General features: G+C 36.2%; 33 protein-coding genes and 1 pseudogene (1 of these 34 running past the window's edge). 10 read left to right on the top strand and 24 right to left on the bottom strand.

Going from position 1 to position 57,671, the window contains the following annotated elements; all coding sequences use genetic code 11:
- The 4 genes in view from H6X70_RS15470 to H6X70_RS15455 are tightly spaced (at most 3 nt apart) and all read right to left on the bottom strand, a layout consistent with a single transcriptional unit that may run on beyond the window.
- On the bottom strand, positions 1–779 hold the 5' end (the start) of the coding sequence (locus H6X70_RS15470) for a sulfatase (RefSeq protein ID WP_194768602.1). Its footprint begins 940 nt before the window's first position; only the first 779 of its 1,719 coding nucleotides appear in the window; its start codon is at positions 777–779; its stop codon lies off the left edge, out of view.
- 3 nt (positions 780–782) lie between these two features.
- A complete protein-coding gene (locus tag H6X70_RS15465) occupies positions 783–2,324 on the bottom strand; it encodes a hypothetical protein (RefSeq protein WP_194768601.1) in 1,542 nt (513 codons plus the stop codon).
- Complete coding sequence (locus tag H6X70_RS15460) at positions 2,311–2,496, bottom strand: hypothetical protein (protein ID WP_194768600.1); 186 nt, start codon at positions 2,494–2,496, stop codon at positions 2,311–2,313. The genes H6X70_RS15465 and H6X70_RS15460 overlap by 14 nt, the downstream gene beginning before the upstream one ends.
- On the bottom strand, positions 2,493–3,911 hold the full coding sequence (locus H6X70_RS15455; RefSeq protein ID WP_194768599.1) for a purine-cytosine permease family protein: 1,419 nt from the start codon (positions 3,909–3,911) through the stop codon (positions 2,493–2,495). The genes H6X70_RS15460 and H6X70_RS15455 overlap by 4 nt, the downstream gene beginning before the upstream one ends.
- A 222-nt stretch (positions 3,912–4,133) precedes the next feature.
- Here H6X70_RS15455 and H6X70_RS15450 point away from each other — a divergent pair, with 222 nt between their 5' ends.
- Positions 4,134–5,183 carry a hypothetical protein gene (locus H6X70_RS15450; protein WP_194768598.1) on the top strand — a complete coding sequence of 350 codons (1,050 nt, stop codon included), beginning with the start codon at positions 4,134–4,136 and terminating at the stop codon, positions 5,181–5,183.
- 75 nt (positions 5,184–5,258) lie between these two features.
- On the opposite strand, the gene H6X70_RS15445 is transcribed toward H6X70_RS15450, so the two are convergent.
- The 3 genes from H6X70_RS15445 to H6X70_RS15435 all read right to left on the bottom strand — a co-directional run bounded on the left by H6X70_RS15445 (position 5,259) and on the right by H6X70_RS15435 (position 9,615).
- On the bottom strand, positions 5,259–6,215 hold the full coding sequence (locus H6X70_RS15445) for a nucleoside hydrolase (RefSeq protein WP_194768597.1): 957 nt from the start codon (positions 6,213–6,215) through the stop codon (positions 5,259–5,261).
- Position 6,216: 1 nt separating this feature from the next.
- Positions 6,217–7,164: a prolyl oligopeptidase family serine peptidase gene (locus H6X70_RS15440; RefSeq protein ID WP_228530392.1), complete on the bottom strand. Its 948-nt coding sequence runs from the start codon at positions 7,162–7,164 to the stop codon at positions 6,217–6,219.
- Positions 7,165–7,359: 195 nt separating this feature from the next.
- Positions 7,360–9,615 carry a GH92 family glycosyl hydrolase gene (locus H6X70_RS15435; protein WP_194768596.1) on the bottom strand — a complete coding sequence of 752 codons (2,256 nt, stop codon included), beginning with the start codon at positions 9,613–9,615 and terminating at the stop codon, positions 7,360–7,362.
- Between the two features lie 270 nt (positions 9,616–9,885).
- Between H6X70_RS15435 and H6X70_RS15430 the strand changes: the two genes are divergently transcribed.
- Both H6X70_RS15430 and lpcA read left to right on the top strand, forming a co-directional pair.
- On the top strand, positions 9,886–10,797 hold the full coding sequence (locus H6X70_RS15430; protein ID WP_194768595.1) for an ROK family protein: 912 nt from the start codon (positions 9,886–9,888) through the stop codon (positions 10,795–10,797).
- Between the two features lie 9 nt (positions 10,798–10,806).
- The gene (gene lpcA, locus H6X70_RS15425) at positions 10,807–11,391 is read left to right on the top strand and encodes a D-sedoheptulose 7-phosphate isomerase (RefSeq protein WP_228530391.1); all 585 of its coding nucleotides are present in this window, start codon (positions 10,807–10,809) and stop codon (positions 11,389–11,391) included.
- Positions 11,392–11,529: 138 nt separating this feature from the next.
- Here the strand turns inward: lpcA and H6X70_RS15420 are convergent, their stop codons facing one another.
- The 4 genes and pseudogenes from H6X70_RS15420 to H6X70_RS15405 all read right to left on the bottom strand — a co-directional run bounded on the left by H6X70_RS15420 (position 11,530) and on the right by H6X70_RS15405 (position 16,138).
- Positions 11,530–12,903, bottom strand: coding sequence for a sulfatase (locus tag H6X70_RS15420; protein WP_194768594.1), 1,374 nt, complete (start codon positions 12,901–12,903; stop codon positions 11,530–11,532).
- A 117-nt stretch (positions 12,904–13,020) separates the two neighbouring features.
- Positions 13,021–15,069 (bottom strand): glycoside hydrolase family 97 protein, encoded by a 2,049-nt coding sequence (locus H6X70_RS15415; protein ID WP_194768593.1) that lies wholly within the window; start codon positions 15,067–15,069, stop codon positions 13,021–13,023.
- Between the two features lie 395 nt (positions 15,070–15,464).
- Positions 15,465–15,710 (bottom strand): annotated as a pseudogene (locus tag H6X70_RS17070) (T9SS type A sorting domain-containing protein); the annotation flags it as partial.
- A gap of 44 nt (positions 15,711–15,754) precedes the next feature.
- Positions 15,755–16,138, bottom strand: a complete 384-nt coding sequence (locus H6X70_RS15405; protein WP_194768592.1) for a hypothetical protein — start codon at positions 16,136–16,138, stop codon at positions 15,755–15,757.
- A gap of 776 nt (positions 16,139–16,914) precedes the next feature.
- On the opposite strand from H6X70_RS15405, the gene H6X70_RS15400 reads away from it, so the two are divergent.
- The 3 genes from H6X70_RS15400 (at position 16,915) to H6X70_RS15390 (ending at position 22,841) form a co-directional block, all read left to right on the top strand.
- Positions 16,915–17,955, top strand: coding sequence for a hypothetical protein (locus H6X70_RS15400; protein WP_194768591.1), 1,041 nt, complete (start codon positions 16,915–16,917; stop codon positions 17,953–17,955).
- 239 nt (positions 17,956–18,194) lie between these two features.
- Complete coding sequence (locus H6X70_RS15395; RefSeq protein WP_194768590.1) at positions 18,195–21,491, top strand: FG-GAP-like repeat-containing protein; 3,297 nt, start codon at positions 18,195–18,197, stop codon at positions 21,489–21,491.
- A gap of 204 nt (positions 21,492–21,695) precedes the next feature.
- Positions 21,696–22,841: a putative porin gene (locus H6X70_RS15390; RefSeq protein WP_194768589.1), complete on the top strand. Its 1,146-nt coding sequence runs from the start codon at positions 21,696–21,698 to the stop codon at positions 22,839–22,841.
- 232 nt (positions 22,842–23,073) lie between these two features.
- On the opposite strand, the gene H6X70_RS15385 is transcribed toward H6X70_RS15390, so the two are convergent.
- The 6 genes from H6X70_RS15385 to H6X70_RS15360 form a co-directional block, all read right to left on the bottom strand.
- A complete protein-coding gene (locus H6X70_RS15385) occupies positions 23,074–24,690 on the bottom strand; it encodes an arylsulfatase (protein WP_194768588.1) in 1,617 nt (538 codons plus the stop codon).
- A gap of 22 nt (positions 24,691–24,712) precedes the next feature.
- Positions 24,713–28,051 carry an alpha-mannosidase gene (locus H6X70_RS15380; RefSeq protein WP_194768587.1) on the bottom strand — a complete coding sequence of 1,113 codons (3,339 nt, stop codon included), beginning with the start codon at positions 28,049–28,051 and terminating at the stop codon, positions 24,713–24,715.
- A 249-nt stretch (positions 28,052–28,300) separates the two neighbouring features.
- Positions 28,301–32,866 carry a carbohydrate binding domain-containing protein gene (locus H6X70_RS15375; RefSeq protein WP_194768586.1) on the bottom strand — a complete coding sequence of 1,522 codons (4,566 nt, stop codon included), beginning with the start codon at positions 32,864–32,866 and terminating at the stop codon, positions 28,301–28,303.
- 383 nt (positions 32,867–33,249) lie between these two features.
- The gene (locus tag H6X70_RS15370) at positions 33,250–35,463 is read right to left on the bottom strand and encodes a hypothetical protein (protein ID WP_194768585.1); all 2,214 of its coding nucleotides are present in this window, start codon (positions 35,461–35,463) and stop codon (positions 33,250–33,252) included.
- A 168-nt stretch (positions 35,464–35,631) separates the two neighbouring features.
- Positions 35,632–36,315 (bottom strand): hypothetical protein, encoded by a 684-nt coding sequence (locus tag H6X70_RS15365; RefSeq protein WP_194768584.1) that lies wholly within the window; start codon positions 36,313–36,315, stop codon positions 35,632–35,634.
- 4 nt (positions 36,316–36,319) lie between these two features.
- On the bottom strand, positions 36,320–41,959 hold the full coding sequence (locus H6X70_RS15360) for a fibronectin type III domain-containing protein (protein ID WP_194768583.1): 5,640 nt from the start codon (positions 41,957–41,959) through the stop codon (positions 36,320–36,322).
- 838 nt (positions 41,960–42,797) lie between these two features.
- Between H6X70_RS15360 and H6X70_RS15355 the strand changes: the two genes are divergently transcribed.
- Together H6X70_RS15355 and rbsK are read left to right on the top strand one after the other, a co-directional pair.
- Positions 42,798–43,802 carry a GRP family sugar transporter gene (locus H6X70_RS15355; RefSeq protein WP_194768582.1) on the top strand — a complete coding sequence of 335 codons (1,005 nt, stop codon included), beginning with the start codon at positions 42,798–42,800 and terminating at the stop codon, positions 43,800–43,802.
- A gap of 21 nt (positions 43,803–43,823) precedes the next feature.
- Complete coding sequence (rbsK, locus tag H6X70_RS15350; protein ID WP_194768581.1) at positions 43,824–44,747, top strand: ribokinase; 924 nt, start codon at positions 43,824–43,826, stop codon at positions 44,745–44,747.
- A gap of 53 nt (positions 44,748–44,800) precedes the next feature.
- On the opposite strand, the gene H6X70_RS15345 is transcribed toward rbsK, so the two are convergent.
- The 7 genes from H6X70_RS15345 to H6X70_RS15315 all read right to left on the bottom strand — a co-directional run bounded on the left by H6X70_RS15345 (position 44,801) and on the right by H6X70_RS15315 (position 56,537).
- The gene (locus H6X70_RS15345) at positions 44,801–45,868 is read right to left on the bottom strand and encodes a cyanophycinase (protein WP_194768580.1); all 1,068 of its coding nucleotides are present in this window, start codon (positions 45,866–45,868) and stop codon (positions 44,801–44,803) included.
- Positions 45,869–45,990: 122 nt separating this feature from the next.
- Positions 45,991–47,376 carry a YfcC family protein gene (locus H6X70_RS15340; protein ID WP_194768579.1) on the bottom strand — a complete coding sequence of 462 codons (1,386 nt, stop codon included), beginning with the start codon at positions 47,374–47,376 and terminating at the stop codon, positions 45,991–45,993.
- 14 nt (positions 47,377–47,390) lie between these two features.
- Complete coding sequence (locus H6X70_RS15335) at positions 47,391–48,287, bottom strand: cyanophycinase (RefSeq protein ID WP_194768578.1); 897 nt, start codon at positions 48,285–48,287, stop codon at positions 47,391–47,393.
- Positions 48,288–48,319: 32 nt separating this feature from the next.
- Complete coding sequence (locus H6X70_RS15330; RefSeq protein WP_194768577.1) at positions 48,320–49,258, bottom strand: isoaspartyl peptidase/L-asparaginase family protein; 939 nt, start codon at positions 49,256–49,258, stop codon at positions 48,320–48,322.
- Positions 49,259–49,378: 120 nt separating this feature from the next.
- A complete protein-coding gene (locus H6X70_RS15325; protein ID WP_194768576.1) occupies positions 49,379–50,731 on the bottom strand; it encodes a RagB/SusD family nutrient uptake outer membrane protein in 1,353 nt (450 codons plus the stop codon).
- 99 nt (positions 50,732–50,830) lie between these two features.
- Positions 50,831–53,830, bottom strand: a complete 3,000-nt coding sequence (locus H6X70_RS15320) for a SusC/RagA family TonB-linked outer membrane protein (RefSeq protein ID WP_194768575.1) — start codon at positions 53,828–53,830, stop codon at positions 50,831–50,833.
- Between the two features lie 595 nt (positions 53,831–54,425).
- Positions 54,426–56,537: a thioredoxin domain-containing protein gene (locus H6X70_RS15315; RefSeq protein ID WP_317171479.1), complete on the bottom strand. Its 2,112-nt coding sequence runs from the start codon at positions 56,535–56,537 to the stop codon at positions 54,426–54,428.
- A 190-nt stretch (positions 56,538–56,727) separates the two neighbouring features.
- Here H6X70_RS15315 and H6X70_RS15310 point away from each other — a divergent pair, with 190 nt between their 5' ends.
- Positions 56,728–56,880: a hypothetical protein gene (locus H6X70_RS15310; protein WP_194768574.1), complete on the top strand. Its 153-nt coding sequence runs from the start codon at positions 56,728–56,730 to the stop codon at positions 56,878–56,880.
- A 220-nt stretch (positions 56,881–57,100) separates the two neighbouring features.
- Entirely contained in the window at positions 57,101–57,592 is a 492-nt protein-coding gene (locus H6X70_RS15305; RefSeq protein WP_194768573.1) for a cupin domain-containing protein, read from the top strand.
- Positions 57,593–57,671: the final 79 nt, after the last annotated feature.

Below are 57,671 nucleotides of genomic sequence, written 5' to 3'. Positions count from 1 at the left end.
ATTCTCATGGCATTGTAATATAAACGCTGTATATGGTCGCGAGCCAATTCGGTATCAGGAAAATAGGGTGGTAATGTAATATCTGATAATTTAATTTTTCGTCCTAAACTATCCAAACTAGGTCTTACCACCACATCTTTTGCCAACTTAGATAAGTTGATATTTTTATCTTCAAAAAATTTAGTTTTAGTGCTGTCTGGCCAGATATTAATCTCATGGGTAATTTCATAAGTATTATAAATAAAAAACGGCCTTTTTTCATCTGCTTTCGCTCGCATACGCCATGTTGGTGTTTCTGAAATGGTATCCCAAATAGTAAAAGGACTACCAAATTGATAATCTAATTTTCTATAGCTCGCCGTCCAATAGCCACTTGTACGTAAAAGCTCTGGAAAGGCTTTAATATCTGGCGGCGGAACTGCGTTATAACTTGGCACTCCAGGCATTGGAAGCACCCCTTTTGCTTGTCGCATATGCTGCGTTCCTATGGAAGAAGGATAACAGCCAGTAATCATTGATGATCGGCTAGGCGCACAAACCCCAGAGACCGTAAAAGCATTTTGATACACCATTCCTTTTTTTGCAATGGCATCTATGGTAGGGGTTAACGCTAATGTATCTCCAAAACAAGCGAAGCGCGGACTAATATCTTCTGCAACAAACCAAATGATGTTTGGTTTTGGTAACTTTTCATCTCTGTGATTCGCTATTTTTTCTTCTTTACAGGATGAAGCTAATGCTAAAATAAAAAGCGTTATTAAATGAATTTTTTTAAGCATAATTTATTGAATAATAGTAATTGAAAATGGTTTTAACGTGACCTCCCTTTTTATTGATCCTTCTTCCTTTTTAACATCGGAAAAACCATTGGTTATGTAGGTGTCGATTGGTGAAAAGTATTGGGTTGCCTTTTCTAAAAATGGATACGAAGACAAATCAAGAGCAATATCCTTCCTGCTATAATTAATAAGCAACATCTTTTTTGAAGACTCATTTTCAAAAAGCCAACCACCTAAGGTTTCTACTTGATCACCTCTATCATTGGTGATATCAAAGCTTTTCGAAAAAGCTAACTTTTTTGCTAGAGTCATCCCTTTGGAGGCATTAGCAAAAAGATGCGTAGATATCCCTGCGGCTGTTAGCTGCCAAGGTTTTGACTTAACGTGTTTCCATTTAATAAAATCAAGCTGAGTGTCATCTGAGAAAATTTGCCCAAACAAATCCCCAGATATGTTATGAATATTCGTTAGACTGACGGGTGAATTTAAGAACTCCTCATAATATTTTGAAATATATAGTGTGTTTGCCCAAGTACCACGAATAGCACTTCTATCGTCTCGCATGTTAAACTCGGTTGCCCAAATTTCCATACCTACTGGAACGTTTACTTTGGTATAACTATAGGCAGCTTCATGAGCAGTTTGCAACATGTTTGCGTAGGCAGAATCATTTTGCAATAAGCCTATCTCCCATTCCTGTCTAACTTTAAGTTCTTTTGAAGGTGCTTTCCTTGTTGCTGTTAAAGCATCTGAAGTCCCTTCGGTTCCTGCTGTTATTTTTTTTATTTCTTTACTTCCATCTATTCCGGCAGGACTATATTTATGAAAAATAACCGCATCGGCATTATTACAATATTTTAATGCACGACGTGTCCAGTCGGTATGACGCGCTCGGCGTTCTAGATCTGTTCCTAAAACAGCATATTTGGCATTTGGAAAATGTTGCTTTAAAGAATCAATCCATATTTGACAAGTTTTCCCGTAGTCTTCAGGCGTTGGATAAACAGACATTTCAAAAGGTAAATTAAAATACAGTTCATTTCCCAACTCAATATATTTTACAGGTAAGCCTAATTTTTTGGCACGCAACAAGTTTCTTACAGCATGTGCTAAATCCTTGCTTAACATATTCAGCATAAAAACGGGAGTAAAACCAAGTTTTTTTTGTCCTTTGGCAAAATTCTCTAAAGTATAAGTATCGGTACTTTCTTTCAGACCTTTTTCTGCAACCCATTTTATCATTAAACTATCTGGTACGCTTTTATCAATCCAACCCGTATCCCAATCCCAATAATTTCCAAGTGAACCTGCAGGGTATCTAAAATTAGGAACTTGTAAATCACCAACGGCATTTACTAAATTAGCATTATCCCAGGGCTGATTAAATGCTATTAAATTCCCATTTACACCAATCATATCTGGATAAATGGTTCTTTCAAACCCTGAGGTTACTAAGGTTTTATCATTAGCACAAGAAGTTATTAGGCAGCTCGCTAACAACAGACACGGTATTATTAGTAAGTAATATGATTTAAATCGTTTCATCTTCTTTTTTATCAAAAATCCATAATGGCGCTGTAACAAACCAACCAATTGTACCTGCTAACATCCAGGTTTTATAAGTTGCATCATCAATAATGCCTCCCATGGCCAAAAAAGCTGGAACAATAGTCATGGCAAGTGCTATATAGGATAAAAATTTCATTATTGGTTTCATAGTTCTACACTTTTAATTTTTTTAACTAGTATCTTTTGTTGAATATACCCAAGAATCATATAAGTAACACCTCCTATAACCCAACCTGGTAAGGCGACGAAGAAATAGAAATCGAGTTCAAAAAACTGATATAGCCCATAGCCGGCTGCCATAGATATAATCCAAGTTAAGGCAACTGATGCATTAAATTTAAGCTGAATAGCTTCTGCCAAATTTGATACCAATCCCAGTTTAGGAAACACGAATAAATCGACGATAACCACGGCACCAACAGGTGCTGCTACAAGGGCATAAAACCCTAAAAACTGATCTAGCTTACTCACAATAAAAGGGAAACAGGCCAAGATAATAGACATCACACCAATCATTATAGTAATTTTCCATCGTTTCATACTTGGCACTAAGGCTTGTATGGCTAACCCTGCTCTATAAATGGTTGGATTTGCAGTTGTCCATCCTGCAGCAACTACACAAATTAATCCTGCCATTCCTGCTCCTAAATAAGCGATATCGCCTGGAGTTGGATTGTCATTACCCTGACTTAGTGCTAATGCGCATAAAATCCCAGAAGCTACCCAAGCCATAAAATGGCCAATAAACATACCGAATCCTGAAGCAAAACCGTAGGTCGATTTTTTAGCATACCTATATATAGTCATATCCGATAATCCGATATGCATGGCATTATTACAAAGCCATGAGAAAATCATCACATGCCAAAACGTATATTTTGTTTGTCCTTCTAAAGGCACACCTGTCCAAATTTTATCGTTCGCTACTTGCCAGAAATCATCAATTCCTGTAACACCTAATTGTGGCAATACAGCAACTCCTGCTGCTAAAAAAATTAAAGGCATCCAAGGCGCAAAAAGGGTTGAAAATTTAGCTACAATTTCAAATCCAAAAGTGGCAACAATGGTAATTACAGAACCTACAGCTATAATGATTAGAACCCACGAAAAACTATCGGGATACATACTGGTTAAACCAGGTCCTTTTACATGAAGTAAAATCCCAACGGCCGAGGCAGACACCATAATCATGGCTGCCGCAACGGCCGAAAATTGGAGTCCGTTTATAAAGTTATATATAGATACTAAACGAAATCCGCAAATTTTCTCTAACTGATAAAAAATGGTGATTCTAGTTTTAACGGCAACAGGTGCACAAATTAAAGCCCAACTTAAAGTTGCTAAAATGTTTCCTAAAAGTAATCCTAAAAATAAATCGGCTGCGCCTACCCCATGAACTACAAAAAGCGGCCCTATTATAAATTCGGTTCCTGCTATATGTTCTCCAGCTACTAATCCTACAAAATCTTTAAATGATTTTACTTTTGATTTTGGTACAGGCTCCCGCTCGTACTCATTTACATTTTTGGCTTCGCTAAAATTTAGCCATTTTTTAATTTGCATGTTGGTTTCATATTTAATTACAAATCCACAATGTAGATTCGCATGGTTGTCTTGGTAAAGATGTGCTTACGTACTCTTTTTAAACTTATGATTTAGAAATACAGAGTAGAATTCGTTAAAAAAAGGACATTTTTGATTCATAATTCGAAACCTATTATGATAAAAAATAGTTTTATTACAATCCTTACTTTTTCCTTATTACTAAACTGCAATACAAATCCTATGACCTCGGTAATACTAAAAAATGAAACTGCAGAATTTGAAATGACTTTAGAAGGCTCTGCTTTTACAAAATTTAGATTAACAGATAACCCTATTAATCCATTAGATTGGCGATTGCCAAAAAAGCGATTACCCGACACCAATATTGGCAGCTTTTTATTTCAGGGGCATTTTTTATGTTTAGGCACTTGGGGCATGCCTACTGATGGCGAAAAAAAAGCAGGTTTAAAATTTTATGGTGAAGGAAACACCGAAGTCTGGAAAATCACTAAACCTTTGCACAACACAGATACTAGCCAAAGCATTACAACTGTTATGCAGGGTCCTATTGAGCGTTTAGATGTTACGCGAACTTTAAACCTATACAACCATTCTTCAGTGGTTGAAGTTACAGAAGAGGTTACAAATAACCTTCCCATTGGACGCCCTTATAACATTTTACAACACGCTACTATGGGGGGCCGTTTTATTAACCAAAAAACCATATTGAATACCAATGCAGGCAAAGGGTTTTATCAAAATGCCGAATATAAGCGTTCAACTTACACCGATATTGAAGAAACCAGTTATGAATGGCCAAATGCCTTGGTTCCTGATGGCGAAATCGATTTAACCTTATCTAACCAAGTTCAAAAAAGTTTTGTAAGCACCCATATTTTTCCTGAAAATGAAACGCATGGTTGGGCAACCTTAACCAATGTGGAAGCTGGATTGCTTATTGGTTATATTTGGGACAAGAAAGATTATCCGTGGTTGAATGTTTGGCATCAATATGAAGAGGGGAAAGTAAAAGGACGTGCTATTGAATTTGCAACTTGTGGCATGTGGCAACCTTTTGAATATATGATGTCTAACGATTCGCGCTTTTTCGGACAAAATTCTTTTGAGTTTATTGATGCTGGCGAAACTAAGCATAAAACCTATTTTATGTTCTTACTCCCTATCGATTCAAATTTCACCGCTGTTGAAAATATTAAAATGAATACGAATAGTATCGACATTACGATTAACAATGAAGGAAAAACTAAAACACAGGCTTTAACCTTTTAATATTTTAAGCCTTTATTTGTAAAAAAGAGGACATTTGTAAAGTATTAAGCACTTTATAAATGTCCTCCTTTTTTTTTACTGCTCTTTAAAATACCCTTCAAGCGTATTCCAAAATTCAGAATGCATGCCTTTTATATCAATGGCTGTATACACATGTAAAGTATCTCGTTTATTTTCTGGAGGTGCAGGGCGATCTTCTAAAGTGGCTAATTCTGGTTTTTGAATGGCAAGAATTAAAGCTAAATCCCACATAATTCGTTCTTGTCCGGCATTTATGTCTGTCCAAACATCACCTAATAATTTTGGTACGGCATGGTCTATTTTATATAACCGTTCTAGCGTTTTTGTTTTATCAAAAACAAACGGACGCACAGGGGTTATTGGCATCACCGTCATTTCCATATCAGTTTGATTTAATAAAGCATCAAAAGCATTTAAATCTCTACGAATATTAAATTCATTCTTATTCCAGACATTTTTCGTTGCATCAAATTGAGCGCCTAATAAATACGCATGAATATTTTTAGCAATTTTAGGTTCTGCTTCAATAGCCGCAGCCAAATTAGTGGAAGCACCAATACAAATAATTTTTAGCTTATTACTAGGAGATGCTTTTTTAGCTTCTTTAATTATAAACGCTGTGGCGGGAGAAGTTGGAAAAAAGGCACCATCCCAATATCCATAAGCATATCCTAAATGCGTTTCGCAACCTTGCGGATGCGGAATATCCATTCTATTCAATCCTTTTAGTAAGGTTTCGTTAGCTGCTTGAGATAAGGTTACAGAATTGAAATTAGTCACTTTGTTACCATTCCAAATGGAATCCATAAAAATCTGCGAGCTATTAAATTGTGCAGAATTCAGACTAATTAACTCCATTTCTGGAGATGCAATGGCTTGAAAAATGGCATAATAATCATCCAATTCATTTGCCGTATCTGCATCTAAAATATAACGCTCTGGGCTTTGACCAAAAGCGCTTAAGCAGGTTATAAACAAGGTATAAAGAAGCACTTTAAAAGTTTGATTCATATTAATTTTGTTTTTGTTGTTTTAAAAGCCAATTGTAAATATCATCTCCTGCATAAACGCGTGTCCATACATCATGATTCATATCAGATTCAATAGTAAATCGAACATCGGGATGGCCTAATTTTTCTAAAGTGTTCATTCCAGAATAAAAATGATTGAGTGTAATAACGTGGTCTCTTCCGCCAGCAAAACACCACAAAGGAATTTTATGTTTAGCAATAGGCGCCATTAAATCGCTATGTCCCCAACCTACTATTGGTGCAATTGCAGCAAATAAATCTGGATGCTTGCTTGCCATATACCAAGTACCAAATCCGCCATAGCTCAATCCTGTTAAATACACTTTTGAGGCGTCTGTATTATAATCTGCACCTACGGTTTGCAGCATCTTTAACAAATCGGTTTCAACAGTTTCCCAACCCATTGGAGGGCCATAAGTGCCATATTTGTAGCCTGGATGGGTAACCAAACTTCCCATTGGTGCATCCGATTTCGATTTCGGACTTCTGTTTGGCGTACCTACTTTTAAACGTTTAGGATGGTTTTCCAACTTGCGTTGATTGTAATATGAATTTGGAACACTATCAAACCCATGCATGTGAAGTTGAGGCTGAATAATTATAAATGGCAAATCGCGCTTTTGAATCCAAGCCTCATAAATAGGGCCATGCGCGAGGGTATAAGGCAACTCGTTTTTTCCATTTCCGCGCTCGCCATTTCCATGTAAAAAAAGCATTATAGGCCATTTTTTATCATTTGTTTCATCATAACCTTTTGGGAGGTACAGATAAAAATCACGCGCTGTATTATCAAACGCACTCGTGTATGTGATGGTCTTTAATTCTGCTTCCGAAGGTTTTTCCTGTGCTCTAACAGTAAATAAAACTCCTGTAGTAAGAAGAAAAGCCAATAAGTAATTACGCATGTATAGATTGATTTTACTAGTCATATCAAATATGTATAAGAATCTATTTATAATGGTGTTATTTTATAAAATCGAAGTTATAAATTAATAAATCCCTTATTCCTAGAAGTTTTTTCATACGGTTTTAGCATAAAAAAACAGCTATACAGGATTAATCGCTCTCCTAAAATTAAACCATTAACCAAGCTAGGTTCTACTTGGTTACATTTATAAAAGTTATTAAAAATCTGATAAAGAAGGAGGCAACTCCCCTTGTGTTCCCCATTTAGAAGGTTTTTCCCCCATTACAAACTCAAACTTAGCCCCCTTACTTATGTCGCTATGTTTAAACCAACAGTTATTAAAAGGTTTCCCGTTTAAAAGACACGATTGAATGTATATATTTTTAGGACTTGCATTTTTAGCGATAATAATCAATTCTTTTCCATTTTCTAATGCTATCGTTGCTTTGGGATATAACGGACTAGATATCAAATAAACATCTTGTCCTGCATTAGGAAAAAAGCCTAAACTATGAAACGCATACCATGCCCCCATAGAGCCGGAATCGTCATTTCCTGGTAGTCCCGTTTTTGATGCGCTATATTGTGTTTTTAAAATATGCCTAACAATTTTAGCTGTTTTATACGGTTCATTTACGTAACAATACAGCGATGGTACCAAAAATGAAGGTTCATTAGAAATTTGGGACATTCCTACTAATTTGGTGTACATCTGTAATTCATGGTGTTCATTAGCAGGAAAAGGCTCTTTAAAATAAGTATCCAATCGTTTGGTAAAAGTGGGTTTTCCGCCCATTTTTTCTATTAAACTTTTCATATCATGCGGGGCATAGAATGAATATTCCCAAGAGAATGTTTCATAAAAAGGGTGCGTCCAAAATCCCGAAGCGAACAGACTTAGGCTATCCTCCTCCAGCCATGTTCCATCGGGTTTTCGCGGCCAAATAAACCCTTTAAACCCTAAACTTTCTATATTGGAATTCCATAAATTTTTCCAACTGGATGCTTTTTTCTTGTAAGTTTCATACACCTCAACATTACCAAGTCCTTTTGCTACCAAGGCTATAGCCGCATCATTCGCTGAATATTCCAAAGTCCGGGTTCCAGATCTCTCGTAATCGGTTGACACATACCCAATACGGTTATAATCCCACAGTCCGCCACGGCCATATTTACGCTCATCATCTCCTGGTGGAACCGTTGCATTTTTTAACATAGCTTGTAAGGCCGTTTTATAATCGATTCCTTTTAAACCTTTTGCAAAAGCATCTGCAATAAGCATATCCGAATTAGACCCTCCTTGGGTACGCCCAGTGGAATGACTTCCCCTTGCATCTGGCATATAATTATCAAAACGATACATATCAATCAAGGACTCTACCATATCGGCTTGAAGGGATGGTTTTAATAGTGTAATAAACGGATGTGTAGCGCGGTAGGTATCCCAAATAGCAAAGTAATCACCATAATAAGGTTTATTCGAAATCCATTTCGGGTTTTCCCCAGTATAATCAGTAGGCTGTAAAAAAATACGATATACCGAGGAGTAAAATATTTTTTTAATATCCTCACTAACCCCCTCTACCTGAATAAGGTTAAGAATTTTATCCCAAGATTTTACGGCACTTTCTTTAACCTGATCTAAATCCCATGTTGTAATTTCTTTTAAATTGTGCTTTGCAGCACCAGTACCTAAATAAGAAATTCCAACTTTAACCTTAATTTTTTCACCCGCTTTGGTTTTAAATGAAAAATAAGCACCTGTTTTTTCATTACTATCAAATTGGCTTTTTTTATTCGGATAAAGTTTACCCGATTTCCAGGTTCCATAAGATGATGCTGGTTTTTCAAATTTCGCATAAAAATAGACGGTATAAGCATCACTAATATTCCAACCACCACGAATACGCGTAAAACCCTCAACCTCTGTATCAGAAATAATGTTCACTTCAGATCCAACAAATTCTTGTTTTTGATACGAGGCTAAAAAACTTCCTAAATCAATCAACACATTGGCGGTATCAGATTTAGAAAAAGTATATTCATGAATTGCAGCACGATTTGAAGCCGACAACCTAACTTTGGTATTATAGCGTGTTAAATCAACCGAATAAACACCCACACGAGACTTTTCATTCTCACGAGGAGAAGCATAATCTAAAGGATTAACAGCTCCTGTGGTAGGCATGAATAATACATTACCATATTTAGAACCTCCACCAGAACCATTTAGATGTGTATGGCTAAACCCAACAATATCGCCCTCAGCATCCCAACCTCCGTTCTCGGTAAGCAAATTACAATCTGGGCCCAACTTAACCATTCCCGTAGGCATAGCTGCACCTGGAAAGGTATTTCCTCCACCATCAGCTCCAATAAACGGGTCTACATATTTTGAATTACTAAAAGTTTGAGCCGATATATTTAATACCATAAACATCATGCTTATACCTACGATGAAAACCTTTTTCATTTATTTAAATTTTAAATGTGATGAATTAATAACTTTTTACCCTCCAACTTGCTCGAAAAAAAACTACGCCATCTGGATGATGGTTAACCATACAGCGCATTTCAATTATAATTATTTTTAATACTCACAATACTATTTAATCCATTTTATGTAGCGCTATGAATCCCTGCATATTTGTATCATTTTATAAAATAGAAGTTATAAAACAGCTTCTTCCCCCCTTTTATTAGTGCATCTGGTTATTTTTGATTCAGTCAAAATATAAGAACAATGAAAACATTATGTGGTATTGATTTAGGAGGAACAAAAATTGAAGGTGTATTACTAGCAATTCAAGATTCTAAATTTGAAGTTATAGAAAGACTTCGTGTTCCTACCGAAAAAGAACATGGTTACAACCATATTCTTAGCCAAATAAAAAAGGTTGTTGCCTTGCTTGAAGAAAAAAGTAAAACTAAAATAACCACTTTAGGCATAGGTACTCCAGGCACTTTAGATCCCACAACACAAACACTAAAAAACAGTAATACGGTGTGTTTAAATGGTCAACCCTTTAAAAAGGATTTAGAAAATCTTTTAGGTTTTTCTATTGAAATGGCCAACGATGCCAATTGTTTTGCCCTAGCAGAAGCCACTTTAGGTGCTGTACCAGACCAAGTATCCAATGCGCAAGTTGTTTTTGGAATTATTATGGGCACTGGTGTTGGTGGCGGCGTTATTTTAAATGGTAAAGTATTAAATGGTCGCCATGGTATTGGTGGCGAATGGGGACATAATTTTTTACATGAATCTGGTGGACCATGCTTTTGCGGACAAACAGGTTGCGTGGAAACTATTATTTCGGGAACAGGTTTAGAGAATTTTTATGAAGAAGAAACCGGAACTAGAAAACGTTTAAAGGCTATTTTAGAATTATATGAAGCAGGAAAAGATCCAGCTGCTAAAGCTACTATTGAACGATTAATTACCTATTTCGGAAAAGGCGTTGCTTCCATAATTAATGTTATTGACCCCGATGCCATTGTGATTGGTGGTGGCGTGGGAAACATCGATTTATTATATACTGAAGGCGTTGAAAGTGCCAAAAAATATGTGTTTAATAACGGCTTAGAGACGAAATTTTTAAAACCTAAATTGGGTGATAGCGCCGGTGTTTTTGGTGCTGCCATGCTGGTTAACTAAACAGAACTCATGATGAATTACGAAAACACCATTCAGTCTGAATTTTTACAAGCTCAAAAAGTATTACATGATTTTTCTGCCAACCCAGATAATTTTAAAGATATTGTAAACATTGCCCAAGCCATTACTAAGGCTTTTAACAACGGCGGAAAAGTAATTTCTTTTGGTAACGGTGGCTCCCATTGTGATGCCATGCATTTTGCTGAAGAGCTCACAGGAAGATATCGAGAAAACCGCCAAGCGCTTCCTGCCATTGCCATTTCCGACCCCAGCCATTTATCATGTGTTGGCAACGATTTTGGCTACGAGTTTGTGTTTTCAAGATTTATTGAAGCCATAGGCCAATCAGGCGATATTGCCTTTGGAATAAGTACCAGCGGGAATTCTAAAAACGTTTTAAAAGGGTTTGAAGCTGCCAAAAAGAAAGGCATGACTACCGTTTTACTAACCGGAAAAACAGGTAAAGATTTGGCAAAATTAGCCGATTTTAAAATTTGTGTGCCTTATGAAGGCTTTGCCGATCGCATTCAAGAAATTCATATTAAAGTGATTCACAGCCTTATTTTGACTATAGAATCCATGCTTTTAAAGTAATTACAAACAAGAAATGAAATAAGCTCGTTTCCAAAAAGGGTGCTATGTTATATCTCTAAAAATAACATAGCCCCCTTATTTTAAACCTGTAATTTCGAGGAGAAACAACCTTCAAAAGTCCACCTCCTCATTTACAGCTTACTCATCTAATAAGGTATTATATTTACCGTAGTATTTATAGTTATCGAAAGGATAATCATTACCTAAATGGTTTAGACTACCATCCTCTGTGTTTTGTCTCCAGTCCATTAAAACCTTTTTATAGTCCAAAATTTTAGACTGATAACTTTCTGAATTTACTAGGTTATTGGTCTGGTAAGGATCTTTTATAATATCATAGAATTCAAATTCCGGTCTTTTTTCTGTTGAAATATCAAAAAATGTACGGTAATTTTTATCGGTATCTTTTTTTGAAATCATGATATTTTTGGATGGGCTCGCATCTATATCACCAAACCCTTTATTCAAATCGGTTGGAATAGGATCTCCTGCTGGCCAGCGCTCTGGATATAAATTATGAATTAACAAATAGTTGCTGTCGCGTACGGCGCGCATAGGATACGATGTATTGTCCTTACGAACAAATGCATGACGTTCTCTTTCTAAAAAAACCTTGTCTTTATGCTGCGTTGTTTCTCCTTTTAACAAAGGCAACAAGCTTTTACCCTGCATTTCCTTAGGAATATCTAACCCTGCAATATCTAAAAAAGTTGGCGCTAAATCTAAGAGATTAACAAAGGTATTTTCAAGACTTCCTTTATTTTTAATTTGGTCTCCCCAGGCTATTGCCAAGGGCACCCGTGTACCCAAATCATAACAATTAGCTTTAGCTCGCGGAAACGGCATACCGTTATCACTTGTTACCACAATTAAAGTGTTTTCTAACATATTTTTACGCTCCAGCCTAAAAAGAATTCGGGCTAAATCATAATCAATACGTTGCACTTCATAGTAATAATCCAAAAGGTCTGATTTTAACTCAGAATCATCCGGATAAAAATCTGGCAAAACCGCATCGTCTATATCAAGACCTGAAGCTTCCCCCAATCCTTTTGTATACGGTCTATGCGGATCTCTTGTACCATACCAAAAGCAAAACGGTTTACTACCATCTAACTTCTCGAAAAAGCTATCAAAATTCTCTATTAATTTACCTGCAGGGTTGTGTGTATACCCGCCATCTTCATAATTTCCAGGCCCCCAACCTTTATCCTGATAACCAATAACATACCCAGCAGATTCTAATTCCGACACATAATTGGTGTAAGAATTAGGCAAAGTCCCCCAAAGGTTAGCGCCTTCATTAAGGGCATGAGGATATCTTCCTGTTAATATGGCGGCCCGTGATGGCGTACAAGATGGTGCCGAACAAAAGGCATTATTAAACAGGATGCCGCTTTTGGCTATCAAATCGAAATTGGGTGTATTCACTACAGAATCACCATATATAGTAGCATGTGGAAAAGACCAATCGTCGGCCAAAACCAATAAAATATTTGGTTTTCCTTTCATGTTACTAGGTTTAATTTTAGTGTTTTCAGTAGTCTTGTTACAACTTGTTAATGCTATAAAAAACAGCATTGGAAAAACTAAAATAAAGTTTCGAATAAAGGACATTGTTCGCATTGATTATTTCGTTTTGTCAATTAGAGTTAAGGAAACAGCAAATCCGCCACCTTTTACCATTTTAATTTGTAGAGCATCCGACTGGGAAACCATGCGCTCGTTAAACTCATACTTTTCTGGTGAATTTTCATAATCGGTTTCTTCACCATCTGCATACTTTTTCATTTTATAAGTGGCGTTAGAGTCTAGAAAACTAAGAGCAACGCTGGTTGTTACAGGATCTACTCCGTTTACCCCACCGATGTACCAATTATCACCTTTTTTCCTAGCTATAACGATATGTTTGCCAAAATCGTCGCTTAGTACTTTAACATCATCCCAAACAGTAGGAACCTCTTCAATAAACTCAAATGCCTTTTCCCCTTCGTAATTCTCTGGAAGATCGGCAACCATCTGCCAAGGACTATATAAAACGACATAAAGTGCTAACTGCGCAGATAAAGTGGTATGTATTCGTTTAGGTAGCCCATCGTCTTTTGGATGCCAAATTACTTTTTCTTTTGCAAAACGCTTTAATTTTATATCAAAAATTCCAGGCGTATAATCCATAGGTCCGGCTAGCAAACGCGTATACGCCAAATGCACAGGATGACCTACGGGATTACCATCAGACCACGCTTCCATTTCACTACCTCTAACCGCTTCACTCGTTACATAATTAGGGTATGTTCTATCCAAGCCAGATGGTATTATAGGTTCATGCGCATTTACCATGAGCTCATACTCAGCCGCTTTTTTAATCACTTTTTCGTAATGCTTCGACATAAATTGTCCGTGACGCCATTCTCCGCCTGGTAATGCTCCAGAATAGCCTGTTTTCATACCTGTAATTCCTATTTTTTTGTATAATGTATAAGCCGAATCTAATTGGGTTTCATAATCAAAAATCTTCCCTAAAGTTTCATTATGTATAATAAAGTCTACCCCCTTATGCTTGGCATAGCTAACAATGTCTTCTAAATCAAAATCGCTAGCAGCTTTAGTAAAACTATAAGGCAGGTTATCGCCATACTCAGCAAATATATCCTCTTTTACATTCCAGCCTTCCGCCAAGACGGCATCAATGCCATGTTCTGCTGCAAAATCAATTAATTTTTTAGTTCGCGCAGTGGTTGCTCCATGTCTATCATCCATACTCCAGGTATGCGTTCCAATGTGCATTTCCCACCAAATCCCCATATACTTATAAGGTTTTATATAATCGGTATTTTCTAATGCTAATGGCTCATTAAGATTCTCTATTAAATAAGATTTTAATAAACTTTCGGTGTTATCGGTTATTTGAATAGTTCGCCATGGCGTATTAAAAGGTATGGCAGCTTTTACGGCTGGCCCTTTTTTCCATGGTGTTAGGTGGGCACGTAATTTGGCCCCATCAACATGTTGAAGTTTCATGTCGGGATAATCCTTAATCGCTGCTTGATGTATGGCAAGCAAAGTACCGTCTACATCTCGAACGGTTATTGGTGTGTGAGATGAATCTATTTCAGAAATTTTAGTGTGATGATAAGGTTTTTGATATTGTGTAAAATGAGCACTGCTCCACAAAACCTCCGAATCGTTTTTAAAATTGAATTCGGTTGACTCTTCTAAGATATATAAAGAGTCACTTTTAGACCATTCTGGGATCTCGTACCTAAACCCTATACCATCATTAAAAACTCGAAAACGCAAAACCATTTTTTTAGAATGATCGAGCTTATGTATTAAATCCAACGAAAGTTCATTGTAATTATTTTTAACCTTGTTTAAGCGACCTAAAACAGGTGTCCATGTTTCGCTAAACGTTTTAAGAGAATCATTCACTACAGACCAAGATGACATTAAATCACCTTCCTGTTTAGCAACAAATCCCATTAAAGACTCTGTTATTTTTATACTATCATTAAAAGACACATGGTAACTTAAATTTCCGTTGGCATTGTCACACGATACCATTAAACCTATTTTACCATCTGGAGAATTTACACCATAGGAATTTGACTTTTTTTGTGAGCAACTAATAGTAAATAAAATTAAAACTATTAAAGCTAAAGTAGACCTGTTATTCATTATAAACTATAATTTTTGATTAGTTCAAAACTAAAGCTCAAGCAGCTACATACTATTTGGTTTTACAAATAAAAAGAAAATTTTACCACTTAAAACCGTTGATTTTACTAGCTTTTACGAAGAAACCACCGAATTTTCGTTATAAAGACCTCCTTTATTTATCATACTCAAATTTCAAGTAATTTTTATTAGAAAAAACAGAGTTATTAATGTCTAAATGAAGATAAAAAACAGTCCAATTTAACTTAACAACGCTTAAAAATATAATGGAAAACTAAAACCTGTGCCGACTTCAAAAATGAAAAAACAAGCATAACATTAGCCCATATAAAAAACAAACCTGTTGCACATGATTGTACAACAGGTTTACTTTTTTACAATAATTTAGTTAATATTTACTTCACTTCAAATAATTTTGAGTTTGAAGATCCATCTCCAAAATAGGCTCGAAGAAGATAAAGCCCCTTTGATAGATTTTCTATAGAAATTTGTAATTTATTTTGAACAGCATGATCCATCATATGATGGTAATCTTTCACACTTCTTCCGGAAATATCATAAATTTTAACAGCTTCAATTTTTTGACTAGCCTTTTTATGCGTTGAATTTGTTATCGAAAGGTTTATAAAATCTGATGCTGGATTTGGGTATAATACAAATTATGAGTCTGACAACGGTTACCTTTTTACGCCTTAGCAAAATTTTCTATAGAGTTTGTTTTCCCTGTTCCATTTACAATAATAGACTTGGCAAAGCCAATCATTTTAGAGGTATCAACCCATCCGTCATCGCTTCCTGGGGTACCTTTGTCTGGAAAAAAGGTATCATTCCTAAAATCCCAGTTTTCAGAAACCGTACCTCCTGGATACCTTAAGGTACTCATTCTTGTTTCCTCAAGTGAATTAATGAGATTTGGATTATTCCAAGGTTCTTCAATAAGGGTTGTATTATTATTACAACCTATGATATCAGGGTTATTTGGAGTTAGTGCCCCTTCGGTAACACTAATTTGTGCTAATCCTGAATATATACAGCACAAATAATATAAAAAAGTAATTTTTGTCTTCATAATAATAAGTTAGTAGTTGGTTTGCATCAAAATTCCACAAACAAAAGCGTAAAATCTTATGGATTTCTAAATTAAAAGACCATTTATAACGAATTATTTAATTAAAAGACTTCAATTTTAATTTCATAACAATTTCGGTAAAACCGACCAAAACTTACGTCATACTTAATAAGTACAGACTTAAAACAGCATATAAAACAAAATTTTTATAACAAAATAAAATGATAAAAGCAAACTTTTAAGCTGTTACAATCTAATTAAGAGAGAAAAATCTGTCGTTTTTTTGAAATATTTTTTTAATACGTATTTTAATTCTTAGCTGATACCTTTAAAGCAAATAAACAGCTTCAAACACAAAACCGATTAACAACTAAACGCCAACACCTTACACCAAAATTAAATTACTAAGCAGTACATTAATATCCTAAATTTAATATTAATAACTCCCTTAGAAAAAGCCTATGAAATAAAATTAAATCTAAAAGCTTTAAAAAGCCCTACGCAAACGGGATGAAGTTTTACTCAGGCTAAATTTACTTTTCCATGGAAATAGGTGTTGAGAACAGAAATTAATTTACTATTTTTAGTGACAGCATTGGCTTTCTTCATCAGAACAGTAGCTCGAGATATTATTATAATATACTAAAAATCTATCCTTTACCGCAATCGTCATAATACTAATTTTTTTGATTTTTAATGTATTGTATTTTTGTCATGTGATAAATAAAATAAGCTTTAAAACTTTTCAACTAACCAAAAACTAAATACTTCTTACCATGAAATTAACCACTTCTAAATTAAAATGGATTCCTATTTCATTAATAACGGCTTTTATTTTTTATACACCTAAAATAACAGCACAAGAAAATTTGAACATTGTCGACCTTGGAAAAACCTATAAACTTCCGCTAGATAAACTAGAAAAAGGACTCTACTTCCCTATTCCTAGTGAAGACGTAAACCATGGAAATACCAGTATTAGAAATACCGATGAAGCTCATTTACGTTGGAAAGATAGCCCGAATAGTAATGGTTATGGCTATTTTCAAAGAAATAGAGATATGGGTCAAGTTTTTAATGTTCCTAAAGGGAAAAATATAACCATTGATGCTCTCGTTTTGCGTACTTCAAAAGGCAGGAATGCATTTATGAAAGGGGCTTCTGGCGCACAACTATATGTGCTTTTTTATGAAGTAAAAACAAGCAAAAATCAGCCTTTAAAAATCAATGAAAATGGTACATATAAAGGTGATTTAGCCACTCATGGATTTGATCATCAATTTAATCGTTGCGACGATTTCATTGAAGGTGATAAATATATCGTTTTACATAAAATGGTTGCGGGAATTTGTCCTAACATTCCTGCTACAACCCAAACAGCCTACCCAAGAGATAACAAACCTTTCGGCGAACAAGAAGGACATTTACGATATTTAAAATTCGATTTTTTTAACGATGCCGAAATTACCTTAGAAGGTGGCAAACGCTATGCTTTTATTGTAGGTTTCACCACTCCTGGAAAGGACCGAGGTATTGCTTGGTCTATAAGTACCACAGTCCACACCAAAGAACCCGCTGAATTTGTAAAAGATGAAAACGGCTTGATTCGCTGGGGTATTAGAAGAGAAGGCAATGGCACCTTACCTCCCACAATGATTGAAAATGCAACCCCTCCAAAAAACCCTAAAGATTATAACAAATTAGTTACCGAATCTCTGTTTCCTAAAAACCATTATGAAACTTTAGCACCAACTACAAATGGCTATCCTGATGTAGACACATACAGAACTATGGAGTTTTATTTAGAACTAAAATAAGTTACTAATAAAAATACGTACTCATTTTTTGTGGTATTCTAATTATTTTCTTCAAAAACAACAATACATTTAAAAACGAGGTAAATTCATACACCTAAACAATCACCTAAAACACAACCACTTAACCAAACTAAATTCATGTATTTTTTCCTGTTTTATAAATTCAAAAGGATTTAAAACTACATTTTTTAAAAATTTAAATAGGAAGTGGTATGTTTAGTCCAATAAATTATATAAAAATGAAAAAATCTATAGCACTCATTTTTTTAGCATTAAGTTTTTTTGCTTGCTCCAACAAAAAAAATGACACCAACCAAACCACTAAATTATTCACAAAATTAGATGCAAAAAAAACAGGCATCACCTTCTCCAACGACCTTGTTGAAAATGACTCTTTAAACTATTTCACCTACGGTTATATTTATATGGGCGCAGGTGTTTCTGCTGGTGATATAAATAATGATGGTCTTATAGATTTATATTTTACTGGAAATCAAGTTCAAAATAAATTATACCTCAACAAAGGCAATCTTCAATTTGAAGATATTACCGAAAAAGCCAATGTTTTTGGAGACGACCGTTGGTATACAGGGGTGACTATGGCCGATGTAAACAACGATGGTTTTCTAGATATTTACTGCTCGGTAGGCGGTAAATTTGGCCCTAGAAACAATCAACTTTTCATCAATAATGGCGATTCAACATTTACCGAAAGTGCTGCTAAATACGGTATCGATGATATCGGTAATTCGGTACAAGCAACCTTCTTTGACTACGACCAAGATGGTGATTTAGATCTATATGTGGCCAACTACCCGCCAACGCGCTTTAACGCGCTTGCTAGCTACTATCTTAACAAAATGCACGATCCTTCTGATGAGGAAACTAACAAACTATTCCGCAACGACGGCGATACATTTACCAATGTTACCGACGAAGCTAACTTACGAAGCTTTGGCTTAAGCCTTAGTGCTACGGTAGGTGATTTAAATAATGATGGCTGGCCAGATTTATATGTGTCACAAGATTTTAGCTCGCCAGATTTAATGTACATCAATAATAAAAACGGAACGTTTAGCGAACACATTAAAGAAGCCACCAAACAAACTGCATTTTATGGCATGGGGGCAGATATTGCAGACTTTAACAATGATGCCTTATTAGATATTATTCAGGTAGACATGATGGCTAAAGATAATCGCCGCCAAAAAGCGAACATGGCAAGTATGAACCCTTCGCTTTTTTGGAATACCGTAGATGCAGGATTTCATTACCAATACATGCAAAATGAGTTGCAAATGAATAACGGCAATATGATTAACGGTACTATTCCAGATTTTAGCAATGTTTCTCGTATCGCCGGATTATCAAGCACCGATTGGTCTTGGGGGCCTCTATTTGTTGATTTAGATAACGATGGCTGGAAAGATATTTTTGTATCCAACGGTACACGTCGTGAAATTAATAACCAAGATTATTTCCGAGCAATAGGTAAAAACAGAAACCCTACAGATAGCCTACTACAAAAAAGTCTTGCCATTCCTTCGGAAAAAATAGACAACTTCGTTTTTAAAAATAACGGCGATTTAACCTTCAAAAAAATGAATGACGATTGGGGATTAATTTATGAAGGTTTCTCGAACGGTTGTGTTTATGTAGATTTAGACAACGATGGTGATTTAGAAATAATAACCAGCAATATTGACGACACAACCACCATTTTTGAAAACAAAAGTGCAGAAAAAAACAACTTTATCACCCTGCGTTTTAAAGGTTCCGATAAAAATAAATTTGGTATTGGTGTAAAAGCAACCTTGGCTGTTAATAACATGAACCAATTTCAAGAAATGACCTTAAGTAGAGGTTTTCAATCTTCGGTAGCTCCAGAGTTACATTTTGGTTTGGGACAAGCTGAAAAGGCAGATCATCTTAAAATTGTATGGCCAGATGGCAAATCGCAAATGATTTCCAATATTGATAAAAATCAAATTCTTACTGTAAATTATAATGATGCCAAGTTAGTACCTATTGAAAAAGCAAAAGAAAAAACGTTATTTTCAACCGAAAACGATAGCACCATCGTTGTTAAGCACCAACATATTGAAAATATTTTTGACGATTTTGAACATGAAGTTTTAATACCGCATAAAACCTCAACATTTGGTCCTGCCTTAGCGGTTGGTGATTTAAATGGTGATGGCTTAGACGATTTTATTGTTGGTGGCGCACATCAATATGAAGCTGCTATTTACCTTCAAGAAGAAAAAGGTTTCAAAAAACAAAATACGCCTGCCCTTAAAAAGGATCGCCTTTCGGAAGATTTAGGTGCGCTTATTTTTGATGCCGATGGCGATGGCGACAATGATATTTATATGGTTAGTGGTGGTAACGAGTTTACACGCGATAATCCGCTGCTACAAGACCGCTTATATGTAAACGACGGAAAAGGAAACTTTACTAAAGCAACTTCGGCTTTACCTAAAATGATTACCAGTGGTTCACGTGTGTTTAGCCATGATTTTGATAAAGATGGTGACCTTGATTTATTTGTTGCAGGCAGACTTGTTCCTGGCAATTACCCTACACCTGCTAATAGTTATATCTTAGAAAATATAAGCAGCAATGGGCAGCCAAAGTTTAAAGACGTAACTAAAACAATAGCACCAGAATTAGAAAATTTAGGCCTAGTAACTAGTGCTGTTTGGACGGATTATGATCAAGACGGCGCCATCGATTTAATTCTAACAGGCGAATGGATGCCTATTACCGTATTTAAAAACACAAACGGTACATTTGAAAATGTGACCGAAAAAGTTGGGCTTGCCAACACTACAGGCTGGTGGTTTAGCATACAGCAAGGTGATTTTGATAAAGATGGCGACATGGATTATGTTGTTGGAAATTTAGGAACCAATTACAAATACCAGGCGAATGAAAAAGAAACCTTTGATATCTATGTGAATGATTTTGATAAAAACCAGAAAAACGATATCGTTTTAAGCTATTTTAACGATGGTGAAAAGTTCCCTGTTCGTGGGCGTTCTTGTTCTTCGCAACAAATTCCTGCTATCAAGAAAAAGTTTAAAAATTACACCGAATTTTCTACAGCAACACTTGTAGATGTTTATACAGAAAGGGATTTAAAAAAGGCATTACATTACCAAGCAAAAACATTTGCTAGTGCATATTTAGAAAATAAAGATGGGGAATTTGTAATACATAATCTACCTAATCTGGCCCAACTATCTAGCATTAATCAAATTATTGTAAAAGATTTTAATGGCGATAATAACCTTGATATTATTACGGCTGGAAACCTTTATGCTTCGGAAGTAGAAACCCCTAGAAACGACTCGAGTAACGGCCTATTTTTAGAAGGCGATGGTAAAGGTAATTTCTCCCCTGTACCAACCAGAAAAAGTGGTTTTTACGCCCCTGGCGATGTAAAAGATTTAGTGCCAATACAAATAGGTAACCAAAACTATATCATTGCAGCAAAAAACAGTGATTATTTGCAGTTTATTAAAACACCTTAAAAATTAATAAAGTATTTTATAACTAAACTAACGTCAAAAAAAATGGCGTAAGGCTGTCTGAAACGTATCATGTGATGTCCTATAGAATTTGTCATAATGTTTTAAACTAGTGTTTAATCGATTTCGATAAACTCATGACAAATCAATTTTAACTGATTTTTCAGACGGCCTTTTTCAACTACTAACCTACACCTGAGTGCCACCATGCCTACTAAGTTAACTGCATTTTTATTTTTTATTTTTACGTTTTGTTTAACCACACAAGCTCAAGAGGAAGCTACAAAAAACAAAAAGCTTTCCTTTTCGGGAGATTTTAGATTTAGGGTTGAACAGGATTGGGATTCACGGAAATCTGATGGCACTTACCGGGAAGACAGAACGCGATTACGTTACAGAGCACGTGTTGGTGTTCGATATGATTATAATGAAAACTTTACATTCGGACTTAGAATACGAACTGGAAATCCTTTAAAACAACAAGATCCGCAATTAACATTAGGCGATAACTATAAAGAATTCGGGCTTTTACCTATTGGTTTTGAAAAAGCTTATGCCAATTTTAGCTTTAATTGGTTCTCTGCTTGGGTGGGAAAAAACACATTCCCTTTCCAGAAAATAAATGAGTTATTTTGGAGTGATAATGTATTTCCTGAAGGTGTGGCATTAAAAGGAAAATTTGCTTTTAAAAACAAGCTTATAGAGTCTCTACAAATAAACACAGGACACTTTATTATAGCCACCAATAAAAAAGCTTTAGCCGCCGACAGCTATTTTGAAGGATTCCAATTGGTAACAACACATTTAGACAATAGAATTAAGCTATTTCCTGCGTTTTATTATTTTAATGACATCCCAAATATCCCAGACGGAAACGATACGTTTAAACTAAATTATGCGATTGTAGATATTGGCGCACAAGTAGAAATTTTGAAAAAGCAGAAACTTAAAGTGGGTTTTGACTACTACCAAAACATCACCAATTTAGAAAGTAACGATTCCATACCTCAGAAATTTAAAAATCAGAAAAAAGGCATTGTAACTACCGCTAGTATTGGCGAACTCAAGAAAAAAGGTCATTGGAAATTCCTATTTACTTATACCTATCTAGAACGCTATGCTGCGGTCGATTTTATGGCACAAAATGACTGGGCTAGATGGGATTATAGTTCGCAAGGATCTCCAGACGGACGGTTAACAAACTTTAAAGGTTTCGAACTCATGATGGGCTATGCCCTTGCTAAAAACATGAATCTTAAAATGAGATTCTTTGGTGTTGATCAATTGGTTCCGCTTGACGCTATAACAGAAACTGGAAACCGCGTACGCTTGGATTTCAACATTCAATTTTAGTAAGCATTCTGAAAATACTTCAACAAGAACCAATATGACAACACCTACACATTTAAGCCTCGATTAATTCAACCCTTTTACAGTAATTTCAATATAGAATCGTTAATAATACAACAACTACTATAAACAACAAAGGCTCCTAAAATCAGACCTATTCGTCATCATTTTAAGGAGCCTTTTACTACTTTGTAACTTAGTTACTTTGCAACTTTCTAACTTTGCAACTCTAAAATCAATAAAATATCTGCAATCGTGCTTGATCGGGTTTGCTTTCTAGAACTTTTTCCCAAGGCATTACCCCTACACGATCTGCCCATTTTTGCCATTCGTCTTTCATAATCCTAAGGCGTTCTGGGTTTTCGGCCGCAATATTAACATTTTCAACAGGATCTTTAGCTAAATTATAAAGTTCGTCTACGCCTTCAGGGTAAACGTTTACCCATTTCCAGTTTCCTAAACGTGCTGCTTTATTCCCTTCATGTTCCCAAAACAGCCCTTCATGCGCCTTTCTTTCTTCATTTTTAAAAATAGGTAAAAGCGATTCACCTTCCATAGGTTGAATTTGAGTGTTGTTCATGTTTTTAGGATACCTAGCCCCCGTAACATCGGCAATCGTGGTCATAATATCTACAATATGCCCTGGTTGGTTATCAATACGTGCTTTTTTAATTAATCTAGGATAATGCACAATAAGCGGCGTTCTAATACCACCTTCATTCCCCCAATGTTTAAACTTTTGATAAGGGGTGTTACTTACATTTGCCCAAGGTAATTTGTAACAAGCAAAAGAACCAGGCTCACCAATTGGTGCCGTAAAATCAGGACTCGAATAATCTTCACGAGTTCCGCCGTTATCCGACAAGAAAACAATCATCGTATTATCATAAACACCAGTTTCCTTAAGCGTTTTAACCAGGTCTGCTATACCTCGATCCATACATTCAATTTGGGCGGCATAAACCGACATTCTTAAATCGTAATCATCTTTTTCGGCTTCCGACAAGGTCTCCCAATCTGGAACTTTAGGATCAATATCCGAAATTGGATAGTCCTCAGGAATAATGCCTAATTGTTTTTGTTTTTCAAACCTTTTGTTTCTTGTTTCTACAAAACCCTGCATGTATTTTCCACGATATTTCGCAATATCTTCAGCTCTTGCCTGCAAAGGGAAATGTGGTGCTATATGTGCCAAATACAAAAAGAAAGGTTTCTTTTCAGCTTGCATGTCTTTTACGAATTTCACACCGTATTCGTTGATAGCTTCTGTAAAATAAAAATCCGCTTCTGGAGTAATAATACTGTCCCCTAAAACTAATGGCTGATCTGATAAAAAAGGACTAAAATACTCCCCGCCATGATGTGGCGTTCCAAAATATTTATCGAACCCTTTTTTTGTTGGCCAATAGGCTCTATCGTTTCCAATATGCCATTTTCCAGACATAGCTGTGGCATAACCATTTTCTTTTAATAGCTCTGCAATAGTTATGGCATTATCAGGGAGGTGGCCTCCATAACCTGGCAAATTACAATCTTCTTGCATAAAACCCATATTGGCTTGGTGCGGATACAAACCCGTTAATAAAGATGCTCTTGTTGGACAACAACGGGAAGCATTGTAAAACTGAGTCATGCGTAACCCACTAGAAGCAAGTTTATCTAAAGTTGGGGTTTTTATTTCTGAACCATAGCATCCCAGGTCGGAATAGCCCATATCATCAGCTAGAATTAAAATAACATTAGGTTTTTCTGGTGCTTTATGCTCTGCAACCGCTTCCTTTTTTTTCTCATTACAAGAAAAAACGACTGCCGATGTGATTAAAATCGTGAAAGTTTTAAGAATTGAATTCATTTTTTAATTTGATTTAGGTCATTTATTTTTTAGGTAATAATCGTAATGTTTTTATTTCGAAGGGTCCAAAAGCCAGCTCAAAAGCACCTGCTTTTAAGTTGATTTCCGATTGGTTTTCTTCATTTAGGTTGGTTTCAAATACTGCTTTAACAGCATCAGACACTTTCAATTTGGCTACCGTCGCTTTTTGCTCCGTTTCATATAATCGAACAATGATGCCTTGTCCGTCTTCTGCTTGTTTTATCGTTTGAAATATTATATTTTCAGGTAAATTAGAAATCAAGGCTTCTAGTTTTGAAGCCCCTTTATTTGAAGACAAACTTCTAGCTATTAACGGTGTATTAAACGCTTTTGCTTTTTGAATCACTTGGGCTTCGGTATGTGTGCCTTTATGAGGAAAAATAGCGTAACTAAAATGATCACCGCCAATTTCTCCTGCACCTTTAACAGTATAATCTACTTTTTCTAATTCTTCATAAGATTGCTTTCGTTGTCCGTAAGTTAAAATGACGCGAATGCCTCCTTTTTTTAAATCGTAACCATAACGCACATTATTAAATACAGCAACCCCGTAATCTTTATCGGAAACATCGGCCCATTGATGTACACAATATGGCATTTTCAATGAATCTGAAGCTTTAAAAATGGCTCGAGATACTTCTTGCGACCCCCATTGAATGCCATGATTTGCTTTATCGGTCGCAAAATCTAAAGGAAAATCAACCTCCAAACGCTCGGGTTCTTTCCACGCTGTTTTTGTATCAAAAGTTAATTGCTTACTGCCTTTTGTTAAGGATACTTTTTGATAGATTGTTGAAGCTTTATACCCCAAATGTATCTCTAACGATGCTTTTAAAGCGTCTGCCTTAGGGGTGTTTATCGTTACCTCAGCATCGTTATTAAAAGGCTGTTCTTTAATAGTGGTATCGCCTTGAGCAGTAAGCGCCACAAAGTTATTCCATGTTTTACTTTTTGGAAGCAACTCTCTATTTTCTTCCTTATCGAAATAACTCGAAATTTCTCCCTTGGCATTAAAAGTGACTTTTACGAGGTCATTTTCTAATGAATTTTTTGTCGCTTTTAATGTCTTTAATTCGGTCTTTGAAGCTGCTTCGGGTTTCCAATGTAACGTTTTGAAAGTCATTGGTTCAAATGCTTTTAAATCAACATGAAGCTGATTATCATGCCAAACTTGCTCGATTACAGCGCCATGACTATCAACGAGCTGCATGCCCTTTTTTACTTGAGTATCTGGAATGGCAACCACGCCAGACATGGTTACTCCAGACGGATTAAATAACACAAGTGCATCGTTACCGGCAGCGCCTTTTGTAAGTAAAAAATCTATGGCCTGATCACGAAGTTTTCGGGTTTCAGCTTCTACTTCTTTTAACGTGGTATAAGCCTCAGAAATAACCTCAGGAACCGCCATTCCCGTAATAATATCATGAAAATGATGTAATAAAACGGTTTTCCACAAACGCTCTAATTCGGCTTTAGGGTAAGTATAACCATATTCTGTTGCGTATACCGAAAGCGCCTCGGTTTCTCGTAATCTTTGTTCGGCAGCCCTGTTTACTGCTTTTAAACCATTGGCAGAAATGAAGGTACGCTGAACAAAACGAGATGGAAGAATACGCTGATCGAAGGTTGCAAATTTAGCGATGTTCTTTTTCTGCTGCGTCACATAATCGTGCATATTTGTCCACTCTACTTTTGGAAAAGACGGCAGGCTGCTCCCTTTGCGTTTCAACTCCAATTGATCTTCGGTACCGCCACCGCCGCCATCTCCCCAACCAATTAGCATAATTTGGTTGTTAGTTGCTGCTTTATCTTTAAACTGATTGTAAGTTCCTAAAAGGCGTCTTGGCCCAGGATCTGGGGCGTTATAAGTGGTATAATGCTCTGGATTTTTAATGCTGTAGCCGTGCACAGCATCTACAAAAGGATATTCCCAAGCTGGAGTACTTAATCCATTCACTAAAATTTGGGAGCCATCAATCCCTTTCCATTTGTATATAATATGATTATCGATTTCTGGCGTATTCACACGCATGGCTACCAAATGGTCTAAACCAAAGCCTTGTGCTATTTGCGGCAAAAATCTGGGATACCCAAAAGTATCTGGCAAAAACAAACTATTGTTACTTACCCCTAAAGTGTTTCTATAATATTCTAAACCATATAAAAATTGACGTACAATACTTTCGCCTCCAGGCAAATTCATATCCGTTTCCACATAAGTACTACCATCGGCAATCCATTGTCCGGTTTTTATTTTTTCTTGTACACGTTTAAATAATTCTGGAAAAAGCTCTTGTAAGCGCTCGTAGTGGTAAGGTGTAGTAAAAATATATTTATATTCCGGATAGCGATCCATGAGGTATAAATTATTCAAGACCAAACGCTCTATTTTTTCATCGGTATTTGCTAAGGTCCAACGCCATGCACTATCTAAATGCCCATGATTTAGCATTTTTAAAGTGAATGTACTATCAGACAAATCTTCAATAGCTTTAAAACGGGATTCCACCGAAGGTAAAAACGCTTTTAAATCTTTTTTAAACAAAGTCGTTTCACCCAGATCTAAATCTAATGTAGACATGATATCATCGCTTAAAGCTTTAATTTCAGCATAACCTTTATCCTTTTCAGTCAAAATAGATTTGGCTTCAATAAGTACACGCATGTACCAATATAAGGCATCAATTTCAGGGTCGCGTTCTACCACACTAACCTCTTTGTAGCCACGAGCTTGGTCGTAAATACCAAAAGACTTCAAACAAATCATGTTCGATTTTGTTTCATCTAAAAGCTGATCTAAAGACCAATAAAAATGTTGACGCATTAATGCAGCCTTCGATTTTCCATTCACATAAATGGTTGTTTCTGGCCAGCCTGGCAAAGACATTTCAATAGGTTGAATGCAAAAAAAACGCTCATGCCCTGTTTTGCTTTTTGGGAGTTTTGGAAGATTTAACCAATAGGTTTCATGGGTTAAACGGCCTCCATTTAATTCGTTTACAGATATTTTTTTAGCCGATTTCGGAATCGATTTTTTAGTGGCATTTTCAGCATTCCAGCCTTCATTATAATACAAATGATCGGCCTTCCAAACGGTTTGATGTCGTAAACGACTTAATCTAAAAAGATAAAGCACCTCATGATTTTCAAAAAAAGGATAAGGCATCACATGCCCGTCTAATGCTAAATGACCTCCTTCAAGTGCTAAATGATCGCCATCGGCAGCACGTTTAATATAATCTAAAGTATTTTGTTTTATAGATTCTGGAGTTTGTCCCTGACTAAAAACTACAAAACCAAAAACTGCCATGTAAAATATAAAGTAATGTTTTTTCATGGTTTGAAAATACTTCCATTACCATCTACCGTACTCTTTATTTTCAAATTAGAAGTTATTACAGTCAAAAAACACACAATAGACTAGATTATTTGTTCATTAGGAAAGTCGATTAGTTAATAAGCTTATTCAATCCATTAAAGACATCAATAAAACTTTTAATGAAGGTATACCAAAAAAAAGAAAGCTACCATTTAGAAATTTCCAAATGATAGCTCTCAAACTATAAATTAATAAATATACTTCTTGTTATTTAACGATTAATCTTTTGCTTGCATGTATAGCTCCAGATTGATATTGGATGATATACATACCTTGTTGTAGATTTTTATTAATGTTCAACAGGGTTGGATTTGCTGTTGAACCATTTAACCTATTTTTATAAACTAAAGCACCTGTAACACTATAAATCTGTATGGTAAATTCGCCATTAACAGGCACTTTTACGCTTAATTGCTTATGTGAACTAAGTGGATTAGGATACACATTAAATGTTCCTGTTTTTTCTTCTACGGTCTTAGTGTTTGATGCTTTCGCTGAAGCGCCACCAGATGCCGGAGAAAGTACAGATCCTGGAATAACCTCTGCAGGCGAGGCTCCAGAGCCATCACTTGGCTTTCTCCATCCTACACTTAAATTATCACCGCCTCCAGCTTCTTTCATTAAAGCCTCGATATAATACGTATTACCGGCAACAAGATTAATTACAGCCGATTTTTGGGTTGTAAATTTATTCCATTCTTTGATACTCGTCCAACTAGCATGACTAGCAATCACCGATTTATTTGCAGCGTTCGCATCTGTACTTAAAGACAACTCGACATTATCATCGCCAGCAACCCAAAAGGTATAACCTCCTGTTTCTGGAGCACAAATGGTACCGCTAATTCTAATACCGTAATTATCTCCCACATTGGTAGGTGCATCAAATGATGTAAGGTTAGATGTAATTGTTGGGTTTGATGGATAACTGCTCGCATTTTTCAATTCGGATAAGTTTGAACCTGCGATACCCTCATAACGTTCGTATAAAATACTTCCGGTAGCAGAACATGATGCATTTGATGTGTCACATTTTTCCCGAAGTATCACCCCGTCAATCCAAATATCTGTACTATTATTTCCTATAAAGAAATCAAGTCGCACATTGCTGCTATTTTGACTCATGGTAAACTCATAACTATAATCTTGGACACTTGTACCAACAGTTAGGTTTTGAGATAAAAAATTAGACCACGGACTTGCATTTAGAAGCACGCCAACTCGAATCGCTTTGTTTGCCGATGCCTTAGCTTTAAAAAGCACCTCGTAAGTGACACCATTAGATAGCGCACCTAAATTCGTGTATAACTGAATATCATTATCGCTAGAACCACCATTGGTAATGGTTGCTTTAGCCGCATTAGCACCTGAAAGCCATGCGCCAGCAACCGAAGCGGCACTAGCAGAAGCTGCAGGAGCGGTATAAAACGTCCAATCGGTTAAGTTAGAATTAAACTCGCCATTACTAACTAAACTGTCATTATCGCAAGTTTGTGCGGGGTTTACTGTAATAGAACATGTGTTTGTTAAACCACCTTCAACCGTTGTTACTGTAATAATTGCTGTACCATCGGAAACCGCTGTTACAATACCATTACTATTTACGGTTGCCACGCTTTGGTTTGAAGACGACCAGCTTACATTTTTGTTATCAGCATTAGCTGGCAATACCGTTTCATTTAAATCTACAGTCCCTCCAATTTCTAATGCACTCGACGGACAATTATTTATTGAAACACTTGATGGAACGACTACTGCAGTACATTTTTCACTCACCGAAACGGCATCAATCCATACATCACTTGTGTTATTCCCAACAAAGAAATCGATTCTTGAAGCACTACTGGTTTCGGTCATGGTGAATTCAAGAGTGAAATCTTGTACCGAATTAGTTAAGTTTACATTTTGTGATAAGAAATTGGTCCATGGGCTACTACTTTTTAAAACACCAACACGCATCGACCTTGAGCCCGTTGCTTTTGCTTTAAATTTAACTTGATAGGTAACTCCATTTGTTAGGGTAGGCAAGGAAGCATAAAACTGAATATCAGAATCGCTTGAACCCCCATTACTTATCGTGGTTTTTGCTGAATTAGTTCCAGACAATCCACCACCAGATACCGAAGCTGCACTTGCTACAGCATTGTTATTGCTGTTAACATAAAGCGTCCAATTATTAAGGTTGCTTGCAAACTCACCATTAGAAACCAAATTTGAGTTTGTACAGCCTGAACTTCCACTTGTAGTTGCTGAAGTGTTATTTGTAAATGATGAATTTCCAACCGCATTATAGGCTCTTACACGATAGGTATAACTGGTGTTTGCCGTTAATCCTGAATCACTATATGAAGTAACTCCAGCATTAACCGTGCTTATTTGACTAAACGAACCACTACCCTGTTTTCTTTCTATTTTGAAACCAGACTCGTTGTTCGAATTATCATTCCACGTTAAGTTTATCACACTTGATCCACTTGATGTTGCCGATAAATTTGTTGGAGCTACAGGTGCAGTAGGATTTGGAGGCGTACTTCCGCCATTCCATTCTCTCCTAATAGCGCCTGCTCCTGCTGTTGAGGCATAGTAATATGTTTTATTATCTAATCCTTTGGCTATAACCGCCGAGGTTGCACCTCCAAAATGAACATCGCCTGTCCAATCTTCCCAAGTTACATTACTACCACTTATGGTTCCTTTAAAAACACCATAAGTTTGTTGTTGCCTGTGGTCATAATAATTTACAACAATATTATTTTCATAACCTGCGATACCACCTTTACTACTAAATCTGAAATCGCCAGAAACCGCACTATACCAGCTTGGCGTACGCAGTGCTTTAGCATCGGCAGAAGTCATTACAGTATTCCAAGAAGCCCCTTCATTTAAGGATAATGCTCCTTTAAATTCTCCGCCATTATCTCCAAAATAGAATACATACACCTGACCGTTGTGTTCCCATACGTTCACTTCAGCATCCCATCCGCCACCAGAATATATTTTAGTCCAATTCCAGTTCGAACCACTTTTAACGCCTTTATAAACACCTTGATTTCCACCAGTATTAGACGTCATAAACACAATATCCGGATTTGTTGGATGTGGCGCAATTTTTTTAGCACGCACACCACTCATACCAATATACTGCATGACAGAACCACCATTAGCAGCAGCCCAAATATCGTCAATAAGAAATACGCCATGATCGTTACTCGCTGCGAAAAGACGGTCTTTTTTTGCTGGAGAAATGGCAATATCTCTGTATTGTCCGCTATTAGGAAAGCCTACAATAGAACTTTTATAACTGTCGGCCACTTGAATCCATTCATCAGAAGGTGATTTAGTATTTAGAATTTTCATCCATAATCTTCCGCCTCCAAAACAATAACCACCATAGCAGCCTTGAGCCGATTCGGTAATGGCAATATATTTTCCATTATCGAAACCAATGTCACAACTTTGAGAATCCGATTGTTGTCCTTTCCATCGCATTTGAATATTACTCCATGACTCACCGCCATCCCAACTCTCTACCCAACCATTGTCGGCCATAGATTGAAGCGCGTAATTTTCATGAATCGCAATATCATAAGTATAGGTACTTGCGGTTCCTTTACTAGAATACGTAGGCGTGCCTCCCACGCTAAAGTTATAATTTGGTTCGCTGTATTTGTTATTCCAGTTCCAACCCCAACCAGAAGATCCATTTGGTTCTGCTTGAAATATAGTTTGATTTGTAGTCGACCAAATAGCACGCGACCAACTAGTAGGTGTGTAATGTGCTACTCTAGGATTTGGCGTTGCTTGATCCCATCCGGTATCATAACCACTTGTACCTTCCCAAATTTTCTTCCAAGAATAATTAGATAAATTATTACCACTCCAATTAAATGTCCCTTCATAAAGCCCAGGACGGCTACCTAAAATAGCCATGGTTACTTTATGCGAAGATCCCGTTGATCTAGGATCGACTTCTGGATACCAATAATTGGCACTTCCATCTAATCCCGACATTTTTTGCTGCCAGTTTATAGATGCTGTACTTGTTACATATAAATCATGATTAAAGGTTCCATATAAAGTTTGACCATTAGGACTAAGGGCCACACCTGTATTTGTTCCTGGATTATTACCCAAAGCAAACCAAGACGAACCTCCATTGGTACTTTTAAAAACCCCTTGTGAGGTTCCCATATACACAATATTAGCATTGTTTTTATCAAACTGAATGGTGTACACATTACGTTCTGAACTTCCATTTATATTTACTTGAGTCCAAGAACTTCCGCCATTGGTTGATCTATAGGTTACAATTTGCCCGTTTTTAGACATTCCAAAATTACCAGCAAAATCGCCATCATCACGCCAGCCTACCCCGGCAATAACATAATTGGGGTTGGATGGACTAACCGCAATAGCCCCGATAGACATTTTTTTAGAAACACCCACGAGGTTAAAATTATTACCACCATCGCTAGATACTTCTAAACCATATAAAGTACCAACAAACATCTTGTTGGAATTCCCTGGAGTAACGGCAACAGCATAAACACGGTTTTGTTTTAAATGCCCTTTTTCATGCCAAGATTCTCCATTATCTAAACTCTCGTAAATACCCTCCATATCGGATGCCAAAAAGACGCGATTGGGGATATTAGGATCACATACAATGTCCTGAACTTGACCTCCAGCTCCGGGATTAATGGACTGCCATTGCGCATGACTACTGAGGGTCATTAAAAATAATAAACTAAATAAATGCGTTAGTTTTTTCATAAGACTACATAATTAAGTTACTGATTATTAATAGGTTGAATTTGTTTTTAAACTTAACGAACTTATTATCAGATAGTTCTATTTTTCTTCTGTTTTACAAAACCACAGGAAATTATGTAGTATATTTCCGTTAATCGAGAAAGAATATTACGAAGACCACAAAATGAAGCACTAAAAATTATTAATATCAAAAAAAACAGGCTAAAAATCATGAAAATCAAAAAAAGCTGAACCATAAAAACATATGGATTCAGCCTTTTTATTCATTAAATTATTAAATAATCATGGATATGTTCCAAATTAAACGAGGCACCCAAAATGATTTTATAAAATCTCTACAAAGAATCATTTTTCAGCAACACCGTAAATGGAATAAACCTACACTAAAGCGGTCTTTTCCAAGCACCTGCCCCAGCTGTTGAAACAAAAACATAAGGCACACCATTTTGATTGGCAATAATTGAGGATGTTAACCCTCCAAAGTATAAATTATCTGTCCAATCCTCCCAAGTTACCTTGCCATTTTTATGTATGGTGCCTTTATAAACACCATAAGCCTTCTGCATTCTATGGTCGTAATAACTCATAATGATTGTGTTTTTATACCCTAACGCACCGCCTTTATTATGAAATCTAAAATCGTCTGCAATAGCATCATACCAAGAATTTGAATTTAATTTCATGGCTGTTTTTTTGGTTATAATAGTCTTCCAAGTTTTACCTTCATCTAAAGAAAGGGCACCAACAAAGTTTGATCCATCGCCGCCTTTTTCAGCTGAAGCTCCAGAGAAAAATAAATATACCTGTCCTTCATGTTCCCAAGCAACAATTTCGGAATCCCAATTTGAGCCTTCATAAATTTTAGACCATTCCCAATTTTTTCCTTTTTTCTCACCTTTAAAAACACCTTCTTTATTACCTCGGGTACCATTGATATACACAATATTAACGTTGGTAGGGTGTGGTGCTATTTTTTTAACGGCATGGATACCATCTGCAACACCATTTGAAATTTTTGTAGACCTAGCGGCTTTACCTTGTTCCACATCATTAAGCGTTTGTTCGATATCATCAATTAAATACAAGCCGTGATCGGTAGAATAAAGAAACACCATTTTGTCGTTTACTGGAGAAACAGCTACATCTCTAAATACGCCAGACGGCAAACCGCCTTTGTGTTCCCAGCCTCCGCCAATAAAAACCCATTCGTCTTTAGGTGAATTGTGCTTTAATCGCTTTGCATAAAGATTCCCATTTAATGCTCCACCCCCGTAACCACTGGTCATTTGTGCTACAACAATTGGAGTTTTACTTCGATTTGCAATATCCACTGCTTGCACGTCTGAAAGTGGAGGTATAGACAATCGAATTTGCATATTCGACCATGTTTTACCATGATCCCAACTTTCTACCGCACCATTATCGCCCATCCCTTGAACAACATAATTGTTATGAACAGCAATATCGTATGTGTATGTACTTTCGGTTCCTCGACTAGAATAAGTTGGGAATTCCATTCCCCATTGTGATGCTTTTATTGATTCATTCGGAATACAATATTTGTTTTTCCACTGGTAGGTATTATTCTCTAAAACGGCCTGAAAAATAGTTTGATTGGTGGTAGACCACAAAGCATAATCCCATTTTTTTGGCGTGTAATGTACAAACCTCGGATTGGTTGGTGCAAAATCCCAACCAGTATCAAAACCTTTAGTACCCTTCCAAATAGTGCTCCATTCATAATGAGATAATGCATCGTCTTCCCAATTAAAAACACCTTCAAAAACACCTTCTCTTCCACTTTGCAAACCTACGGTAACTTTATGTTTTCCTCCTTGAGACCTCGGATCAACTTCAGGATACCAGAAATCAAAATGTCCTAAAAACTCATTGTTACCATAACTCACATCAGTCCAATTGATATGAGATGTTGGCGAAGCATATAAATAACCTTTATTTCCTTGCGTACTGTAAGCGGCATAAAGGGTTTTCCCATCTGGTGTTAAAGCTACACCACGGTTTTTAGCTACACCCGATGGTCCTTTTATTTTAGCCCATGTTTTACCTGCATCGGTACTTTTATAAATACCATTGCTTGCTCCCAAGTACACGATATTACTATCGGTTTCATCAAATAAAATATTTACAACATTTCGATCTTCAGTAATTGCATTTTCAAAATAAATATGCGACCATGTTTCACCGCCATCGGTCGATCTGTAAAGTTCGCCTTTTCCAGATTGTCCTAATCCGAAGGTGTGTGAAAAATCATAATCATCTCTCCAGCCAAGTCCAGCAATAACAATATTACTATCATGAGGACTAGCCGTTATAGCTGCTATTGATTTTCGTTTTGTTTGTTCTATTAATTTGAAAGATTTACCACTATCGTTAGAAACTTCTAAACCATATAAGGTTCCAACAAATAATTTATTCGTTTTCCCTTTGGCATAGGCTACCGAAAACACGCGGTTTTGATGTAAATCGCCCATGATGTGCCATGAATCGCCATGGTCAAGAGTTTGATAAATACCTTCCATATCGGAAACAAGTATTAAGCGCCCTGGTGTATTAGGGTCGCAAACAATATCTTGCACTTGTCCGCCTGCTCCTGGATTTATAGATACCCACTGTGCATGAACAGAAAAAACAACAGATTATTAATAATAAAACAAAACAATTCCTCATCGTATAAAAATATAGGAAAGAGGCTGCACAGACTAGTACAACCTCTTTATATTAAACAAATTACTTTTAAAAAATACTTAGTTAGCCATAAAACTCCAAACAGAACCTATGGTTTTCTCATTATGTGCATCTGCAACAACCACCTTCCAGTGATAAGTTTCACCCGATGTTATAGCAACATCAATAGTTGTTTCAGCTTGGTTTTCACTTATCATGGCCATTGGTGTGGCATCTGTTCCGAAGTACACATCGTAGGTTAAATCATCGCCATCAACATCCTTGGCATTCCACTCTAAGGTTGCTGTAGTTCCAGCAACCATCTCATCCATTTCTGGAGAAATTAACAATGGTGCAAATGGTAAGTGATTAGACACCCCAATACCTTCAGTATAAAACTGAAAGGTACTAGAATAATCACTTTTGGTTAACTCGCCATCTACAGATCTAACTTTCCAGTAGTAAGCTTTATTTTCTTCTAAAGTCAAACTCACTTCGGTGGCCATTAAATCTTGAACACTTTGTACAATGTCTGTAAAGCCTGGATCGGTAGCAACTAGAACTTCATACTCTAAATTCTTTGTTTCTATATCGGTTGAGGCTTCCCAACGGAAAGTTATCGTCTCTTCAAGACATAATAAGTTATCTGATGGATAGATTTGCTCTGGCACAGATGGCGCCGAGTTTGATACCGAGCGCCAGCCTTCTTGATTACAAGAACATAAACTAACGCCTAAAATTAACAGGTATATATAATTTTTCATCGTTTTATTTTTTTATTAATTTAAATGTTACTGGCTTGCTCTTTAATTGAACTTTCACCAAATAAACACCTTCTGCTTGATCTGCTACATTCACTTTAACACGACCACTTTGAACAGCTAGTGTTTTATTGAAAACAACTTGCGATTGTAAGTTTGTGATTTGAACAACAACGGTTTCGTCATCTGATGGTATTGCAACTTCAAAAACATCTGTAGTCGGGTTTGGATAAGCCTTCAATGTTTTGATAATATCCATTTCTTTTGATAAAACACCTTCACAGCTTTTGCTTGTTTTAATGGTAACTTTATCGCCATGTTTAACATCTACACTAAATTTACTTGATGATGTTTTAAATGCTGATTCTCCATTTATAACCACATCGTATGGCGCAGTTCCTGCAGTCATATCCACTTCTAGTTTTTTATCATTCACATACATTTTACCCGTAGTTTGGGCGCCTGAAGTAATGATAACTGAAAAACATTGTTCGAAATTCTCTGATGCAATTTCAATACAGAATTCGTAAGTACCAGGTGCTAAATCATCGACAACCAAAGTATCATCAAAACTATAATCTACACCTGCAATAGTGGTCGTATAATCAAATCTTTTCTTGGTTACAATACTTATTTGACCATTATTTTTCCCTGTACAAGTTTCACTAATTGACTCAACGTCAAAGTTGTTAAATGATATCCCTGACTCGGAGTCGGTAACATCTGAACTCTCATTTGAGAAAGCCGAAGCCCCAAGGTCATTAATCGCTTTTACACGGTAGGTGTATTCTGTTTCTGGAATTAAACCAGTGCTTTCATACATGGTCGTATTAGCATCTACAGTTGCTATTTCTGCAAAATCACCATCCGATTTACGCTCGATTATGAAACCTGTTTCGTTCTTCGAATTATCTGTCCATGTTAAATTAATTTGAGTCGCAGATCCCATAGTTGCCAATAAATTACTTGGCGCTTTAGGTATAGAAGGGATCTCTGGACATTTCTCTTGAATGATTACATTATCTAATATAATACGTGTATTGTCGTTTCCTAAGAAGAAATGGAATTGACCTTTAGAAGTCTCCATATCCATAGTAAATTCGAAAGGACCATAAGTGGCAACACTCGTTGTAATAGTTAAGTTTTCTTCAACAAAATTAGTCCAAGGCGCTTCCCCTAGTAACACAGCTACACGAATATCTTTGGCAGCATCGGCTTTTGCCATAAAACTCAACTCATAAGTTTTACCCTTTTCTAAAGTTGGTAATAACGTTTTAAATTGTACATCTGAATCTTTGGCTCCCGCTTCATCTGTAGAAACGCTAATAGCTAATTCGCCAGATAAGCCTTCGCCCATTACAGTTTTCACTTCGCCTATTCCTCCTGTGTTGTTGTAAAAATCCCAATCGACATCTCCTTTATCAAAATCACCATTAGGAGCTAGGTTTGGATTTGCACAAGTACCACCTTCATCACCACCGTTGCCGGTCGTTGTAGCCATAGCTTCATTCGAGTAATCTGAAGTTCCGGTATCATTCTTAGCACTTAATCTATAGGTGTAAGCGGTACCTGCTTCTACAGATGTATCTGAATAAAAAATGGTATTCGCATTAATAGTTGCTATAGTTTCAAAAGCTCCTGTGCTTTTTCTTTCTAAAATATAACTCGTTTCATTATCGGCATTATCTGTCCAAGTTAAATCAATTTGAGTGTCTGATTGTACAGCGGCAGCTAAATTTGTTGGTGCATTTGGCACAACTGCAACGATATCACATTGCTCTTTAATAGCCACTTTATCAACAAACAGATCGATATTATCGGCACCTACAAAGAAATGAAATTGTCCTTTAGACGTCTCATTTTCCATAGTAAATTCAAATGGCCCATAGGTTTTAGCTTCTGTTGAAATTTCAATAGTTTCTTCAAGGAAATTTGACCATGGCGCTTCTCCTAATAAGGTAGCAACTCTAATCGTCTTTTTTGCTTCAGCTTTTGCCATAAAGGTTAATTGGTAAGTCATACCTTTTTCTAAGGTTGGCAAAAGAGATTTAAATTGAATATCGGCATCTTTAACACCTCCTGTTTCAATTTCCAGTTTTATGGCTAAATCACCAGAAAGACCAGGCTCACCCATAACTGTTTTTACAATAGCTTTAGCGCTTGTATCTGAATTTACATAAAAATCCCAATCGACATCTCCTTTATCAAACTCACCATTAGGCACCCAGTTTTTTTCATTACAAGAATTCGTATTCCCTTCGCTTGTAGTTGCTGTAACCTCGTTAGAATACACAGACTCTCCAGAAAGATTAACAGCTTTTACACGGTAAGTATAAGTTGTACCGGCTTCTAATCCTTCGCTAGGATAGCTCGTTCCATTTTCGCCAACTGTTGAAATGGTTTCAAAGTCACCATTTCCTTTTTTACGCTCAACTTTAAATCCAGTTTCGTCATCTGAATTATCCGTCCAACTTAAGTTAATCGCACTAGATGAAACTACAGTCGCTTTTAACTCCGATGGTGCATCTGGAGCACCTTCTCCGCCAGTATTATCATCCTCACATTTAACTTGTAAAATAACGTTATCAATCCATACTGTTTCACCACTTTTACTTAGAAGAAAATCCAATCTTAAAGCGGTACCTGTTTCACCCATAGTAAACTCAAAAGGTCCATAAGTTGAAGCTTCATTTGTTAAAGTTACTTCTTCAGAAGAATAAGTTGTCCATGGCGCCTCTCCTTTTAAAACACTCGCTCTTATCGTTCTAGAAGCTGTAGATTTAGCCATAAAGGTATATTGATAGGTTTTACCTTTTTCTAAATCTGGAATATTATTCCATAATTGAATATCAGAATCTTTTTCACCTGTTAATGCACTATTTACAGTAACTTTCGCAGATTTATCACCTGAAAGTCCGCCATCGGAAACAATAGCTAATTCGGCATCAACACCTGCGCCATCATTTTTATAAAACACCCAATTATTTATACCGGTGTCAAACTCTGAATTCACAACAATGTTTTCGCTTTTACAAGCTGGAACTTCATCTGTTGTTGTTCCCATGGCTACATCGCTTGGAGCAGATTCACCCCCATCATTAATGGCTATAACACGGTAAGTATATTGTGTAGATGGTGCTAAATCTTCATCGGTAAACATTGTAGCATCGGCTGCTAGTGACCCTACGTTTATGTAGGTACCATCTTGCATTCTTTGTACACGGAAACCTGTTTCGTTATCTGAATTATCAACCCAAGTTAATTTGATTTCCGTTCCTGAAATCGCTTCGGTAGTAAGTCCTGAAGGTGCTGCTGGTTTAGCTATTACAGCACCAGCATTTAATGGTCTTTTCCACGCCCCTGCACCAGCAGTAGAAGCAAACACGTAAGGCACACCAGCTTCTTCTTTAACAATAGCCGATGTTAATCCTCCAAAATGTATATCACCTGTCCAATTTTCCCAAGTAACATCACCAGAACCATCAATGGTTCCTTTATAAATACCATAAGTTTGCTGCATTCTGTGGTCGTAGTAACTCATAATAATTTGGTTACCATAACCTGCTGCACCACCTTTATTTGTGAAGTTAAAATCATCAGCAATGGCACTGTACCAATCTGGCGTATTTAAACCTTTAGCCGTATCTTTTGTAATAACGGTTTTCCATGTTTGTCCTTCATCTAATGATAAAGCACCTATGTAATTACTTCCGTCGCCATTTTCATTAGACTTTCCTGAGAAAAATAAATACACTTGCCCATTCGATTCCCAGGCAACAATTTCTGAATCCCAACCAGCACCGTTATAGATTTTAGTGAATTTCCAAGGCTCTCCATCGGCAACAAATTCGCCTTTAAAAACACCTTGATTAGAACCACTAGCTCCGTTAAAATATACGATATCTTTATTGGTAGGGTGTGGTGCTATTTTTTTAACAGCATTTACTCCTGCAGTAACAGCATCGTCTTTATTTATTTGTGACCACCAAGCCACTTGACCTTGCTCTGTGGTATTATAAGCCCATCCAATATCATTCATCATCCATAAACCTTGGCCTGAAGAGAATGTAAACACACGTTTTGGATCTGCTGGAGAAACTGCAATATCACGTAATACGCCTGGAGGTAAACCTTTCCAACCGCCACCAAGGTATAGCCATGGATCTTCTGGTGAATGTGTCGATAATTTTTTAGCATATAAACCAGCGCCTTTAGCATTTCCGCCGTAACCACTTGTCATTTGTGCTACAACCATAGCCGTTCCTTCTACCATAGCGATATCCACTGCTTGTACATCGGATAATGGCGGATTAGCAGATCTGTGCTTGATATTAGACCAAGAAAATCCATAATCCCAACTTTCCATAGCACCGTTATCAGCTTGTCCTTGTACCACGTAGTTTTCATGTACTGCAATATCATAAGTATAGGTGCTTTCTGTACCTCTTCCGCTATAGGTTGGCCAATCTTGCCCCCAATGCGAAACCAAGATCGATAAATTTGGAATGGAATATCTGTTATGCCATGTAAAGGTATCACCGCTAGGTTTTCCTTGGAAAATCGTTTGATTGGTAGTAGACCAAATGGCTCTATCCCAAGATTTTGGTGTATAATGTGCGAAACGCGGATTTGGTGCAGCATTATCCCAACCATTATCATAACCTTCGGTTCCTTTCCAAACGTTTTTCCATGAATATTCGGTTAAAACATCACCATTCCAAGAAAATGTTCCTTCAAACAAACCATCTCTATGACCTTCTAAAGAAAAAATAACTTTGTGTTCGCCTCCTACTGATCGGCTATCCACTTCTGGATACCAATAATTGATGTTATTAAGTGTTTCCTTAGTACCATCGGCTACTTTTTGCCAGTTTATGGCAGATGTAGGCGTTGCATAAATCCAACCTTGCTTTCCGGTTGTGGTATATGCAGCGTATAAAATTTTACCATCTGGGCTTAAAGAAGCGCCTTTGTTTTTTTGCGTCCCTGTTGGACCATCTATTTTTACCCAAGTTAAACCGGCATCCATACTTTTAAAAAGCCCTTTTCCTGAACTTAAGTAAACAATATTCCCGTCGGTTTCATCAAATTGGATGGTAAATACATTAGGATCGCTATTAGCGTCTTGATCAAAATTTATATTTGCCCAAGTTGCACCACCATCGGTTGATCTAAAAATTTCACCTTTAAATTTTGATGGTAATCCAAAGTTATCCGAGAAATCATAATCATCTCTCCAGCCTATTCCTGCAATAATCACATCGGTATTATTCGGATCTACGGCAATAGCGCCAATAGATTTTCGTTTTGAACCTGGAACAAGCGAGAAAGTTGCTCCGCCATCATTAGAAACTTCTAAACCATATAAGGTTCCCACATAAAGTTTATTCGCATTTCCAGGAGCAAATGCTACGGCATAGACTCTATTTTGGTGTAAATGCCCCATGGCGTGCCAAGACTCGCCGTGGTCTAAACTTTCGTAAATCCCTTCCATATCGGAAGCTAAAATTAAACGACCCTCTGTATTGGGATCGCTTACAATATCCTGAACTTGCCCTCCGGCACCAGGATTTATTGGTTTCCACTGCCCATAAGACAGACTGAAAATCAATGAAAAAAGAATGAGAAATGTAGTTTTTTTCATCATGAATTAGTTTTGGTTAATTGGTATCAATTTTATTTAATAAATTGACTACTAGTCCTCCGAACTTAATTAGACAACAGAATCTTACTCTTTTATTTTCTAAATCAACAGCTATTAAAAATTAGCAATCCCACTGTTTACGGGGAAAAATTTACTTTTTCAAAAAAAATATGGCTGTTTTATTGATGATTTGGCAACTTATCCCTTAAAAAGCCAAACTGATAAATAAATAGGATTATGACACTTTGAAATTACCAATCAGAAGAATTAAAAACATGAAATCCAAGCATAACTCTTAAAATTGTAAGATTTACACTACTCAGAACATGAAGAAGAAATAAGTGAAAAATGACAAAATTAAAAAAGGCAATATCGCTTTATAGTTTTGCATTAATCCTTAGAGGTTACACTTAATCAATTCGAATTGAAAAGCCATTACATTTTACTGACGATCAAAATCATATAAAACAAGATTAAATAAAAGAGCTTTCTTTACTTTCATTCTTGGTGAGAAAAACAATTATAAAGCATAAAAAAGACAACTGCATGAATTTTTTCTAGTCTAAAAAATTAGTTGGTCATAAAAACAAGATAATACCTCTAGTGGTATCACATTAAAAATCAACCAAAACAACACTTTTCATTAAAAACACACGCTATAAAAACAACGTTTACAACTATTTAAAGAATAATCACTTGATACTGATAATAAGTACTTATCGATTCTAGAGTGGTTATTTGAAGGTTTTATTATGTGAAATTGTCAATCCGAAGTCCATAAAACATGATTACCAGTATTTTTCAATGTGAAAGATTCTAACTAAAAACCAACCTTACTATCATGTATATTATAGACAATTATCCATTAGCCGTATTTTCCTGCTTTATTACTATGCTCTGTTGGGGCTCCTGGGCAAACACTCAAAAGTTATCCAGTAAAAAATGGCCATTCCAACTATTTTATTGGGATTATTCGCTTGGCATCTTACTCATCACCCTCATTTTGGCTTTAACCCTCGGGTCGATTGGCAATGAAGGCCGTTCATTTATTAATGACATACAGCAAGCCGATTTAAAATATGTTTGGTATGCTATATTAGGCGGTATTATTTTCAATTTTGCTAATTTATTATTGGTTATCGCCATTGATATTGCAGGTATGGCGATTGCTTTCCCTATAGGTATTGGCATCGCACTCGTTTTAGGGGTTATTACAAATTATGTATCGACACCAGAAGGCGACCCCATTTATCTATTTTTAGGCGTTGCTTTTGTAGCTTTAGCAATTGTAATGGATGCTTTAGCCTATAAGGTTATTTCCGAAAATAAGAAACAATCGTCATCTAAGGGTATTGTAATTTCATTATTAGCAGGTATTGCTATGGGGTTTTTCTATAAGTATGTGGCCATATCTATGGCTTCAAATTTTGCTAGTCCAGAAATTGGAAAACTAACACCGTATACAGCGCTTGTGGTATTTTCTATAGGCTTATTGGTCTCAAATTTCTTATTCAACAGCATTAATATGTATAAACCTATAACGGGACAAGCTGTAACCTACAAAGATTACTTTAAAATAGGGAATCCAAAATTACACGGCATTGGCCTATTAGGCGGCGCAATATGGGGAATAGGCATGTCTTTTAGCATTTTAGCTTCAGAACAAGCAGGCCCAGCAATTGCCTATGGCTTAGGTCAAGGCGCTACTTTAGTTGCCGCCATTTGGGGTGTATATATCTGGAAAGAATTTAAAACGCTGCCCCAAGCTAAAAACTGGCTCATTAGCCTTATGTTTTTATGCTTTATTATTGGAATAGGATTAATTATTTATGCGAAGATTGTCTGAAATTAATTTTAAATTAAACATATGGATTTAGTTGTTATAGGAAGCTCCAACATGGATTTAATTATTAGGGTTCCTTACATACCCAAGGTTGGAGAAACCGTTTTAGGCGGAGAATCGGCTTCTGTTTTTGGAGGAAAGGGAGCCAATCAAGCCATTGCAGCAAAACGCGCAAACGGAAATCTCGTTTTTATCACTAAAATCGGGACTGATGTTTTTGGAGTGACTATGAAAAAGCATTTTATAAAGGAAGGTTTGGCACAAGAATCCACTTTAGTAGACCCTAAAGTACCCACTGGCATCGCTCAGATTCTGGTTTCAGAAAAAGGCGAAAATTCTATAGCCGTGGCCCCAGGTGCTAATATGAATTTATGCCGTGCGGATATTGAAAAACTAAAACCTGTTTTAAAAAAGGCAAGCTTTGCTTTAGTACAACTCGAAATTCCTTTAGAAACGGTTACATACACTATTGAAACTGCCTTTGAAAATGATGTAAAAGTCATTTTAAATCCTGCACCTGCACAACACTTAACTGAAGACATCCTACAAAAAACGTGGCTAATAACACCTAATGAAACCGAAGCTGAAATTTTAACCGGCATCAAAGTTACTGACTTGCAAAATGCGGAAAAAGCAGCAAAAGAACTATTAAATAAAGGTGTAAAACAGGTTATTATAACTTTAGGTGCTTTGGGATGCTTGCATGCAAACAAAGACCACATCAAGCATTATAAGGCGTACCATGTCAATGCCGTAGATACAACGGCAGCCGGCGATGTTTTTAATGGCACGCTTGCTGTTGCCTTAACCCAGCACAAAAATTTTAGTGAAGCGATTCCGTTTGCGAATGCTGCTGCGGCTATTTCAGTCACTAGAAATGGTGCACAAAGCTCGATACCTTCTTTAGATGAGATTCAAAAATTTTTAAAAATCAATGTTGCTAACTAACACCCCTCGCACCATGAATATTTAAACCATTGCAACATAAGGTTTCAAAACCACTAATCATTTAATACCCCATTGGTAACAAACCAGTATTGCCATGCGCCACCAGTTGCTGTTTTCCAATCGGTTAAATCGTAGGTTTTCTTACCATCTTTAGTGCCTTTTATAGCATAAACTTTAAGCGCTTTTTCGCCTTTGTTCCACTCTAAAGGTTTGTTTTCTTCACAGGTTTCGGGAATGTTATTTAGAATATCAGGATTAGGCAGGATAAAATAGGCATTATCATCATGGTCTGGATATCCGCCAAATACGCTTGCTAACCCCTTTTCATCGATACAAACAGCAGTATATTCATCGCATGCAATCCCCTTTGCTGCTATGTTATTTTCCTTAGCAATACGTGCTAAAAAAGCAACATGTCGTCCTTTTCTATCTGGATTATCATAATGTGTATCTGTAATCACATCGGCTAAAATGTTGTGATTTATAAAACTTGAATGACCAATAGTTAGATCGGTATCGTAAGGATTTTGCAAAGCTTGATCTGATTTTATAGACCCCCTTTGTGCTGAATAATAATACCCGCCTTGAATGGCCATACCAGCACTTGTACCACCAATAACAATGTTTCTCTCTTTAATGCCTTTATTAATAAGTGCTGCTATTTCTGTATCTCTCCAAAAGGAAATATAATCCCATTGATCGCCCCCTGCGAACCAAATGGCTTCAGCATGCTTAATTTTTTCATGCAAAGTTGCATCTTGACTTGCCTTTTCATTTTTACATACGATGGTTTCCACCGAGTTTAAATCCACCCCTAAGTCTGAGAACATATAGCGGTTATACCCGTCGGTTCCTGAAGTTCTCAGCACTAAAACATCACCACCTTGGGCACGTTTTAAAAACCATTTCATAGCTTCATCATTTTCGGTAGCACCGCCCATCAAACAAATACCTCCTAAGGGATTCGTTATTTTATCGCTAGCATTTCCAATTTTATAGGAAGTATAGTCTTTTGGAACTGTAGGTTCTTTTCCTTCTGAAGGTATGCTGGGCGTTTCACTCGATGAACACGAGATAAAAAACACGCTCATACTAAATAACATTATTTTTAAATTAATCATCTTCAATTTTTTATTCCATTTATGATTTAAAAAGCGTCCTAAATAATTTGGAAATGAGTGTCACAGAAACACATTATAGGGCACATTTTAGGTTATAGTTGGTATTATTTCATAATTCAGAGTTACCAAGTAAAAATTAATAGTGGTGGTAGCATAAGCAACATAGCCACAACAACTAATACAATAAATATAGGCGCAATCCATTTCAACCATATACTATAAGGAATTTTTGCTATGGATAAAGCCCCCATGGTCACCCCGCTTGTGGGCACAATAATATTGGTAAGGCCGTCGCCCATTTGGAACGCTAAAACTGCAACTTGCCTACTTACCCCAATTAAATCACTTAAAGGCGCCATTATAGGCATTGTAAGTGCGGCTTGCCCAGATCCCGAAGGAATAAAAAAGTTTAAACCGCATTGAAAAATCAACATGAGTTCTGCCGATACAAATTTTGGCATATTACCAGCAACTAAAGCCACTTCGTTTAAAATGGTATCAATGATTTTTCCATCTTGGGCAATCACTAATAAACCTTTAGCCAACCCAATAACCAATGCTGCAGTCATCATCTCTTTAGCACCTGCAATAAAAACGGAAGTTGCTTTATGCACCGGAATCTTAGTTATAATAGCCGAAACTATAGCTAAAGCAATAAATAAACCCGCAATTTCATTAATATACCACCCTAAATATACAACCCCAACAATCAGTATGACGAGGCTTAAAAAAAAGCTTACTAAAACGAGTTTCCTTTTAGTGCTGAGCTCTGGAAAATCTACAGGATCCAGGGTCGCTTCATCTTCAGTATTTAAATGAAAAAGCAGACTATTGCTAGGATCTTTATCCATTTTCATGGCATATCTTGAAATGGCAAAACAGGCAATAGAAGTGAGCATTACCCAAACAAGAAGTCTATATTCCACCCCACTAAACATAGGGATTTCAGCAATACTTTGAGCGATCCCTATGGTAAATGGATTGGTAATTGCTCCTGCAAAACCTACCCCAGTTCCTAAAACGGGAATGGCTGTTCCTAATAAGGCATCGTAGCCCATGGCTTTTGCTAAAGGAATGGTTATTAGTATAAAAACTAATACTTCTTCACTCATACCAAAAGTAGCGCCTGCCAATGAAAACAAAGCAGTTATGCCTGCCAAAACGGCAATCTTATATTGCGGATAATCCTTTCCAAAAGTTATAATTCGAAATAATCCCGCATTTATAGCGTCTGTAGCATTTAAAACCGAAAAAGCCCCTCCAACTAAAAAAACAAAAGCAATAACAAAAGCCGCCGAAGTAAACCCTTTAATTGGGGCTGTTAAAAAAGCTCCAATGCCTTGGGGTGCAGCTTCCACTTCACGATACGAATTTGCTACAATAACTTCGCGTCCGTCTACGATGGTTTTATCAAATTCACCAGACGGAATAATCCATGTTAAAACAATAAAGAACAAACTTATAACTAGAATTATCGTAATGGTATCTGGAAACTTCTTTATCTGCATAGCTTTTTTCTTAATTAATTTTGAATAGGTAGTTGAAACGTTTTTCCTGGCAAGACCACTTTAACTTGCAAGGAGTCACCACCTAACAATCCATTTTTTTGATACACTTTTGAAGCTTTATTTTCTACCACAACAACCTGTGACAACCCAGTAACCGTTGCCGAGTGGTTTTCTACAATAATCGCCGTAGATTCATCGATACCAACAGCCATACTTTTAGGGTGCTCTAAAGCAACACTAAGCAGTCTATTCATACGCATTCTTTTTATGAAATGTTGATCTATAATGACATTTTTAAGCAAACCTAAGCCTTTGGTTATTTCTATATTTTCAGCTTCAATCGTTCTAAAATCTCCTGTATATTCAGGATGCTTATATTCATTACCTGTAATCATCTTATTACTCATTACTGCGGCTCCAGCACTGGTTCCGGCGATGGTACTTCCGTTGTGATAGGCCGTGTTTATAGCTTCATGCACATTGGTATTTAACACAATATCCATAAATTTAGTTTGATCGCCACCCGTCATATAAATCAGTTTCGCTTGTTTAAGAGAATCAATCCATTGTGGGTGAAGGTCATCTTTTTTAAAATTGAACCCTTTTATTTTTCCTGAAGGCACCCCAAAATCTAAAAATTGCTTAGACGCATAAAACACGGCTGAATCCGGTTCGGCACTCGACATGGGTAAAATCACCATATAATCGTCTTTGGAAAGTTCGCTTACTGCCATAAGTTTTTCAACCAAGGCTTTTGGGCGCTTTCCTCCACCAATAATGAATAATTTCCCTTTGGCGTAATTTGAAGCCTGCTGTGCAATTATATCAACTTTATCACGCTTTGAATCATTTTTAGTTTCACAGCCAATAAAAAAACAACATAAAAAAAATAGTAATAAAACAGTTCTCATCTCATGTATTTTTGAATGGTTTTGAAATTGGTTTAGGCTTCGGTATCCCAAATCATCACTTTTTTGTCGGTTTCTGTAACATAACCACGATACATACCTCCTGAATTATATGGCATCGCTATTTTTCCATCTTTATCGATAGCAATTAAACCACCTTCACCGCCCAAGACACCCTGTTCTTGGATGGCTTTTTTTGAAGCTTCTTCTAAGGAAAGATTAGCAAACTCCATTAAATTAGAGACTAATGAGGCTACAGTTCCTCGAATAAAATACTCGCCAATGCCTGTGCACGAAACCGCGCAAGTTTTATTATTGGCATAGGTACCACAACCAATAACTGCGGTATCGCCCACGCGACCATCGAGTTTGTTTGTCATCCCCCCTGTAGAGGTTGCTGCCGCTACGTTACCTTCAGTATCGATAGCAACGGCGCCAACGGTTCCCATTTTTAAATTGGAATGATCTAAGAAAATAGCATCTTCAGAAAGCTTTTTAGCTTGTTCCCATTGCTTTTTTCTAAAATCAATATCAAAATAATTATTTTCTACCATATCGCAGCCCATCTTTTCTGCCATAACATCGGCGTTGGTTCCAGACATCATTACCACATCTTTATGGGCCAATAATGCTTTTGCAAATAAAACAGGGTTTTTAACTCTTTCTGAATTTGCTACCGATCCGGCTTGTAATGCCTTGCCCTCCATAACCGATGCTTCTAAAAAATGCTTACCACTTCTAGAAAACACAGCGCCATGACCTGCATTAAAATGGGCGCTATTTTCTAAAACCTCAACAGATGCACAAACGGCATCTAATGCAGATCCTCCTTTTTCTAATATACGCTCTCCTGCAGTTAAACTTTGCTTTAAATGGGCAACTATAGACGCTTTTTCTGCTTTAGAAAGCTCTTCTTTACTTATTACACCTGCTCCACCATGAATACACAATGAAAATTTTTTATTTTTATTCATTCTTATCAATATAACTTATTCACTCCTTTTCAGCCTTGCAAAACTCTAAATTTTAAAAAACCAAGAAGTCTTTTATTTTTATAACAAACAGACTTCTTGGCAAGGGTTTTACATTTGCTATTAGTACCCAGGGTTTTGCTGAATTACGCCTTGTGAAATTGAAACTTCTGATTGTGGAATTGGATAAACCGTTCTAAATGCTTCAATTCCCAAAATAGCTTCTGCTCTACCTAAACGCACGATATCAAACCATCTATGTCCTTCAAAAGCAAGTTCTCTAGCTCTTTCATCCAATAAAACACCAACAAATGCATCATAATCCGGTGCATCAGTCGCTGTAATAGGCATACTTGGTAACGCACGAGTCCTTACTTCATTTAAAGTGGCTATAGCATTTGTTAAATTGGTAGGATTTTGCCTTGCTTGGGCTTCGGCTTTAATCAAATACATTTCAGATAATTTTAAAATAATAGCATTTGCTGTTACTTCACCATCATTAATACCATATTTATCTACAAAAACAATTCTTCCATTATCATAATATAAATCACCTCTTGGGTCGTCATCATCTGCCATATACACATAGAAATCGCCATAATTAGCAGATACCTCTGGCGGGGAAACCGATAATAACGAGGTTAAACCATTACCATCGGTGTCTAAGAATTGTAGTTCTAAAATTGATTCTAAAGATTCCTCATCGTAATAAATATCGTTATAATCGTAATTTAATTCATAATCAAAATTACCTAAAACGGTATCAGCATATTGTTCTGCCAAAGCATACGCGCCTTGGTATAGATAAACCCTTGCCAACAAAGCCTCAGCAGCACCTTTGGTAGCATATAGTTTATTGTCGCTATATTCCAACATATCGATAGCCTTTAAAAGATCGGATGTAATTTGATTATAAGAATCTGAAACCGAAGCACGTGGAATGGTTAAGGCTGTATTTGCATTGATATAATTCGTGTAAACGGGAACACCATAATCGGAATTTAAATCTGTAAACTGCCCAAACTGACGTAAGGCATCAAAAAGTCCTAATGCTCTAAAAAAGTGCGCCGACCCTTTTGAGTTGGGATCATCTAATTGTAATTCGTCTGCTTTTTCTAAAATTAAGTTACTTGCATTTACTAAAGCATAGGCATCTATCCATGCACTTTCAACATACAAGTTAGAGGTTGGAATTATGGCATTATCTAATTGTGTAAAACGTTCTCTAAAGCCTGTTGCATCGGCAATACCTCCTGTTAAGGCATGTGCTAAAACAAACTCACCACCATAATAGGTAGAGCTTTGTAAGATATCGTAAAGACCTACCACCGCCGATTTTAATGATATGGCATCGGTAATGGCGTCTTCAGATCGAATTTCATCATCAAGTTGCACCTCTAAAATATCGCTACAACCAATTAAAGTTAGGCTTAAACATGATACTAATGTTATAAACCAAATATTTATTTTTTTCATGTGTCTATATTTATTGTTATTTAATGGTTTCATGCTAATCGTTAACATTCATTCCTTTGAATGTTAATGTTTCTAGCATGCTCGCATCTCAATCTTTTTTTAAAATGAAGTTGTTAAACCAATTGTAAATGTGCGTGCTTGTCCTAGAGTACCAAAGTCTTCACCTTGCAATACATTTAAATCGCCTTGACTAGAGGTATTCGTTGAAACTTCTGGATCGAAACCTAAATAATCAGTAATTGTAAATACATTCTGCCCTTGTATATAAACCAAAGTATTATTTATCCCCAATTTATTAAGTACATTTCTAGGAAGATTATAGCCTAAACGTAAAGTTTTTAAACGAATATAATCGCCATCTTCTAAGTACTGTGTACTAAAACGTTGCATTTGTCCCGATTCGGTAGATGGTCGTGGTACATCGGTAACTTGCCCTGGTTCTCTCCAATAGTTATCATAAACACGCTGACTAATATTAGCGTAAGGCAAGCCGCTTCTTGTAAATCCGAAATTCTCATAAACATGTCTACTTTGGTTAAAAATTTTGTTTCCTCCAGAGAATTGGAAATTTGCTGTTAAGCTAAAGCCTTTATATGATAATGAGTTTGTCCAACCTCCAAAATAGTTTGGCAAAGCACTGCCTACAATTTTTCTATCGTCAAAATCGATAACACCGTCTTGATTAACATCGGTAAACATGGCATCACCAGTTTGAGGATCTACACCTAGGTATTCAATTAAATATAGAGTACTTACCGCCTCACCTTCTTTTAAAATGTGGTTTCTACCTATTAACTCGCCATCATTTTGTAGTTTATTTATTTGATTCTCTAAAAAAGTCACATTAAACCCAGAATCCCATTTAAATTTTGCTCCATCAATAATACTGGCATTCACACTAAATTCGAAACCTGTGTTTTGTATTTCTCCAATATTTTGAAACACCGACCCAAAACCTGTTAGGCCAGATACACCAGCACTTAAAAGCAGGTCCTCGGTTTGTTTATTAAAATAATCGGCTGTAAAATTTAAGCGCTGATTAAACATCCCAAAATCCAAACCAATATTAAATTGTTTTGTTTTCTCCCAGCCTAGTTTATCATTTTCTAAACGGTTTGGAGCGATTCCAGGCACACCGTTATAATTCGCGTTTAACGAATATGTACCTACCCAGTTTGAAGAAATCTCTTGGTTTCCTGTGATACCATAACTGGATCTAATTTTTAAATTAGAAATGCTTTCAACATCGAAAAAGTTTTCTTTATTGATTCTCCAGGCCAAAGAACCAGAAGGGAAATAACCATATTGATTGTCTTTACCAAATCGTGACGAACCATCGGCTCTTAATGTAAATGATAAAATGTAGCGACTATCGTAGGTGTAATTTGTTCTTCCGAAGAAAGATTGTAAACCAAACTGATTTTTCCCAGAAGTACTCGTTAGAATGGTTCCTGCTGCCGATAAACTTGATGTATTATTGGTAGCGAAACCTACGCCCGACTGATCTGAAAATTGTGCTTTAGTTTCTTGAAGCGTCCAACCAGCAGTAACATCAAAGGCGTGAACATCGGCTACTAATTTGTTGTAATTTAAAGTATTTTCCCATTGCCAGGTGGTCTCTTCATAAGTTGCAAATATAGCTTCTCCATTTGGTGCTTTATTGGATCCTACAGGCACAAAAGAATCTTCAACAAAGTTTGAATATTCTAAAGAAAATGCCGATCTAAATTTTAAATCAGGAATGATTTTCCATTCCAAAAAATTCGAACTTTGAATACGGGTACTACGTGATGTATTGATATACTCTTCGGCAATATAAACAGGATTCTCTAGAGGCCACCATGTGTTGTAATCAAACGGATTGGTATAGTCGCCATTTCCGTCTTTAATTGGTGCTGTAGGATCCCAACCTTGTGCATTAATAACCACCCCATATTCGTCGTTTTCGTTAATGGTTCGTTGGTGATCACCGCGACTTATAAAAGTGGTTGTACCTACTTTAATTTTATCACTAACATTATGATCTAAATTGATTCTCGTACTTAACCTTTTAAAACCTTGTCCTATCTGAATACCTTGTTGATCGAAATAGTTTCCGCTTAAATAAAAGCGTGTTTTATCGGTACCTCCACTAAAGCTAACATCTAAATTTTGTGTGATTCCTGTTCTAAAAATCTCATCAAAAATTTTGGTGTTTTGACCACTAGATGTGTCTATCCAATCGAAATAGTCGCTACCAAGACCGTCAAACTCTGCAGCTGTATTAAAAAACGATTTAAATTGATCGCTACTAACAAGTTCTGGTGTATTGGTTATGGTTGAAAACCCTGTATAATACCCTATATCGACCGAAGTTTTGCCTTGAGAACCTCTTTTGGTTTTTATTAATATGACACCATTAGCACCACGAGAACCATAAATTGAAGCTGCTGCCGCATCTTTTAAAATGGTTACCGATTCGATATCGCTTGGATTAATATCTGCAATAGGGTTTGCAGGCTGAATATTACTATTTAATGCAGAATTATTTCTAGAAACTAGAGGCACACCATCAACAATAAATAAGGGTTGACTACTAGCTGAAATTGACGAAACACCTCTAATATTGACATTTACTGCAGATCCTGGTGTTGCAGATGACGCTGAAATATTAACCCCAGGTGTTTGCCCTTGAATGGTATTTTCAAAGCTTGAGGAAGGAATTTTAGCAACATCTTCATTTTTAATAGTTACAATGCTACTGCTAATATCTTTTGCTGATTGTGTACCGTATCCAACCACAACCACTTCATCTAAAACTTCGCCTTGTTTAAGCTTAATTTCATATCTGTTTTGATTTGTAAGTTGTACTTTTTTAGTTTCATAACCTATATAAGATACTTCTAAAAGAGTTACACTCTCAGGAATTTCAATGGAGAAATTCCCATCAAAATCGGTTACAACACCTTTACTTGAGCTAGGTATTACAACATTTGCGCCTACCAAAGGAACGGCATTACTTTCAGCCTTTACGGTACCTGTTATTAATCTTTGTGAAAACGCGGGGTTTCCTACAAAACACATGAACAATAAAATTGTTATATAATTAAGTATTTTCATTTTTGATTCGATTAGTTTGAAAATTAAAATTTAAAAGAATTTAAAGCGTAGTTATTTCTATGCTTAAAAATTATTTTAGCATAATAAATAACATAGAAACTAATCATTTAACAGTCGAAAATAGGCTGAAGACCTCTAAGCGTTAGAGACTTGCAGAAAAGATTACAAATTATTGAAAAATTTAAATTTATGAATTGCATAGTGTTAATACATTTAAAACATGAATGAAATTTTTATCTTCTTAACTATTGTAAAAGAAAAAACATAAACATGCTAATGTTTAACAATTAAAAATAGGCTGTAAACCTCGAAGAGTAAGAGGTTTGCAAAGGGTTTCAAAATGTGAAAAGCCTGTTTTCAAAACTATTTGTGTTAAATTTTTAATAAAAATAAGAAAAAATACTTAAATTTTAAAAAGATAATTAGATTTATTGCTTTTTTTTTATTATTCCAATTTTGAGTTAGGAAAAAAAATAAATCAATAATTTTAGTTTATTAAAATTATTAACTCCATGGATATCTAATCCTATATAAGCTTTAAACCTATATTTACACACTAAAAAACTACCACATTATCAAAAAAAAGCGCTTATTTTCAATACTTGATCAACTGAATGGCTTTTGAAACCTCTGTTTGTGGTGCCTTACAACTACCATTTGTACACACAAAAATATAAGTCTTGCCTGGAACGTTTTTACTTTCCAATAAGGGCACGTTGCTTTCTGATGTTGCTGCAGCATAAATCACATTGGGCAAATAGTTGGTTTGAAACTCGTATAGATGCTGTTTCGCTTCACTTCCAGAAATAGCTACTTCATAAAAAGGTTTCGTGTAGTTTTGCATTAAATCCAACCATTGACTATAGCTAGAAGGATACTGCAAAGCATCTTCAGTGACATTACTCAGCATTTGCTTTGCTTTTTTTCCGAAGTCATCGTTATAATAGTACAAACCAAGTGTAAATAAATTTTTGGCTAAGGTGGCATTCGACGATGGTATTACCCCATCTACAGTTTCCATTTTCCTTGAAATTAAAGAAGTGTCTAGATTAGACGTAAAATAAAACATGCCAGTCCCCTCATCATAAAAATGTTCCAGAGTATAATGCATTAAATCTTTAGCTGAAGTTAACCAAGCTTCATCTAATGTCACTTGATACAAACTTATAAAAGCTTCAATAGTCGCTGCATAATCTTCAGAATAACCGTTTATTGAACTCTCTTTATTTATATACACTCTATTCAATCCGCCACCCTCACGCAACTGTTTATCTTTAATAAACTGAGCGTTTTTTATAGCCATTTCTAAATAATGCGGCTTTTTAAACACGCGGTACGCATCGGTATATGCTTTTAACATTAAAGCGTTCCAGCTGGTTAATGCTTTGTTATCTATACGAGGTGGTTTTCTTTTGCTACGTTCTTTTAAGAGTGTAAGCTTCCAGTTTTTTAGTTTTTCTTGTAATGCTGCTTCCGATACATTAAGAATTTCCGATACTTCTGTATCCGATTTCGTTCTATACAATACATAATTATCATGTTCCCAGAAACCAATCTTATTAATATTGTAATAAGTTTTAAAAGCTTCAAAATCAGCTTTTAATGCTGCTTTCAATTCAGCTTCATTCCAAACATAAAAAGCCCCCTCTTCCAAGCTACCCTTTGCGTTTTCACTATCGGCATCTAAGGCTGAATAAAAGGCTCCCGATTCGTCTAAAAAATCACGTTCAACACATTGTAGTGTCTCCTCTACAATTTGTTTATAAAGCTGGTTTTGGGTTACCAAATAGGCATTGGAATACACACTAACCAATTGAGCATTATCGTAAAGCATTTTTTCAAAATGTGGAATATGCCATGTTTCGTCTACACTATATCTAGAAAAACCGCCACCAATTTGATCGTAAATACCACCATAAGCCATTTTGGTTAAGGTTGTTGATACATAATTTTGAAGCGCTTGATCCTTATTTTGAATCCCATGGCGCCATAAAAAACTTAGATTATTAGGCAATGGAAACTTCGGACTGCCAGTGATGCCGCCGTTTATCGTATCAAAATTGGCTTTCCATGTTTCAACAGATTCTACAATAGCGCTGTTTGTAAAAGGTTCTGGATTTTTATTAAGTGCAATTAAATCGGTTTCTTTAATACCTTGTGTAAGTTGTTCGGCATAAGCTATGGCTTTATCGGGATCATTTTCGTATAAGTCCGATACATCTTTAAGAATTTTAATCCACTGCTCTTTTTCAAAATAGGTGCCTCCAAAAATAGGTCTTCCATCGGGCAACGCTATACAATTTAATGGCCAGCCGCCACTTCCTGTCATTAACTGTACCGCATGCATATACACTTGGTCAATATCGGGACGCTCTTCTCTATCGACTTTGATATTGATGAATTTTGCATTCATAATCTTAGCCACAGAGTCGTTTTCAAAACTTTCATGTTCCATAACATGACACCAATGGCAAGCAGCATAGCCCACCGAAATAACGATAAGTTTATTCTCTTTTTTGGCTAAGGCTAAAGTTTCTGGATTCCAAGCTTTCCAATCTACAGGATTATGGGCGTGTTGTAGTAAATACGGACTGGTTTCGTGGATTAAATCGTTAGTATATTTATAATCCTTTTTAGAGGAATCACTTTTATTTGAACAATTAAAAACGAGTAGTACTAGCAGAAAAAAGCTTAAAAGATATCGCACAGCAATGAATATAGAAGTTAAAAAATCAAGGCTAAATATAGGCTTTTTAATATTAATGTAAGGGATAAAAGAAGAGGCTCTCTGAATAGGCTGTCTTATTTTTTTGCCATTTTTCTAGTAAATTTTAAATTTTAAGAATAAGCAGAAAAGTAATTTTTAAAACGTACAACCAAGACCAGTTGAGTCTTATGTGGAAAAGGTTCATAAAGACGAGCAGCACATCCCAAACACACCAGACTTTGAAGCTTTTGAAGCTGATAAAATAGAAACAGCCATTAACCATCTTAAGGTTGATAAAAAGTTGAACAAAAACTTAATTATGCAAAAAACACTGGTCAACTAATATGGCTAAATACCAATAACAGAAAGCCACTCCGAAAGAAAGAAAAGCATACTTATTATTGCCCTACGAGACAAGCAATGCACAACATTGGTTGTTATAAAAAGAAAACTAAAAATGATTTTGAGTAAAAAATTCATAGACACAAAATTCACAACATATTGAACAGCAATTAGTTAATGAGATTTTCGTATCTTTATAAATAATCATTAAACTAAAAATCATGAAAACACTCTCATTTAAATCCATCCTTAGGTCCCTATGTTTTATTGCTTTATTTCAGCTATCTATGACACATGCACAACATGCTGACAACTACGCAACAGAAGCTTCTTTTTCCAAGTTCCCATCTGATAAAAGCTTAATATGGCATGATGCTCCAGATTTTTTTCCAAACTGTTCCTTTAGCATTCTACACGGCGAAATGACCAAACCTAATTTAGACTTGTTTTTTAAAATAGAACCCAACACTGAAGTCGTTCGACACACACATAAGTCTGCTGAACGAATGATTTTAATGAGTGGAGATTTGGAGGTGCAATACAAGGGCGAAGCTCCTAAAATTGTTAAAGCAGGATCATACTTATATGGACCCGCAGGCAAACCACATCGAGCGAAGTGCCTAAACAATGGTCCTTGTGTATTATTTATTGCACTCGTTGAAACCGGGTCAATCTCAAAAGTTGTGGAGCATCTAAAAAAGCAAGACCTTTGAATAAAAATTTTTAATGCCATCAGATTCATTATTAGCCATAGCCAATTTATTACTTCCAGAAATACTTATTAAGTATTTT

Origin of the sequence: Tamlana sp. I1, from assembly GCF_015355625.1 — a bacterium.
In the GTDB taxonomy this organism is placed as follows: Bacteria; Bacteroidota; Bacteroidia; order Flavobacteriales; family Flavobacteriaceae; genus Pseudotamlana.
The sequence above is the reverse complement of the archived record's forward strand: the minus strand, read 5'-3'. Positions and strand labels throughout refer to the sequence as shown.

Bases quoted from the DNA above. Each gene is read 5' to 3' on its own strand.
- H6X70_RS15465 (WP_194768601.1), bottom strand. From the start codon at position 2,324: ATGAAACGATTTAAATCATATTACTTACTAATAATACCGTGTCTGTTG.
- H6X70_RS15460 (WP_194768600.1), bottom strand. From the start codon at position 2,496: ATGAAACCAATAATGAAATTTTTATCCTATATAGCACTTGCCATGACT.
- H6X70_RS15455 (WP_194768599.1), bottom strand. From the start codon at position 3,911: ATGCAAATTAAAAAATGGCTAAATTTTAGCGAAGCCAAAAATGTAAAT.
- H6X70_RS15450 (WP_194768598.1), top strand. From the start codon at position 4,134: ATGACCTCGGTAATACTAAAAAATGAAACTGCAGAATTTGAAATGACT.
- H6X70_RS15445 (WP_194768597.1), bottom strand. From the start codon at position 6,215: ATGAATCAAACTTTTAAAGTGCTTCTTTATACCTTGTTTATAACCTGC.
- H6X70_RS15440 (WP_228530392.1), bottom strand. From the start codon at position 7,164: ATGACTAGTAAAATCAATCTATACATGCGTAATTACTTATTGGCTTTT.
- H6X70_RS15435 (WP_194768596.1), bottom strand. From the start codon at position 9,615: ATGAAAAAGGTTTTCATCGTAGGTATAAGCATGATGTTTATGGTATTA.
- H6X70_RS15430 (WP_194768595.1), top strand. From the start codon at position 9,886: ATGAAAACATTATGTGGTATTGATTTAGGAGGAACAAAAATTGAAGGT.
- lpcA (WP_228530391.1), top strand. From the start codon at position 10,807: ATGATGAATTACGAAAACACCATTCAGTCTGAATTTTTACAAGCTCAA.
- H6X70_RS15420 (WP_194768594.1), bottom strand. From the start codon at position 12,903: ATGAAAGGAAAACCAAATATTTTATTGGTTTTGGCCGACGATTGGTCT.
- H6X70_RS15415 (WP_194768593.1), bottom strand. From the start codon at position 15,069: ATGAATAACAGGTCTACTTTAGCTTTAATAGTTTTAATTTTATTTACT.
- H6X70_RS15405 (WP_194768592.1), bottom strand. From the start codon at position 16,138: ATGAAGACAAAAATTACTTTTTTATATTATTTGTGCTGTATATATTCA.
- H6X70_RS15400 (WP_194768591.1), top strand. From the start codon at position 16,915: ATGAAATTAACCACTTCTAAATTAAAATGGATTCCTATTTCATTAATA.
- H6X70_RS15395 (WP_194768590.1), top strand. From the start codon at position 18,195: ATGAAAAAATCTATAGCACTCATTTTTTTAGCATTAAGTTTTTTTGCT.
- H6X70_RS15390 (WP_194768589.1), top strand. From the start codon at position 21,696: ATGCCTACTAAGTTAACTGCATTTTTATTTTTTATTTTTACGTTTTGT.
- H6X70_RS15385 (WP_194768588.1), bottom strand. From the start codon at position 24,690: ATGAATTCAATTCTTAAAACTTTCACGATTTTAATCACATCGGCAGTC.
- H6X70_RS15380 (WP_194768587.1), bottom strand. From the start codon at position 28,051: ATGAAAAAACATTACTTTATATTTTACATGGCAGTTTTTGGTTTTGTA.
- H6X70_RS15375 (WP_194768586.1), bottom strand. From the start codon at position 32,866: ATGAAAAAACTAACGCATTTATTTAGTTTATTATTTTTAATGACCCTC.
- H6X70_RS15365 (WP_194768584.1), bottom strand. From the start codon at position 36,315: ATGAAAAATTATATATACCTGTTAATTTTAGGCGTTAGTTTATGTTCT.
- H6X70_RS15360 (WP_194768583.1), bottom strand. From the start codon at position 41,959: ATGATGAAAAAAACTACATTTCTCATTCTTTTTTCATTGATTTTCAGT.
- H6X70_RS15355 (WP_194768582.1), top strand. From the start codon at position 42,798: ATGTATATTATAGACAATTATCCATTAGCCGTATTTTCCTGCTTTATT.
- rbsK (WP_194768581.1), top strand. From the start codon at position 43,824: ATGGATTTAGTTGTTATAGGAAGCTCCAACATGGATTTAATTATTAGG.
- H6X70_RS15345 (WP_194768580.1), bottom strand. From the start codon at position 45,868: ATGATTAATTTAAAAATAATGTTATTTAGTATGAGCGTGTTTTTTATC.
- H6X70_RS15340 (WP_194768579.1), bottom strand. From the start codon at position 47,376: ATGCAGATAAAGAAGTTTCCAGATACCATTACGATAATTCTAGTTATA.
- H6X70_RS15335 (WP_194768578.1), bottom strand. From the start codon at position 48,287: ATGAGAACTGTTTTATTACTATTTTTTTTATGTTGTTTTTTTATTGGC.
- H6X70_RS15330 (WP_194768577.1), bottom strand. From the start codon at position 49,258: ATGAATAAAAATAAAAAATTTTCATTGTGTATTCATGGTGGAGCAGGT.
- H6X70_RS15325 (WP_194768576.1), bottom strand. From the start codon at position 50,731: ATGAAAAAAATAAATATTTGGTTTATAACATTAGTATCATGTTTAAGC.
- H6X70_RS15320 (WP_194768575.1), bottom strand. From the start codon at position 53,830: ATGAAAATACTTAATTATATAACAATTTTATTGTTCATGTGTTTTGTA.
- H6X70_RS15305 (WP_194768573.1), top strand. From the start codon at position 57,101: ATGAAAACACTCTCATTTAAATCCATCCTTAGGTCCCTATGTTTTATT.